Source organism: Microcoleus sp. T3_D1 (genome assembly GCF_036700405.1).
Taxonomy (GTDB): domain Bacteria; phylum Cyanobacteriota; class Cyanobacteriia; order Cyanobacteriales; family Microcoleaceae; genus Microcoleus.
The window spans coordinates 21,034-78,704 of record NZ_JAUBOV010000024.1 but is presented as its reverse complement, the minus strand read 5'-3'; the positions used below and the strand labels follow the sequence as shown (position 1 = coordinate 78,704).

At 46.9% G+C, this 57,671-nt stretch carries 43 protein-coding genes (1 of these 43 running past the window's edge); 21 read left to right on the top strand and 22 right to left on the bottom strand.

The window, feature by feature from the left end; translation table 11 throughout:
- From ccsB to tilS, 3 genes are all read left to right on the top strand, one after another.
- Positions 1-176 carry the 3' portion of a c-type cytochrome biogenesis protein CcsB gene (ccsB, locus tag QT992_RS13460; protein WP_333103140.1) on the top strand. It extends 895 nt beyond the left edge of the window, so only the last 176 of its 1,071 coding nucleotides appear in the window; the start codon falls outside the window, past its left edge; its stop codon occupies positions 174-176.
- A 230-nt stretch (positions 177-406) separates the two neighbouring features.
- Positions 407-832: a KGK domain-containing protein gene (locus QT992_RS13455; protein ID WP_333288385.1), complete on the top strand. Its 426-nt coding sequence runs from the start codon at positions 407-409 to the stop codon at positions 830-832.
- 255 nt (positions 833-1,087) lie between these two features.
- A complete protein-coding gene (gene tilS, locus QT992_RS13450; RefSeq protein ID WP_333317632.1) occupies positions 1,088-2,233 on the top strand; it encodes a tRNA lysidine(34) synthetase TilS in 1,146 nt (381 codons plus the stop codon).
- On the opposite strand, the gene hmpF is transcribed toward tilS, so the two are convergent.
- Entirely contained in the window at positions 2,230-3,975 is a 1,746-nt protein-coding gene (gene hmpF, locus QT992_RS13445) for a pilus motility taxis protein HmpF (RefSeq protein ID WP_333341347.1), read from the bottom strand. The two genes, tilS and hmpF, sit on opposite strands and share 4 nt — an antisense overlap.
- Before the next feature lie 1,099 nt (positions 3,976-5,074).
- Here hmpF and QT992_RS13440 point away from each other — a divergent pair.
- From QT992_RS13440 to QT992_RS13410, 7 genes are all read left to right on the top strand, one after another.
- Entirely contained in the window at positions 5,075-5,368 is a 294-nt protein-coding gene (locus tag QT992_RS13440) for a hypothetical protein (RefSeq protein ID WP_333317636.1), read from the top strand.
- Between the two features lie 243 nt (positions 5,369-5,611).
- Entirely contained in the window at positions 5,612-6,850 is a 1,239-nt protein-coding gene (locus tag QT992_RS13435) for a response regulator (RefSeq protein WP_333163926.1), read from the top strand.
- Between the two features lie 703 nt (positions 6,851-7,553).
- Complete coding sequence (locus QT992_RS13430) at positions 7,554-8,087, top strand: chemotaxis protein CheW (protein ID WP_039887356.1); 534 nt, start codon at positions 7,554-7,556, stop codon at positions 8,085-8,087.
- A gap of 147 nt (positions 8,088-8,234) precedes the next feature.
- The gene (locus QT992_RS13425) at positions 8,235-11,327 is read left to right on the top strand and encodes a methyl-accepting chemotaxis protein (protein ID WP_333317638.1); all 3,093 of its coding nucleotides are present in this window, start codon (positions 8,235-8,237) and stop codon (positions 11,325-11,327) included.
- Positions 11,328-11,384: 57 nt separating this feature from the next.
- Positions 11,385-12,287 (top strand): HNH endonuclease, encoded by a 903-nt coding sequence (locus tag QT992_RS13420; protein ID WP_333317640.1) that lies wholly within the window; start codon positions 11,385-11,387, stop codon positions 12,285-12,287.
- Positions 12,288-12,338: 51 nt separating this feature from the next.
- Positions 12,339-17,663 (top strand): response regulator, encoded by a 5,325-nt coding sequence (locus tag QT992_RS13415; protein ID WP_333341352.1) that lies wholly within the window; start codon positions 12,339-12,341, stop codon positions 17,661-17,663.
- 300 nt (positions 17,664-17,963) lie between these two features.
- Positions 17,964-19,226, top strand: a complete 1,263-nt coding sequence (locus tag QT992_RS13410; RefSeq protein WP_333341353.1) for a Rid family detoxifying hydrolase — start codon at positions 17,964-17,966, stop codon at positions 19,224-19,226.
- A 62-nt stretch (positions 19,227-19,288) separates the two neighbouring features.
- Here the strand turns inward: QT992_RS13410 and QT992_RS13405 are convergent, their stop codons facing one another.
- Both QT992_RS13405 and QT992_RS13400 read right to left on the bottom strand, forming a co-directional pair.
- Positions 19,289-19,666, bottom strand: a complete 378-nt coding sequence (locus QT992_RS13405; RefSeq protein ID WP_333317648.1) for a hypothetical protein — start codon at positions 19,664-19,666, stop codon at positions 19,289-19,291.
- Between the two features lie 368 nt (positions 19,667-20,034).
- Positions 20,035-22,188 carry a polyribonucleotide nucleotidyltransferase gene (locus QT992_RS13400; protein WP_333317650.1) on the bottom strand — a complete coding sequence of 718 codons (2,154 nt, stop codon included), beginning with the start codon at positions 22,186-22,188 and terminating at the stop codon, positions 20,035-20,037.
- A gap of 711 nt (positions 22,189-22,899) precedes the next feature.
- Here QT992_RS13400 and QT992_RS13395 point away from each other — a divergent pair.
- Positions 22,900-26,241, top strand: a complete 3,342-nt coding sequence (locus tag QT992_RS13395; protein WP_333377094.1) for a DEAD/DEAH box helicase — start codon at positions 22,900-22,902, stop codon at positions 26,239-26,241.
- A gap of 447 nt (positions 26,242-26,688) precedes the next feature.
- Positions 26,689-27,516, top strand: a complete 828-nt coding sequence (locus QT992_RS13390; RefSeq protein WP_333317654.1) for an SWIM zinc finger family protein — start codon at positions 26,689-26,691, stop codon at positions 27,514-27,516.
- A gap of 282 nt (positions 27,517-27,798) precedes the next feature.
- On the opposite strand, the gene QT992_RS13385 is transcribed toward QT992_RS13390, so the two are convergent.
- A complete protein-coding gene (locus QT992_RS13385) occupies positions 27,799-28,437 on the bottom strand; it encodes an HAD-IA family hydrolase (RefSeq protein ID WP_333317656.1) in 639 nt (212 codons plus the stop codon).
- Positions 28,438-28,614: 177 nt separating this feature from the next.
- Positions 28,615-29,580 carry a tRNA epoxyqueuosine(34) reductase QueG gene (gene queG, locus QT992_RS13380; RefSeq protein WP_333377092.1) on the bottom strand — a complete coding sequence of 322 codons (966 nt, stop codon included), beginning with the start codon at positions 29,578-29,580 and terminating at the stop codon, positions 28,615-28,617.
- Between the two features lie 209 nt (positions 29,581-29,789).
- Between queG and QT992_RS13375 the strand changes: the two genes are divergently transcribed.
- The 3 genes from QT992_RS13375 (at position 29,790) to QT992_RS13365 (ending at position 31,857) form a co-directional block, all read left to right on the top strand.
- Positions 29,790-30,752 carry an orange carotenoid protein N-terminal domain-containing protein gene (locus QT992_RS13375; RefSeq protein WP_333317659.1) on the top strand — a complete coding sequence of 321 codons (963 nt, stop codon included), beginning with the start codon at positions 29,790-29,792 and terminating at the stop codon, positions 30,750-30,752.
- Between the two features lie 336 nt (positions 30,753-31,088).
- Complete coding sequence (locus QT992_RS13370; RefSeq protein ID WP_333317661.1) at positions 31,089-31,514, top strand: nuclear transport factor 2 family protein; 426 nt, start codon at positions 31,089-31,091, stop codon at positions 31,512-31,514.
- Positions 31,515-31,557: 43 nt separating this feature from the next.
- Entirely contained in the window at positions 31,558-31,857 is a 300-nt protein-coding gene (locus QT992_RS13365; RefSeq protein ID WP_333317663.1) for a hypothetical protein, read from the top strand.
- Positions 31,858-31,878: 21 nt separating this feature from the next.
- Here QT992_RS13365 and QT992_RS13360 read toward each other — a convergent pair whose 3' ends face one another.
- From QT992_RS13360 to rsmH, 3 genes are all read right to left on the bottom strand, one after another.
- On the bottom strand, positions 31,879-32,301 hold the full coding sequence (locus tag QT992_RS13360; RefSeq protein ID WP_006633914.1) for an ATP-binding protein: 423 nt from the start codon (positions 32,299-32,301) through the stop codon (positions 31,879-31,881).
- Positions 32,302-32,793: 492 nt separating this feature from the next.
- Positions 32,794-34,467, bottom strand: a complete 1,674-nt coding sequence (locus QT992_RS13355; protein WP_333317666.1) for a SpoIIE family protein phosphatase — start codon at positions 34,465-34,467, stop codon at positions 32,794-32,796.
- Positions 34,468-35,032: 565 nt separating this feature from the next.
- Positions 35,033-35,935, bottom strand: coding sequence for a 16S rRNA (cytosine(1402)-N(4))-methyltransferase RsmH (gene rsmH, locus QT992_RS13350; protein ID WP_333317668.1), 903 nt, complete (start codon positions 35,933-35,935; stop codon positions 35,033-35,035).
- Positions 35,936-35,992: 57 nt separating this feature from the next.
- On the opposite strand from rsmH, the gene QT992_RS13345 reads away from it, so the two are divergent.
- Positions 35,993-37,177: an NAD(P)H-quinone oxidoreductase subunit H gene (locus QT992_RS13345; RefSeq protein WP_333145322.1), complete on the top strand. Its 1,185-nt coding sequence runs from the start codon at positions 35,993-35,995 to the stop codon at positions 37,175-37,177.
- Positions 37,178-37,419: 242 nt separating this feature from the next.
- Positions 37,420-38,634: a class I SAM-dependent methyltransferase gene (locus QT992_RS13340; RefSeq protein ID WP_333317670.1), complete on the top strand. Its 1,215-nt coding sequence runs from the start codon at positions 37,420-37,422 to the stop codon at positions 38,632-38,634.
- 113 nt (positions 38,635-38,747) lie between these two features.
- On the opposite strand, the gene QT992_RS13335 is transcribed toward QT992_RS13340, so the two are convergent.
- The 8 genes from QT992_RS13335 to QT992_RS13300 all read right to left on the bottom strand — a co-directional run bounded on the left by QT992_RS13335 (position 38,748) and on the right by QT992_RS13300 (position 43,946).
- On the bottom strand, positions 38,748-38,972 hold the full coding sequence (locus QT992_RS13335; protein WP_333377090.1) for a DUF433 domain-containing protein: 225 nt from the start codon (positions 38,970-38,972) through the stop codon (positions 38,748-38,750).
- A 117-nt stretch (positions 38,973-39,089) separates the two neighbouring features.
- Complete coding sequence (locus QT992_RS13330) at positions 39,090-39,737, bottom strand: hypothetical protein (protein WP_333317672.1); 648 nt, start codon at positions 39,735-39,737, stop codon at positions 39,090-39,092.
- 140 nt (positions 39,738-39,877) lie between these two features.
- Positions 39,878-40,393, bottom strand: coding sequence for a deaminase domain-containing protein (locus QT992_RS13325; RefSeq protein ID WP_333317673.1), 516 nt, complete (start codon positions 40,391-40,393; stop codon positions 39,878-39,880).
- 113 nt (positions 40,394-40,506) lie between these two features.
- On the bottom strand, positions 40,507-41,640 hold the full coding sequence (locus tag QT992_RS13320) for a DNA cytosine methyltransferase (RefSeq protein ID WP_333317674.1): 1,134 nt from the start codon (positions 41,638-41,640) through the stop codon (positions 40,507-40,509).
- Positions 41,641-41,736: 96 nt separating this feature from the next.
- Positions 41,737-41,898: a hypothetical protein gene (locus QT992_RS13315; RefSeq protein ID WP_333317676.1), complete on the bottom strand. Its 162-nt coding sequence runs from the start codon at positions 41,896-41,898 to the stop codon at positions 41,737-41,739.
- Between the two features lie 56 nt (positions 41,899-41,954).
- Positions 41,955-43,232 (bottom strand): histidine--tRNA ligase, encoded by a 1,278-nt coding sequence (gene hisS / locus QT992_RS13310; RefSeq protein WP_333317679.1) that lies wholly within the window; start codon positions 43,230-43,232, stop codon positions 41,955-41,957.
- 123 nt (positions 43,233-43,355) lie between these two features.
- Entirely contained in the window at positions 43,356-43,637 is a 282-nt protein-coding gene (locus tag QT992_RS13305; RefSeq protein ID WP_333317696.1) for a hypothetical protein, read from the bottom strand.
- Positions 43,638-43,670: 33 nt separating this feature from the next.
- Positions 43,671-43,946: a photosynthetic electron transport-dependent transcriptional regulator PedR gene (locus tag QT992_RS13300; protein WP_006633901.1), complete on the bottom strand. Its 276-nt coding sequence runs from the start codon at positions 43,944-43,946 to the stop codon at positions 43,671-43,673.
- A gap of 446 nt (positions 43,947-44,392) precedes the next feature.
- On the opposite strand from QT992_RS13300, the gene QT992_RS13295 reads away from it, so the two are divergent.
- Positions 44,393-45,370: a carbohydrate kinase gene (locus tag QT992_RS13295; RefSeq protein WP_333317681.1), complete on the top strand. Its 978-nt coding sequence runs from the start codon at positions 44,393-44,395 to the stop codon at positions 45,368-45,370.
- Between the two features lie 463 nt (positions 45,371-45,833).
- On the opposite strand, the gene QT992_RS13290 is transcribed toward QT992_RS13295, so the two are convergent.
- The 6 genes from QT992_RS13290 to QT992_RS13265 form a co-directional block, all read right to left on the bottom strand.
- Positions 45,834-46,325, bottom strand: coding sequence for a gluconokinase (locus tag QT992_RS13290; RefSeq protein WP_333317698.1), 492 nt, complete (start codon positions 46,323-46,325; stop codon positions 45,834-45,836).
- Between the two features lie 222 nt (positions 46,326-46,547).
- Positions 46,548-47,309 (bottom strand): DNA-binding protein, encoded by a 762-nt coding sequence (locus QT992_RS13285; protein ID WP_333317683.1) that lies wholly within the window; start codon positions 47,307-47,309, stop codon positions 46,548-46,550.
- Positions 47,310-47,351: 42 nt separating this feature from the next.
- Complete coding sequence (locus QT992_RS13280; protein WP_333317685.1) at positions 47,352-48,149, bottom strand: hypothetical protein; 798 nt, start codon at positions 48,147-48,149, stop codon at positions 47,352-47,354.
- A gap of 163 nt (positions 48,150-48,312) precedes the next feature.
- Entirely contained in the window at positions 48,313-49,635 is a 1,323-nt protein-coding gene (locus QT992_RS13275; protein ID WP_333339460.1) for a 3-isopropylmalate dehydratase large subunit, read from the bottom strand.
- Positions 49,636-49,886: 251 nt separating this feature from the next.
- Positions 49,887-50,618, bottom strand: coding sequence for a DNA/RNA nuclease SfsA (gene sfsA, locus QT992_RS13270; protein WP_333377087.1), 732 nt, complete (start codon positions 50,616-50,618; stop codon positions 49,887-49,889).
- Between the two features lie 74 nt (positions 50,619-50,692).
- Complete coding sequence (locus tag QT992_RS13265) at positions 50,693-51,862, bottom strand: DUF3095 domain-containing protein (protein WP_333377085.1); 1,170 nt, start codon at positions 51,860-51,862, stop codon at positions 50,693-50,695.
- A 67-nt stretch (positions 51,863-51,929) separates the two neighbouring features.
- On the opposite strand from QT992_RS13265, the gene murJ reads away from it, so the two are divergent.
- From murJ to QT992_RS13250, 3 genes are all read left to right on the top strand, one after another.
- Entirely contained in the window at positions 51,930-53,543 is a 1,614-nt protein-coding gene (murJ, locus tag QT992_RS13260; protein ID WP_333339452.1) for a murein biosynthesis integral membrane protein MurJ, read from the top strand.
- A 664-nt stretch (positions 53,544-54,207) separates the two neighbouring features.
- Positions 54,208-54,351, top strand: a complete 144-nt coding sequence (locus tag QT992_RS13255) for a hypothetical protein (protein WP_333317692.1) — start codon at positions 54,208-54,210, stop codon at positions 54,349-54,351.
- A 303-nt stretch (positions 54,352-54,654) separates the two neighbouring features.
- Positions 54,655-57,671 (top strand): Ig-like domain-containing protein (locus QT992_RS13250; RefSeq protein WP_333377082.1); only part of this gene is annotated, 3,017 nt, incomplete at its 3' end.

The following is a 57,671-nucleotide window of genomic DNA, read 5'->3' as shown; positions in this document are numbered from 1 at the left end:
GGGCGCTGATTACTTGGTTGGTATTTGCTGCCTACCTGCACGCCCGCATTACTCGTGGCTGGCAAGGAAGACGCCCAGCAATTTTAGCCGCCACAGGTTTTGTGGTAGTTTGGATTTGCTATCTAGGCGTTAATCTGTTAGGCAAAGGTTTACATTCCTACGGTTGGTTTTTCTAATTCCTGATCCACCAATGGGCCAAAGAAGAACAGGATAAGTCAAAGAATCGGGATTAATATCATCTCCGGTTGTAGGGTGGGCAATTCCCACCTTACTCAACCAGCGAGATTCTAATAATTAACTCCCTCTTCCTTCTTATAACTTCGGTCTTCCTCACATCCGTTACATCCGTTACATCCGTTACATAATCCGTTGCCGAACTTCATTCATTAAAATAACGACAATTAATATGGACGAATCCCCAATATTTCCCCAAGAAGATGATGTTGTGTCTGCCCCTACCAGCGCTTTGATGTATCAATGTACATTCAAAGTCAGCGAATTTATGGCCATTATGCAGGCGAAATTGGTAGACGAAAAATTATTCTCAGACGGCCTGGATTGCGAGCTATTAAGTGCTGGCAAAGACTGGACTAAAGGAAAACTTAGAATGCGTCTGGAGTTCATTCCGCTTGAACCTGAAATCAAAGAACAAAAAGCCCTTCCTGCCGCTGCCGAAAGATCGGACACCGTGCAAAACTACGCCGTAGCTAGCTCAACTCAAACCGATATAGATGAGCCATTAAATCAATGTGACTCAACAGAAATAAATAATCATTTTCCTATTTCTAGGTATCCAGACCGCGACCCCCAAAGTATAGGAATGTGGAGCTAGGAAGGCAAAGACTGAGAGATTGAGAGAGGGGGATGCTTCCCATTCTTTGCTCAAAATCAATCGGTTAAATCCCGAACGCTGCTCGTTTTCTAAGGAATGAGAATTAAATAACTTCCACTCTTGAAAGTGGGATGGGCGTCCCGCCCGTCCAAAAAGGACGGGCGGGACGCCCATCCCACAATAACAATTAAAATTGTAAGTTATTTAATTCGCGATCCTAACTTCCTGATTTTTGCTTAACCAAAAACTGCTCTCATGGCTGAATCTTCCAATTGGACGCACCTGCACGCTCAAGTTCACAGGACGCTGCTGTACCGACAAATATTGCCATCAAATCAGCGATTGCTAGTAGCAGTATCCGGCGGACAAGATTCTCTGTGTTTAATTAAATTACTGCTAGATTTGCAGCCAAAATGGGGGTGGAACCTAGCCATTGTTCACTGCGATCACCGTTGGCGTTCTGACTCGGAAGCCTCGGCGAATCATGTAGAACAATTAGCTAAAAACTGGGGAATATCCTACTATTTGGAAACAGCCTCGGACATCCCCAAAACAGAAGCCGCGGCCAGACAGTGGCGATATCAAGCTTTAACCGAAATTGCGATCGCCCACAACTACCCCTACATTGTTACAGGCCACACAGCCAGCGATCGCGCCGAAACACTCCTCTACAACCTGATTCGCGGCAGTGGCGCCGATGGACTTTCTGCCCTCACCTGGACGCGACCCCTGCTCGATTTTCGATTGCCGATTTTAGATTTTCGAGTGGGGAATTCCGGCGAAAATCCCAACTCGCAAATATCTGCCGATTTTAGATTGGAAAATCAGGATGAAAATTCCCAATCGAAAATCCAAAATCTCAAATCTAAAATCTATTTAGTTCGTCCCTTGCTCGAAATAACTCGATCGCAAACAGGTCAATTTTGTCAAGAGCAAAAACTACCCATTTGGGAAGATTCCACAAATCAAGACTTGCAATATACTCGCAATCGCATTCGATCGGAATTATTGCCTTATTTGGAAACTCATTTCAACCCAAAAGCCCAACAAGCCCTAGCTCAAACAGCCGAACTCCTCCGCGCCGACGTAGAATATCTCGAACTTGCAGCCAGCGACTTGCTAGAGCGAGCAATGTCTCCAATTGCAGACAGCCCGCAGGTGAATTTTCAACTTCCCGTCAAGTTAAATCGCCCGATTTTGCGGGAAGCACCCCTGGCCTTGCAGCGACGGGCAATGCGGCAACTACTGCAACAAATATTGCCATCGGCGCCCAGTTTTGAAAGCGTAGAAAAACTAACCAGCTTAATCGTAGCGCCCAACCGATCGCAAACCGATCCATTTCCTGGAGGAGCGATCGGTCGAGTCGAACACGCTTCGATAATTTTATATCTTAAATTTTAACCTGTTATCAAACCCGAAAGGACTTGCCGCAACTCGGAAACTACCCGATTTTGCTCGTCTCCCGTCTCCTGCACCCGATCGAGTTCCCCCGCCACCGCTTCGAGCTTTTGGCGTAGCGCAGTCAAATTGTCCTGCACCGGCTGCAACATTTCTTGATAAACATTCACCCTGCCCCAGAGTTGCGCCACTGCACCTTTCTGGTTGAACAAATTCTGCTCTAACTGCTTGAGTTCGTAGCGTTTCGCTTCACTTTCCCCATTTTGGCGGTTGACATTTGCCTCAATTTGGGATACTGCTTCCCGCACCTGCTGAATTTCGTTTTCCAGTCTTTGCAATTCTTGGCTTTGCTGCTGCCGCTGAGTATTGAGCTGTGCGACAATCGGCCCCAAATCAATATTTCCTCGCTCTTGTTTTGGAGCATTAGCAGTACCCAGCCGCCGCCACAGCACCGCCTGATGCTGCTTTAAAATATCTTCCCGTTCCTGCAACCGGAGGCGCTGTCCCACCAGAGTTTCGTTTAACATCTGATAACTTTCGAGTTCATCTGCCATTTCATTTTCCAAAGCCATGCGATCGTACTCGGAAGCCGCTTGAATTTTCCCTTGCAACTCCTCGATTGTCTCCCGCTGCAGAGTCAACTCCTCCTCTTGATCGTTAACAAACCGGAACACCTTTTCCAAATCCTGTTGCAGGTGTTGCACCAGCCCCTGTAACTCATCAACAGGCATCTTCTCCAAAGCTGACACATCTACTTTCTGCTCCGTACCCGCAGTACCCGAAGCAGATGCCAGCCTGGAAACTTGCTGGTAAAGATCCTCAACAGCCCGCACCTGCAAAGACACGGACTGAGCCTGATCCTGCTTAGCGCTGAGGGTACTTTGCTGCCCTTTAAGCTCCGCCCGAGCCCCGGCCAAAGCATCTTGAGATTGGTACCACTCTTGCCAGCGGTTTTGGAGGCTCTGATTTTGTCGATCGACCTCTTCTTGTTGCTGTTGAGCTATGCTCTGTTTTTGCTCCAACTGCTGCCAGTGCTGATCCAGAATTGCCTGCTGAGCGCCCACCGCACCAAAAGACTGATTCAGTTGTTCCCGCACCCCTTGAGCCGAAGCAATTGCCCCTCCCAACTTCTGCATCAACTCCTGAATCCTCTGCGTCTGCTGCTCATCAATTACTGCCCCCTGGGGAACCTCAGACTGCTGTTGAGCCACCCGTTGCTGCTCGCCCCGCAACTGTTCCCAAGCCGTCTCTATTTCCACGCGACTGCGATCTACTTCTTCTCGCAGTCGGTTAGCTTCATCTCTAGTATTTTCAATTTCCGAGCGCTGAGCCTCCAGTCGCTCCAACTCCTCTTCCATTTGAGCCAACTGCTCTTCGCGGGCTTGCATTTCCATTTCCCGGCGATTGAGTTCCTGACTCGAGAACGTCAGAGAAGCCTTCCACTGTTCAATTTCCTCTTCCTTATCCTTAAACTTGTCCTGCAATCGCGAGAAATTTTGCAGAATGCTCACCAACTGGCGGGCCGCCTCCTGAATCCGCTGCACTTGCTTGCTAGCGCTCAACTCAACCAGCACCAGCGTGCCGTCGTTAAACTTATTAGCTTCCTCAACTGGTATCCCGTCATCGCCTGGTACGGCGCTCCAGTTATGTTCGCCCCGCTGACAAGCTAGCAGTTTCAGTTCAGCCTTACCGCCACCGAGACCAAAGCCGCTTTTCTGTTTTTGTACTTCCGCTAGATACAGCACACTAATAGTCCTCTGCTTCGTAAAACCTATCCCAACTTACTTTAAGTTACTTAAAGGCCTAAAAGATAAGTGGTGTTTACTTCCTACGCTGTTGGGTAGACGGCTAATCCCAACATAAGTAGGCTATCCCCCTTAAGCCAAAGGTTCTTTACTAAAGATAACATTGTGTGCGATCTTTAGTCAACTTACCTAAAGTAAATAAGTATACGCAAGTAAGGATAACTTTTTGCCACTTAGGTCTTACTTTTTGGTGTCGTTTGCCCAATCGGGGGATAGCATTTTTTCCTAACTATAGCAGCACTAACGCATAGCACTGCCTCACGGGAGAACTTCCAGAAAGTACGGCCGCCGCCAGTTGTCTGGAGGAATGAGAGAGCAGTACCAATGCTGCTTGATTAAAGACTACCTGTCACTGCGGAGACTGCCATAGCCCAAACCTGAAAAAGGTCAGTCCTTGAACATCCCCACGTCTAAAGCCGGGTGATTCTTGCCCACCTTCAAGACGACAACGGGACCTTCAAATATCCCTCTACTCACTCAAAGAACTTTACTTCTCCCGGAGCGCAGACTTGCTGAGTTCTTCATATTTTTAAGGTTGAACGTGACCTCTGCTGCAATTATTTGCCCTTTAACTATTCCGAATTAATCGGATTAGTGCGTTGCCGGGGTTGCTCGCCCTCTAGGATATTTCAATGGGTTGAAAGTTATTCTTACTCTGGCGAATGGCTCTGTGCCAATTATACCACTCTGGTTTTAGGAACACAATCGTTTCACGAGACTTCAAAGTCCCTACCGACTGATCCCCAAATCTAAATCCCCATGTCGTTAGCCAAGGGCTTGCCTCTGGCGTTTCGATCCAAAAGTTTGTATTGATTTTACAACGCTTTAGTTATGGGTCGATCGTCAGAAAAGCCATCGCTGCCCCCAAGCCGGCGCCGGGGTTCGGCGGACTAGGGATTTGAACCGCGCTGCCTTAGAATAGGGTAATGACGCGAGCCTATGACGGAGCCGCGGGCGAGCAAAAAGGTCGATCGGCACTGAGGGTTTTCCTGACAACTGCCAACCAAGGTTCATTTTGACTGCACCTGATTTTAGGGCTGTGGCAAACCCAAAAAAAACCTCGATCGCAACTCATCCAACCCAACAGACTAGCCTCAAGTTCCCATCGGGGATCGATCGGCACTTGCTGCTGGTAGCAGCGGTAAAACCAGAGAATCCTCGGTATTTTGAAGTTGACCTACGCCAAGATGTGTTGGATAAACTGACGTACATACTCAGCCAAAAACTTCAAAACTTTGGCATCGAAGGCTTGAATCCGTCGGGAATGCCAGCGTTGCACACTCGAAGAACCCGTGCAAGCGTGCGATGTGGATTCTACGAGTTTAGGCAATAGGCAACAGTGGGAATAGAAGGTGAAACTCTACACTTAGAGAATGCCGCGAGTTTCGCGGTTTCAGCTTGTGGACTGGTAGCGCGGCCGAGACCCGGCAGCAAGTATCGCCCTTTCGTCAATTCCCAATTGTCAGATCAGCATCAGCGCGTAAATTATTGACGGAAACTAAAGTCAATCTTTTCGCCCGCACACAGTCTTTCCGAGCTCAGACGCCAACGGTTTTAAGGAGGATACTTTAGCTGCATGCAGGGAAATTTGAGTGAAATAGACATCCGCAGCATCCTGCAATTGATTGAGTTAGGTCAGCGAACCGGAGAACTGTTCGTAGAGGCCTACACCTCCACCGGCAGCAGCACGGGTACTCAACCTACCCCGCGCTCCCTTGCAGGACAATCCTGGTATGTCTTCTGCTTCAACGGTCAGATTATTTACGCTACCCAGAGTGCGGGCAGTTTGTTTCGCTTGCGCGACTACCTGCGCCGCTACAAAGCAGATACCGCCCTCGACAAAATCCAAGTTCCCTATATGGCATCTACCAATGCCCCAGAATACGGCTACCTATGGGCCCTGCTAGAAAACCACATCCTCACCCCAGCTCAAGGGCGCAACATCATCCAGAGCATGATCCACGAAACCCTATTTGACTTGCTCAGTCTCCACCAGGGTTCCTTCACTTTTGAAATGGGCCCAGCTTTGGCTCCTCAACTGACCAGCTTAGAAATTAGCTCGCTGCTGGCCAAGATTGTCAAACAGGTGCAGCAGTGGAAGCAGTTTCACCCTCACATTCAGTCGCCCAACCAATGCCCGGTGATTTCAGACCCCTCCGAACTGCGAGTCGCGCTGCCTGTCAATACCTTTAATACTCTCAGACGCTGGGCAGACGGGCACACTTCGATCCGCCAAATGGCGCGCTACCTCAACCGAGACGTGCTCACTGTCGCTAAGGCGATTTACCCATTTGTGCAGCAGGGATTGGTGCAAGTATTTTACGAACCTTCTGTTGCCCCCACCAACAACAAAAAAGAATGGTCGTCCCCAGAAACCAAGGTTCCCAGAGTTGTCTGTATTGACGACGACAATACTATTCGCAAAACAGTCGAGTCAATTTTAAATGAACACGGTTACGAAGCTACTACGATCGGCAATCCCCTCCAAGCATTGAGTTTGGTGTTTCCACTCAAACCCGATTTAATTCTGTGTGACATCGCCATGCCGGAACTCGACGGCTACGAAATTTGCGCTATGCTGCGTAGTTCTAGCGCTTTCCGGCAGACCCCGATCGTGATGTTGACCGGCATCGACGGATTTATCGACCGCGTTAAAGCCCGCATGGCCGGAGCTACAGACTTTTACACGAAACCTTTTGGTGAAAGCGAGTTATTGATGCTGGTAGAAAAATATGTGGGTCCGGGCTACCCTCGGCTCAATCTCTCGGAAAGATTATTAGACCGATCGCTAGAAGACCAATTAGAAGAAAAATAAATTTCGCACCGATGCCATGATGGGAGCTTTTTTGTTGTACCTGCGGTTAGATCGAGTCTCGGCCGCCCCAAACAGAAAGCTGGGGGCACTATTGGCGAGCGCCCCATAAACTAGAATGTATAAATCCGCGCGCTGGCATAAGCGCGTCGGTAAAACTCTGTTCAATTTCTAGACCCAAGTGGGTCTAACACGCTCAAAGTGCAAATATAATATACTTGTTCTCCACTTGCAGCCGCTCCGAAAAACTGATGTACAGAGCTACTTATGGCTAGGTATTTCTGTACAAAGTCAGAGATTCCAATTCTCAGTCTTAAGTGACTCCGTTCATGATTGTCGCGACACCAGCCATGTCAACAACTCCTCGCTAATCCGAGTATCGGTTTAGCATTCATCGCAGAAATTACCCAGAGTTTTACCAATTGAGACGGCGGTGGGAATACAAAGTGAAGCTTTAGGGGTTTCTAATTAATTGTTCGTAGTCGATTTGAGCTAACTTGCCCGCAAAGGTCGCACGAATTTATTGATGGCAGTCAATTATTGACGGAGAAAATTTATTGCCAAGGGCATCCGGCAGTCGCGCCATTCACCCCTTGGCTGTGTCAAGCTTGGCTGTGTCAAGTTTCGACCATCGAAGTTTCGATCGGGTTATTCTTGGCGGGAAACCTCAACAATTTTTGCTAGAAATGCAGGTGTCAGAATTATGATTAGCGGTAGCCCAGACTTTATATTACCAGGACTAGGCGTAGATCCGGCTCCGGAATTCCAAGAACTAGAAACTCCCGAAGGCGAGCTGCACCTGCGGTTCTACGTTCCTTCGGGGAACGAGTTCGCACTGCCGGCGACAGGGATTAGAGAGGTACTATCCCCGTCCCCAGACCGCATGACACCGATCCCCAACGTTTCCTCTTTGCTTTTAGGTACGCTAAATATGAGAGGACGAGTGATTTGGGTGGCAGACCTCGGCCAATTTCTGGGAGACCAAACACCTCTGAACACAGATAGACCCGAAATCCCGATCGTGGCTGTGGAAGACCAAGACACGATTTTGGGGCTGGCAGTCGATCGAATTGTGGGGATGGACTGGCTCGACGTAGAGCAACTGCACTCTCAGAACAATGCACCAGACGGCATGATTCCATTTCTGAGGGGAGAATGGATGTTAGGTGCACCAGCTCAGAAAGTGCTCCGACTGCTAGATCAAGTGAAAATTCTGCGCTCGGCGCGGTGGGCAGCGTGAAATCGATTTTAGATTTGCGATTTGCGATTTTCGATTGGGGTCTAACCATCAACAGTCACACGACTTGAGGCGCGCATCTAAACATTCAATTCAACATAAAAATCAAAAATCTCAAATCTAAAATCTAAAATCCAAAGAGGGCGGCAAATGGCAACAAGTACCAACTTTCAGCAGGACTACCAACGGGCAGAAGCGGCCTACATGGAGGGCAATTATTCAGAAGCCGCAGCCCTAGTTTATCAATTAGTAGAAGATTTTCCCGAAGACCCCAGCGCTCGCCTGCTGTGCGGACACATTTACTGCTACGGACTGCAACAGTATGAGGTGGCGCGGGAACAGTACACGGTTGTGCTAGGCCTGAGTGACGACCCGAGTTTGGTGGAACACGCTCACAACGGAATTACCTACACAGACCAATTTTTATCGGGAGAACTGCAAACGGAAAATTTCGAGGCTTTGTCTGCTGAAACGGAATTAGAATTCTACCCAGACTTATCTCTCGATGAAGGGTTAGAAGACCCGGATTTGGGACTTTTCCAAGGAAATTCACCATCCCTTTCCTATAGAAGTCAATCCCCAGACGACATGGAAAACGAGGACTTGGCCGACTTGGGGATGAGTGGCTTGGGGTGGGAACCAGAAGACGACGGTGGCGCAGGCTCAGTCCCAGATTTAGCCTCACATTCTAACCCGTTTGGTGGCGACAGCGGCGGAATGGCAGCTTATGCTGAGAACTCCGACTCGCTAGACATAGACGAGTTTGCCGACTCGGACTTTGGAGACCCCTTTGCCTTAGATGATGGAGGGTTTGATGCTGCTGACGTGTCTAGCAGCAAACTGTCTGGTTCAAGCGCACCTTACTCAGGAGATTCGTTTTCAGAAGCTCCGACTCAGATGCTCAACGGTCAAAGTTTTGCCCCTTCAGAAGTCGGGAATTCCTTCGACTCGAACCAACTAGACTCCCCCATCGGGCCCTCGGACAATTTTGGCGAACCTTTTGCTGCGCTCGATTTGCCAGACGAATTCGACGATAACTCCGACTACGACTACCAATCCCCGCCCCAGAGCGGGCAAAATTACGGTCATAACGCACCCTATGCCGAAGAGGAAGACCCCTTTGCCGAGGCGATGCCCTCATCGGGTTTCGGGTCTTCTCGACCTCAAAACAAACAGCCTAATAACGGATCGGACTACTCGTCAAACTATTCGCTGGCGGAAGACGAAACGCTGTTGATGGGAGGTGCTGTCCCCAACTCTCAAAGTCAAAGGTCGAGCCGGGGACAATTTAATTCAGTCGATCCCGCCTCGGCCAACAGCAACGGTTACAGGGACTCGGAACCCCCGGCATTTGGCTCTAGAGACAACTTCGAGTTAGATGCTTTTGAAGACGACGCTTTTAGCGATTCTTTCTCTTTCGAGGAAAACGAACAAGCGACAGCTTTCGGGGCCTCCGACAAGAACCACAGCGCCTGGTCGTCAAAAGCTGGGAACGCTCAAGAACACAGCGACTTTTTAGACGAATTTGACGAGTTTGACGATTTAGGCAATTTGCCGGACTTTGATATCTCAGAAGATGCCACCAGTTCGATGTTGACTAGAGGTAGCACCAATTTCGGCAACTCCACCAGCGGCATGATGGGAACGACCGGCAGCAGCCTGGACTTTGACAACAGCGATGGCTCAGCAATTCGGGATGACGAAATATTTAGCATAAGCGGCCCGGCTGATGCGTCTGTATCGACTTTTTCTCCCACAGAAACAGAAGCGGTTGATACTTCGGTAACAGTAGAACAGGGGGGACTGGCTTTCTTGGAAAATGCCCCTTTGTTTACAAAACAGTTGTACACGGCAATCGGGGCCGGACTGGTTTCTCTGGTAGCTGTGGCTTTCGTCACCAACATTGCCTCCTATCAAGCTCTGCGGCAAGACAAACCGGAGGCGATCGTTTACCTGCGCCAAACAGGCTGGGTAATGACCGCAGCCGCAGGCTTTACGAGCTTTTTAACTTCTTGGGGCATCGGCCAGTTGATCGCCAAGCAGGTACGCAAGTCGTCGGATAATTTGCAAGCTCAGTTCGATGCCGTATCTCAAGGAACTTTGGATGCTCGAGCTACGGTTTACTCGGAAGATGAATTTGGCAAAATGGCTGCTAAATTCAACCACATGGCGAAGGTCATCCAAACCACGATTAGCGATACCAGGCGCAAGTCTGACGAGCAGGAACAGGCAAAAGAAGACTTGCAGCGCCAAGTGATTCGCTTGCTAGATGACGTGGAAGGAGCGGCTCGGGGTGACTTGACGGTGACTGCAGAAGTGACCGCAGACGTTTTGGGTGCTGTTGCTGACTCGTTTAACTTGACAATTCAAAATCTGCGCGAAATCGTCCATCAGGTGAAGCAGGCGGCTCGGGAGGTCAGCAAAGGCGCTACGGATAGTGCTAAGTTTGCGGGCGATTTGTCTTCCGACGCGCTGCGGCAAGCTGAGGAACTGGCGGCAACGCTGAATTCCGTGCAAGTCCTCACCGACGCGATTCAGCGGGTCGCAGAGAGCGCTAGAGAGGCCGAAGAAGTGGCCCGGGGCGCGGCGGCAACGGCTCTGAAAGGGGGCGAGGCTGTGGAGCGGACGGTGGCCGGGATTTTGGAAATTCGAGAAACGGTAGCAGAAACCACGAGAAAAGTCAAGAGGTTGGCGGAAGCTTCTCAAGAAATTTCTAAGATTGTGGCTTTAATTGCGACGATCGCCTCCCGGACGAATTTGTTGGCCCTCAACGCCAGTATTGAGGCGGCGAGAGCTGGGGAAGCGGGCAGGGGTTTTGCGATCGTGGCAGACGAGGTGCGACAATTGGCAGACCGATCGGCGAAGTCTTTGAAAGAAATCGAACAGATCGTGATGCAAATTCAAAGCGAAACCGGCGCGGTAATGACGGCGATGGAAGAAGGGACGCAGCAGGTTATTGAGGGGACAAAATTGGCAGAACAGGCGAAGCGATCGCTTGAAGATATCATTCAAGTTACTAATCGAATTGACGTGCTAGTGCGATCGATTACTGCCGACACTGTAGAGCAAAACGAAACAGCTCGCGCGGTCGCCAGTGTGATGCAGGCCGTGGAGCTGACCGCTCAGGAAACATCCCAAGAAGCGCAGCGAGTTTCGGGTGCTTTGCAAAACTTGGTGGGCGTTGCTCGCGACCTTTTGACATCGGTGGAAAGATTCCGAGTAGAAACAGCAGAAAGACAATAATCAATTGTCTAATGCTTTTTTTGCGGGCTGATTTACAAGCACGTTAGTGTGGCACTAATGGCATACAAAAAGCAACCTCGCAGTCTTGAAACCCCTGCGGGGCTGCCAATTCAACACCTAAAGGAAGTAGGAGTTGCACAAATGGACGACAACATAGTAGAGGTTATTCCTGGCATTTTTGGTGAAATTCAGTCGGCGGGCTGTATTATCTCTACTCTCGCTAAATCTAGTAGTGGCTATGCAAACAAGAGACTTCGCATTAACGGTGAATGGAAAACTTTTAATGTCCACCGTTTAGTATTAGAAAATATCTTAGGTCGTCCGATTAGACCGGAATACTTTGCTTGCCATACTTGCGATGTCCGCAACTGCATTAATCCTAACCATTTGTGGGAAGGTTCTCGGCTGGAAAATTCTCAAGATAGGTTTAAAAAAGGACGTATTAAAGATGTCGGAAGTACATCGGCGCCGAAACCTCAAAAACAACTGCGAGGCCAAGAAATAATTCCCGGTATTCGGGCCCAAATACAGCCGAACGGCTGCATGATTTGTACGTTGGCTAAAAGAAGTGATGGTTACTCGGTGAAAACTATCAAGATTAACGGGAAAAATCAAAGTTTCTATCCCCACAGACTTGTACTGGAACACAAACTGGGAAGGCCTGTTAAACCCGGTTATTTTGCGTGTCACAGTTGCGACGATCGCGGTTGTGTCAATCCAGACCATTTGTGGGAAGGAACCCCCGCCGATAACTCCCGCGATGCTATAGAAAAAAACCGCTTTCCTTTCGTTCCCGGCAAGATATGTCCTAACCGCAAACTCAAACCCGAACAGGTGCGCGAGATTCGCTATCTTTTAAGTGAGGGGAGGTCGAAAGCAGAAATAGCCAGGACATTTGCAATATCTCGCAGTCAGATTATTCTCTTGTCAAGGGGCGAGATATACAGAGAGCTTCTCTAGAACTACTAACATAGACCCAATACAATAACGCTTAAAATCAGGAATAAAACTATGCTACCGGAGCAACAACAGAGGATAATGGGCTACTTTATTGAGGAGGCCAAAGACCACCTCAATACGATCGAACAAGGCTTGCTGAATCTGCAAACCACGATCGAAGACCCAGAACTGGTCAACGAAGTATTTAGGGCCGCTCACTCTGTCAAAGGAGGAGCAGCAATGCTGGGGCTGACGAGCATTCAGCAAACAGCTCACCGACTAGAAGATAGTTTTAAAGTTTTAAAAGAGTGCAGCGTTAAAGTAGACCAACAGCTAGAGTCCCTTTTTCTGCGAATTTTTGACACATTGCAAGGGCTGTTAGAGCAACTGTCGGGGCCTTTTGGGCTGACAGAAGAATTGGGAGAACAGATGGTTCGAGAATTAGAACCAGTATTTGAAGAGCTCAACGGGCATTTGGGGGGACTCGTTGGACACGGAGAATACCATGCAGACGAGAGCAGCGTTCTGGCCGTACCCGAACCAGTTATGGCGGGGGTGGGAGTCGGGGCGTTTGCCTCATCAAGGAGTTTTCCAGATTCGCGGTCAGTTTACGCACCTGATGCCAGAGCAACAGAAGACAGCGCGCTGCTGCTAGTATTTGAGTCGGACGTGCCGGCGAGGATGCGGGAACTCCTGCAAGAGTTCAAACAGCCCGAAGGGCCAGAAAGCAGGCGGCAACTCAAGAACATTTGTCGGAACTTGCTCCGGGCTGGGGAAGAATTTGAACTGCCCTGCTGGATAGCATTGATCCAAGCTGTATCCAAGGCGATCGCCAACCCAGAAAATACCTACCGCACCTTAGCCGCAATAATCATAAGAGACATCAAACAAGCGCAAGAACTGGTAATTTCTGGTCTAGAATCGTCGATCGTACCAAGCGAAAAACTTCTGTCGCTGCAGCCGGCTGTTCTGGTTCCAGAAACGGATTTTGAAGATTTGCTGGCCTTTGCTCAACCGAGTAAATCCGGGAAAAATGTGGTTTCTGTTGAGGATGAGGCCTGGGATCTGGTGGGTTCGGGCGATGCCCAGGATGGATTGAACAAGTTGCTGCCGACTATTTCTGGGCTGAGTATAGACGAGCTGTTCGACCAACTCGACAGCGGCGACAGCAACGAGGACAGTGGCATTCGATCGGCCCACTTCGACGATGCCGCCTTCGCAGAATCGGATATAGAGACGGGTACTTTTAGAGGCTCGACCCGCACCGGCCCGGAAGTGGGCGCGGCAGAACTCAACACTTTAGCGGACTTGTTTGACGGCGAGTCCCCGGATCTCGACGGCGCTTGGGAAGAAGAAGAAGACCTCGACTATGCACAGTCTTCTGGGATATCGGCGGCCCGAATGCTGGGGTTAGACGAGGACAATTCCGGCGATTTTACTGATTTGTTGTTTGACGAATACGATGCGGAAAGTTCCGAAACGAACACGAAGCCTCCGATTGACGACCTGACGAGTTTGTTTGGGGAGGATTTGCTGTTTGGAGAGGAAGCACAGGACTCGGCAGTAGCAGCAGGTCCGAAAAATGGGGGTTCGAGCCAGCGGTTAACTCGCAAACACCTTAAAACGGGTAACGGTAGGGGCGGTTTGGAGCGGCGAGACGACAAGGTGGCGCCAGCGAGGGGACAAGCAGACGAAGATGCTCTCGGTACGCTTTTGGACGAAGTGGCTGCCCAAACTTCTGCTGGTGGTACGGAGGACAATGCTGATTTCGAGAACTTGTTCAGCGATTTAGGCTTATCTGAGACAACAGGTGGGCCGGCAGTCTCTTCGGAGTATTCCCTGAAGTCTGAGGCTTTAGACGGAGCATCCAAGGAGTCGGCAACAGGGGGGGGCAATAATCATTCAACGGATGCCAAAGCGCTTGCTCGGCCTGAAATAGATGATTTCGAGTTGCTCTCTGAGCTTGACGAGGATTCGGATTTGAGCGAGCTGTTGGGGATTACTTCTAATTTCCTTTCTTCAGAAGACGAAGCTGGGGAGAACGGGGGCGATCGAGATCGAGCTGCTGGCACCGCACAACATGAGGAAATGGGCAACGTTCTTAACATGACATCAAATTCTGATTTAGATATCTCTGCAGATGAAAACTGGCTAGAAGATGCTTTCGGCCTAGAAGACGAGTCTGTGCAATCGCTCAACCTGGATCTGGACGATACGGATTTGGATGCGCTGTTTGGGGATATGACCTCGGGTGCGATTTCTGAGGATGAACAGACTGTGCGCGATGGGCAAGGAATGGCTACTTCCCGAGAAGCGGCAGATTTGGCTGAGCTTTTCGGTTCTGTACCTACGGGTACTGAGTATGACGGAGAAGCTTCGGGCCAAGCCCGTGGGGGTTGGCTCAAGGATGGGAATCCAGAATTGCTGAGTGCGGGTGTGGGAGTTGATGAGGGCGACTTGGGGAGTTTGTTCGAGAACAATAACAATGGTGCGGCTGTTTCCGACCAAGGCTTGGCAAATTCGGCAGAGGTTGAACTTGGGGCTTTGTCCGACGATCGTCCTGAGTCGGAAATTTCCAATGTCGAATCTGATGAGGCCGCAGCTTTCGATTTCTTGGAGGATATGTTTGGCGAAGGCATGGTGCACCCAGGCGATGCTGGATCGGCGCCAGATGACGGCGCGGCTGTGGATGTGAAGGAGTTGTCTGCCCAACCTGCCGATGGTTTGTTCGACGAGGAGGGTGCGGAACTTGCTGCTCTCTCTGCCGAAATAGATGCCGCCGGGGAGTCTGAGGGGGAAGATGATTTGTTTGATGCCCTGGAAACGGATTTTTCGAGTGCGGATTTAGAGCCACTGCCTGCAGAATCTCTCGATGGTATGTTTGAGGGCGATGCTGACTTGCTCTCGGCGATGGAAACCGGCGCTACTCTCAACAACGCAGAGTTGGAGGGTTTTGAGGATTTGTTGGATTCGATCGATGCTGAGGTTCTGGTGACTTCGGAACTGACGACGGGCTTTTGGGACGCTGAGGACGAGTCGGCCCAGGCCGATTCCTCGGAGTTGGAAGAGGGGTCGCTGGCAGACTTTTTTGCCGATGGGGAATCAGGCGATGAGGGTAATGCCGAAGGCAATTTTGACGATTTAGAAGCACTGTTAATTGCAGGGGGTGCTGGGGCTGTCATAGCAGCTTCTGGAAGCACAAATCAGAGTCCGGTAAATACAGAAGTTTTCTCGGATCTCGAAGAACTCCTCAGCGAGAGCGCAACTATGCCGGAAATTCACGGGCTACCGACAACTGCTAGTAAAGCTTCGCGCGCGCAGGCCGATGAGAGCGACGACGAATTTGGCGATTTGGAAAAACTGCTGGAAGATCCCAAGGACAGCGGCCGCCAAGGGGAAGGCAATATGGGGCCGTCGGCGATCAACAGACCCAGGCGGAATCCCCGCGCGGGCGGGTTCGGCGACCAGACGATGCGGGTGCCGGTCAAACAACTAGACAACCTCAGCAATTTGATGGGGGAACTGGTTGTAAACCGCAACAGTTTGGAGCAAGACCAAGAACGGATGCGGCAGTTTTTGGACAATTTGCTGCACCAGGTGGCGCTGCTGAGCGATGTGAGCCAGCGGACTCAGGATTTCTACGAGCGGAGTCTTTTGGAGATTGCTTTGCTGGCAAACCGCCAGGGACACCGATCGGCCTGGCGCTCTGAGGATTCGGCCCACACCAGGGAAAGTGCCTGGAGACCAGAGGAAATGGACAGGTTTACTCCTTTCCACAGTTTGGCTCAGGAGATTATTGAGCTGATCGTGCGGGTGCGGGAGTCGGCCGCGGACATTGAGTTTTTGGTGGATGAGGCGGATCAGGTGACTCGCCAACTGCGACAAGTTACGACTCAACTGCAAGAAGGTTTGACTCGCGCCCGGATGAAGCCGTTTGCGGAGACGACGGACAGGCTGTTCCGGGCGGTGCGGGAAATCGCGATTAAGTGCGGGAAGCAGGCTCAGTTGCAGGTTGAGGGTAAGGAAATTTTGATCGACAAGATGATTGTGGATCAGCTATATGACCCGATGACTCATTTGGTGAACAATGCGATTACTCACGGGATCGAAGCGCCGGAGGTGCGTCTGGCGGCTGGGAAGCCTGCAGTCGGCAGGATTACGATTCGGGCTTTCCACCAAGGGAACCAAACCGTGGTTTCCGTTTCTGATGACGGGGCCGGAATTGACCCGCAAAAGGTGAAGGCGAAGGCGATTAAGCAGGGTATGCTGACGGCGGCTCAGGCTCAGAGGATGTCTCGCTCGGAAGTTTACGATTTGCTGTTTATGCCCGGTTTCAGCACTCAGGAACAGGCGACGGAGTACGCCGGCCGGGGGGTCGGTATGAATGTGGTGCAGACTTCCTTGCAGGAAATTCGGGGCACTGTGTCGATCGATTCAACGATCGGCAAAGGGACTGTGTTTACGATCCGTTTACCTCTGGTGTTGAGTATTTCTAAGGCTCTGACTTGCATTAGCGATCGCGCTCGCATTGCTTTCCCGATGGATGGGGTGGAGGATATGATCGATGTGCCTCGCGATCAGGTGACGACGGGGGCGGATGGTTTGCCTTGCATTGAGTGGCGGGGTCAAAGCTTGCCGTTCCGGCCGCTGCGGGAGCTGCTGGCTTACAGTCGCCATTTGGGTCGGGGCAGTGTTTACGGGTTCAATACTGACGATGACATGATTTCGGTGATCGTGCTGCGCTCTGCTGGCAATTTCTTGGCGGTGCAGGTGGATCAGGTTTCGACGGAACAGGAAATTGTGATCAAGCCGTTGGAAGGGCCGGTGCCGAAGCCGATCGGGATTGCTGGGGCCACGGTGCTCGGTGACGGTCGGATCGTGGCGATTGCGGACGTTCTGGAGCTGATCGATTTGGCTACGGGAAGGCTGCGGAAGGATACTGGCGGTACGCTTTGGGATGAGGGCGATCGGGCTGCTGCGGAGGCGGAAATCGAGAAGACTGAGCCGACTGTGCTGATTGTGGATGACTCGATTACGGTGCGATCGCTGTTGTCGATTACTTTCGAGAAGTCGGGCTATCGTGTGGAAGAAGCTCGCGACGGTAAGGAAGCTTGGGAAAAGATGAAATCTGGTCTGCCTTGCGATATCGTTTTCTGCGATATTGAAATGCCGAGAATGGATGGTTTGGAACTACTTTCTCGGATGCAGAAGGATGCGGTTTTGTGTGAATTGCCGATCGCGATGCTAACTTCTCGCGGTGCTGACAGACACCGCCAAATGGCTTACAGTTTGGGCGCGAAGGGCTATTTCACTAAGCCTTATTTGGAGGAGCAATTGCTTGATGCTGCTTCTCGGATGTTGAAAGGTGAGGTGGTTGGTGCTCCGGTTGGTGTGTAATGTGTAAATCTGCTTTTATCTGCGGTTGAAAAATGGGAATTTGTTAACCGCAGATGAAATTGGATTGATTAAACCGCAGAGGACACAGAGAACGCAGAGAAAGAGAACAGAGAGAGGGATGATTCCGAGGAAGGACGAATTTGATATAATTTATCTGCGTTTATCTGTGTTTATCTGCGGTTCAAAAAGGGAGTTGATTGACCGCAGATGAAAATGGATTGACGCGGATTTAGATCGCGCTTTCGGTTTTGGTGGTAGGCTGGGAATGTGGGGTGTAGCGGAGGGCGATCGAGGTTATGAATGAACGCTGAAGAACTTTTAGAAAAATACGCAGCAGGACAACGCCAGTTTTGGCTAGCAGAGTTAAGTGGGATAGACCTCAAAGGTGCAAATCTGAGTGGAATAGACCTAAAGAATGCAAATCTGTCGGGAGCTGATTTGAATGAGGCAAATTTGAACAATGCAAACATCGAAGGAGCAAACTTCAGTAGAGCATCTCTGCTAAAAACAAACTTAGTCGGGGTGAAAGGTAATGCCAACTTCAGTTTAGCAGACCTCAGCGGTGCTGACTTGAGTAGGGCAAATTTGTATGGTGCTAACTTAACTAATACGAAGTTAAACAATGCCAACTTGAGTGATGCGGAATTATTCGGCGCAGACTTAACTAAAACCTCATTGAAGGAAGCAAACTTAAGTAGAGCCAATCTGACAAGCTCAAAATTAACTGGAGCAAACTTGACAGGGGCAGAATTGAGTCAAGTGAACTTAAAGAGTGTTACTCTCCAAGATGTTAATTTTCAGAGAGCCAAGCTCCGAGGTGTCAATCTGTCTGGATTTAACTTATCAGGAATGAATCTGACTGAGGCGGATCTTAGTGCAGCAGACCTCACAGGGACTAATTTGAAAAAAGCCTCTATGAAAAGGACAAATCTAAAAAAAGCTAGCCTTAAACAAGCAAGTATAATGCTAGCAAATTTGGAGGAAGCCAACTTTCAGGAAGCAGACTTAACTGATGCTAAGACTTATGGTTGGAATATTAAAAATGCAGACTTCACTGGTGCTATAATGCCCGATGGAGAAACCTACGAGCCTGACACTTCCGAACCAGAAACCTCCGATCAAGAAATCTCCAGCCCAGAAACCTTTCAACAAGAATCCCCAAAAGTGACATCTATGACGCGCAAAATTATTCGTACTGACAAAGCACCGGCACCCGTGGGCCCTTACAATCAAGCGATCGCCGCTACGGGCACTATGCTGTTTGTAGCTGGCCAAATTGCGATCGATATTAGACTAAACGATATTGTCTACACCGACGATGTGGCAAAACAAACCGAACAAGTTATGGCAAATCTCGAAGCGATTCTCACAGAAGCCGGCGCTACTTGGTTGGATGTCGTAAAAACTACGGTTTTCCTCAAAGATATGAATGATTTTGCCGCTGTGAATGCGGTTTATGCGAAATATTTTGATGCGGAAACTGCACCGGCGCGGGCTTGTGTAGAGGTTTCGCGTTTGCCGAAAGATGTGTTAGTTGAAATTGACTGTATTGCTGTGATTTGATTTCATCTTCTTTTAGATGCCAGACTTTTTCAAGAAGTCGGGCATCTGGATATTATGTTTTTTTAATGTTTTTGCAGTTGGGAAACTTGAATCTTCGGCAATTCTTTCCATTCGGGATCAATAGGTGAGTAGCAACAGTAGCACACCGCTAAACAGTCATATTCAGCATTCGGAATTTCAGGCCTGTACTCCTCTACGCGCGAAACCTCCCAATCTCCCCAGCGAACGTGAGTGCTCGCAGCAGGAGATTTAGGATCTGCACTCTCTTTAAATTGGCCAAAGTTTCGCAGGCGATCGCCCGTTTTAGGCAGAGGTTTGTTTGAGTAGTCGTAGTGTTCCGCTAGGATACTCGTGAGAGCACCTGTATGGGAAAGCGATCTATCCTCCCATCCAAGGGAAGAAAGCGATTCTGTTTTGAAAATGATCAACCGTTTTGGCATTAATTTATGCCTCCCTCTAACATACTTTATATTTTATTCAGTCCGCGTAGGCGGACTTCGTTTCTGTAGTTGCGGTTTCAACCGCCGAATGATAAAAGAGATAACTTTATATTTTTTTGAGTCCCCTCTCTGCTGAGACTTCATTTATGTAGTAGCGGTTTCAACCGCAGAGGGTAAAGTGCGCGACTGTATTAACTTCTACAGCCGATCGCACTTTTGTCGATCTGTCGCTGTCGCGCACCCTACTCCTAAATCAATCTGAAACAATCAGATTTAATCTCAATTAGCAATTAGCAATTACTAATCACCAGTTACTAATTAGCAATTAGCAATTACTCTACAAGTAATTACCAATTACCAACCGTAAACTATTTATTCAACGCTTCGCGGGCGGCTACCGCTTCGTCGGGATGAATATTCAAGCGGGTCAAATTAATTCGACCTTTATTGTCAATTTCTCGCACTTTGACAATCACTTCATCGTTCACAGCTAACTCGTCTTCCACTTTGCCAACGCGGTAGTCGGCTAACTGGGAAATGTGAATCATTCCTTCTTTTCCGGGCAAAATTTCGACAAAAGCGCCGATCGGAATAATTCGAGTTACGCGGCCGACATACACATCTCCTGCATTTAACTTGCGCGTCATGCCTTGGACAATGTTGTAAGCCCGCTGAGCTTTTTCGCTGTCGTTACCGGCAATTGTCACGGTTCCGTCGTCTTCGATGTCTATTTTGACACCGGTTTCTTCGGTGATGGCTTTGATCGTTTTGCCACCTGGTCCAATTACCAAACCGATAAATTCTGGATCGATTTTCAGGGTTAGCAAACGCGGTGCAAACGGCGACATTTCCTTGCGGGGAGTGTCGATGGTTGACAGCATTCTTTCTAAAATGTGCAGTCTGGCCGGTTTGGCTTGGCGGATGGCGGTGGCAATCACATCTAGGGGTAAACCTTTGATTTTCATGTCCATCTGCAAAGCAGTAATCCCGGTGTCGGTACCGGCTACTTTGAAGTCCATGTCGCCTAAAAAGTCTTCAATTGCCTGAATGTCAGTCAAAATTCGGACTTCATCGCCTTCTTTAATTAAGCCCATTGCCGCGCCGCTGACGGGTTGGGATAGGGGAACGCCTGCATCCATTAAGGCTAGCGTTGAGGCGCAAACTGAACCCATTGAGGTGGAACCGTCGGAAGAAAGGATTTCTGAAACTACGCGAATCACGTAGGGGAAATCTTCTTTGGATGGCAAAACGGGCAGTAAAGCGCGTTCTGCGAGGGCTCCGTGACCGATTTCTCGCCTTCCGGGCGATCGCATCGGCTTGGTTTCTCCTACCGAAAACGGCGGGAAATTGTAGTGGTGGAGGTAGCGTTTGTCTTGCTGCGGGTGCAAGTCGTCTCCTAAGTCTTGGGCGTCGCCTGGGGTTCCCAGGGTAGCTGCAGACAAGACTTGGGTTAACCCCCGATTAAACAACGCACAGCCGTGTACTCGCGACGGCAGCACGCCTACGCGACAAGAAACGGGTCGCACCTCGTCTAGCTTGCGGCCGTCTACGCGGACGCCATCTTCGAGGATTTGCTTCCGCATCATTTTTTTGGTAACGTCTTTGAAAACGTTGCCGATCGCCTTGGTGTTGGCGGTGGCGGCTAGTTTTACCGGATCGTCTTCGGCAAGTTCGGCGATCGCAGCTTCGACTTCATTTGCCTTAACTTCGTCCAATGCTGCATTCCGTATTGTTTTGTCTTTTTCAAATCTTGACAAAATGATGCGGATGGGTTCTTGGGCGCGATCGCGAATAAAGTTTTCCAGGGCGGAATCTTGCGAGGGCCGTTCCTCTACCACCAAATCGATGCCCAATTCGGCCATAATTTCGCGCTGGGCTTGAATCAAGTCACAGGCTGCTTCATAGCCGAAGTCGATCGCCTCGATGATATCCTGTTCCGGCAATTGGTTAGCGCCGGCTTCTACCATGATTACTCCGTCAGGAGAACCGGCTACCACGAGATCCAACTCGCCTTCTTTGATTTCGCTGTAGGTGGGGTTGATGATGAAATCGTCTCCTACCAAACCGACTCGTACTGCCGCCATCGGCCCGTAAAACGGCATTTTCGCCAGCAGTATCGCCACCGAAGCCCCCGTCACCGCCAAAACGTCCGGTGGTACTTGTTCGTCCATCGAAACCGTTGTGGCTACAACTTGGATGTCATCTCGCAGCCAGCTTGGAAATAGCGGACGCAGCGGTCGATCGATCAAACGGCCAGTCAAAGTCACTTTTTCTGGGGGACGCCCTTCCCTGCGTAAAAACCCACCGGGAATTTTACCGCCAGCGTAGAGTCTCTCTTCGTAATCCACCAACAGGGGCAGGAAATCAATTCCTTCTCTCCCCTGCGATCGAGTCGCTGTCACTAAAACCGCCGTGTCACCCGACTGAATCAAAACTGCACCGCCTGCTTGAGGCGCTAGTAAACCAATCTTCAGTCTAATATCCCGTCCATCGAAGGATATTGACTTGTCTATCTCTACCATGTAGCACTGCTTCCTTATCTACCACATTCTTTCTCTGTCGGGATCGTAACATTACCACAGGATGTTTGAGAGTCCGACGCCAAAAGACTGGGATAATCGCCTCGCGATCTACTGTCTGCGTCTGGCTTATAAGCATTTATACTCTCGAATTATTTTTTGCACTCAGGGGTCGATTCTCCGGTCGATCGTCCGCTAAACGCCTTCCATAGATGGTAGGATGAATTTTCGTTTGGGAATTGGGACGTTGAAGGCAGAAGGAACAGGGATTTAGTTATCTAGGCCAGGGAATAAGCCGTAAGGTGCTTAGGTTGCACCCTACATACATCTTGCACCATTCTCAAGAACGGGCTCTCCGGCCCGTTCCACATAAAGATAAATTTTCTTGTGGAACAGGCATCTTGCCTGTTCATAAAAGCCTAATTGAGAATGGTGCAATATCTAAGGGATGAGAATTAAATAAAATCCACTTTTCCTGACTGTTGTGGGATGGGCGTCCCGCCCGTCCTTTCTGGGCGGGCGGGACGCCCATCCCACAAGAAAAAAGGGAAATTATTTAATTGACGATCCTAAGTTGCACCCTACATATACAGGTTCTACCTAAGTCCTGTCTGGCTCAAAATATCCTTTGTTAGTTTAAAATTTTATTCATAAATTCCATATAAATGCTGTAGTCAACCTCGCACTTAAATAAAAATATCAGGGGAAAAAACGATGGCAATTTTACACGGCAGTTGGCTACTAGAAAATGAAAAAGATTGCTTATTTATTTGGGGAGAAACTTGGCGAAAAATTGGTGCAATTGAAACCAGGGAATCGGGGATCAATTTACCGCATCCCTTAGCAATGACCGAATCGGAATTTAAGACTTTCCTAAATTCCTTGCAGCAGTCGGGAAAACTGGATTGGCAATTACCGGAAACCGCAGAAACTCCCCCGGAAAAAAGCAAAAAAACTAGGCGATCGCCCAAAAGCCCAAACGCAGAAATTCCCACCCAAGACTCCTCAATTCAAAAGGAAATTCGGGCGATCGCACTTCCCACCCAAATCTCAGAATCGAACGCAAATCTGATGCCGCAGCACTCAGCAGCAGCACTTGAGGAACCTGCCCAAACCGAGGAAATTTACCTTTATCCCTGGCAAGTCGAGGGTTTTTGTCTCAACCCTCAAGCAGCTTTTGTTTTCTTGCAATCACTACCGCTTAACAGCACGGAACCAGACTCTTTTGTCGGCTCAGATTTGCGTTTTTGGTCTCATATAGCTAGGTGGAGTTTGGATTTGTTGGCAAGATGCAAATTTTTGCCGGGATTGGAGAAACAGTCCGACGGTTCTGCTATTGCCAAATGGCAACCGCTGTTAGATAGTTCTACAGATACACTCCGCCTCGCCACTTTTGTCAAGCAAATGCCGACGGCTTGCAGAACATATCAATCGAAGGAAGAAGGCACGACACGGATTTTGACACGGATACACGGATTAAGGATCGATGAGCGTGACTCAGATGTTGAAGTCAGAGGGAAGAAGGCAGAAGAAGGGAGTCAATTGCCTTTAGCGGTGGATTTGCCGATGGGGGCGGAGGAATTGGTGTTAGGGTTTTTGAGCAGTATTGTAGATAGTCAAGTGCGATCTGCTGGTAGCTCTACTTTAGACATCAAAGCAGTTTCTCCTGTGCGCGACTGGCTGCAAGCTTTGCAGCAGGAATCTGGGAGAGTTCAAGTAGAAACAGCAGCATTGGAAAACTTGGCAACCAAGCTGAGTGCTTGGACTGCACCGCTGCAAAATCAATTATCTCAACAAAGTCAATTTCGCACTTGCTTTCAACTCATACCGCCGTCTCCTGGTAAAGCCAACTGGAATTTAAATTATTGCTTGCAAGCAGCAGATGAAAACGAATTTTTGGTAGACGCGACAACTGTTTGGAACAACTCTGTCGAGCGTTTGGCTTATGCGGGGCGGACAATAGAATTGCCTCAAGAAACTTTGCTTAGCGGCTTGGGTTTAGCCTCGAAACTTTATCCGTTAATTGAACCGAGTTTGCAAGCACAGCGGCCTCAATCTTGCCAATTAAATCCGCTGCAAGCATACGAGTTTATTAAGTCTGTAGCTTGGCGGTTTGCTGATAGCGGGTTGGGCGTAGTTTTGCCGCCGAGTTTGACAAAGACAGATGGTTGGGCGAGTCGTTTGGGTTTGAGCATTCAAGCGGAAACTCCGAAAGTGACTCCGGGCAAGGGGGGGTTGGGATTGCAAAGTCTGCTAAATTTTAAGTGGGAATTGACGATCGGCGGACAGCGCCTTTCTAAGGCAGAATTTGACAGATTGATTGCGTTGAATTCGCCTTTGGTGGAAATTAACGGCGAGTGGGTGGAGTTGCGCGCGCCGGATGTGAGGGCTGCTCAAACTTTTTTTGCCAGCCGCAAAGAGCAAATGACTCTTTCTTTGGAGGATGCTTTGCGTTTGGCGTCGGGCGATTCTCAGACGATCGAGAAATTGCCTGTGGTGAATTTTGAGGCGACGGGTCAACTTCAGGAATTGTTGAATACTTTGAGCGATAATCAAGCGGTAAGTGCGATCGCAACTCCGGCTAATTTCCGAGGACAATTGCGGCCTTATCAAGCGCTAGGAGCAGGCTGGTTAGCATTCTTAGAACGCTGGGGTTTGGGTGCTTGTCTCGCGGACGATATGGGTTTGGGCAAGACCATCGAGCTAATTGCTTTCCTCGTGCACTTACAAGAACAAAATTCTCTAGAAGCGCCAACATTACTGGTTTGTCCGACATCGGTATTGGGCAATTGGGAGCGGGAAGTCAAGAAATTTGGCCCGACGCTGAAAGTGTTAGTTCACCACGGAGACAAACGCGCTAAAGGCAAAGCATTTGCGACGGCAATTAAGGGAAAGGATTTAATCATTACCAGTTACGCCTTGGTGTTTCGCGATGCGAAAGAATTTCAAGGCATTAAGTGGCAAGGATTGGTTTTAGATGAAGCGCAAAATATTAAAAATTCCGAGGCGAAGCAGTCGCAAGCGGTGCGACAAATAGAGGCATCTTTTAGAATTGCGCTGACGGGAACTCCGGTGGAAAATAGACTGCAAGAATTGTGGTCTATTTTGGAGTTTCTCAATCCTGGCTATTTGGGGCCGCGCAATTTCTTTCAGCGCCGATTTGCAATTCCGATCGAGAAATACGGCGATCGAGAATCATTGCAGACTTTGCGATCGCTCGTTCGGCCTTTCATTCTCCGCCGCCTGAAAACAGACAAAGAAATCATCCAAGATTTGCCCGAAAAACAGGAGATGACTGTATTTTGTGGGCTGGCAAATCAACAGGCGATATTATATCAGAAAATAGTCGAAGAGTCAATAGCTGAATTAGAGTCAGCCGAAGGCATTCAGCGCCGGGGAATGATTCTGGCTTTGCTGGTAAAACTCAAGCAACTTTGCAACCATCCGGCTCTTGTGAAAGCAGAAGCTAAGCCGAAAGAATTGGAGATTAAGAGTCAGGAATCGGGGAAATTGCAGCGGTTGGTGGAAATGTTAGAAGAGGTGCTCGCTGAGGGCGATCGGGCTTTAATTTTTACTCAATTTGCTGAATGGGGAAAACTCCTGAAACCGCATCTAGAACAGCATTTAGGGCGGGAAGTTTTGTTTTTGTACGGAGGAATTCGGCAACAGCAGCGGGAAGAAATGATCGATCGCTTCCAGCACGATCCCCAAGGCCCACCGATTATGATTTTATCTTTAAAAGCAGGCGGCACAGGTTTGAACTTAACCAGAGCAACCCACGTTTTTCACTATGATAGATGGTGGAATCCCGCCGTTGAAAATCAGGCAACTGACCGCGTATTTCGCATCGGTCAAACTCGCAATGTACAAGTGCATAAATTTGTGTGCACTGGTACGTTAGAGGAGAAAATACACGATATGATCGAAAGTAAGAAAGCTCTAGCCGAACAAGTAGTCAGCGCCGGCGAAAACTGGCTCACCGAGCTAGATACAGACCAACTTCGCAATTTACTAATTCTCGATCGCAATGCTATCATAGAAACCGAAGAAGAATAATATGATTAATTAGCAATTCCCAACAGCACGACACGGATGTCACGGATACACGGATAGCTGTTTTTTCCTTTGTGACCGAAAGCATCCAGGATACCCGCCACGTGATTCATCCGTCCAGAAATAAAAAACCTGTATCCGATAAAGGAGCCCCGAATTTATCTCGCGCAAGTCAATGCTTCAATTCTAAAATCTAAAATCTAAAATCTAAAATCGATTGACTCCAGTATCCCAATTACCTGTTTGGCCAATGCCCGATGCCCAATTCCCAATTCCCGATTGAAGCCAGAAGGAAGAAGGAAGAGGGGAAGAGAAGGAGATAGGGAAAATTCCCTGTTTGGCCAATGCCCGGTTCCCAATTCCCAATTCCCTGTTTGGCCGATTCCCGATTCCCAATTCCCAATTCCCGATTCCCAAATCTAAAATCTAAAATCTAAAATCTAAAATCGAATGATTGACAGAGAATGGTGGACACAACAGTGGTTAGATTTAATCAATACCTACCGCTTCAAAAAGCGGTTAGAACGTGGCTGGCAATATGCGCGTGAAGGTAAAGTTCTCAGCATTAAATTTCCCAATCAAGAAGTAATTGCCATAGTTCAAGGAACTGATCCAAAACCATATCAAGTTTCTTTAGGTCTCGACACCTTAAGCGATGAAGATTGGGATTATGTGATTGAAAATATGTCGCAAAGAGCAGTTTTTTCAGCTAAATTACTAGCAGGAGAAATGCCGCACAATATTGAAGATGTATTTGCGGCCGCCGGCAAAACGCTATTTCCGTTAAGTTTATCTGATATTCGATCGCGCTGTAGCTGTCCTGACCCGAAAAACCCTTGCAAACACATCAGTGCAGTATACTACTTATTGGGCGATCGCTTCGGCGAAGACCCTTTCGTACTGTTTCAACTGCGCGGAAGAACTAAAGAGCAAATATTGACCGCACTCCGCCAAAGACGGGGTAAGGAAGGAGAGGAAAATACCCAGCTAAACAAGGGTGAAAATTCCCCTACTGCGAATTCTAAATTGCCGAAGGTCGATCGCTTTTGGGAATACAACCAGCAGCTAGAATCATCTTTAGTAGTCATTGTACCGCCGCCCAGCAGCGAAACAGTATTAGATATCTTAGGCCCAATCCCCCTCGCCACCGACGGAAAAGGAACCGCTAGCAAATCCTCGCCCGCATCAGACGCCCTGAAGCAGCATTTTAGCAAAATCTACCAAGCAGTTAGCCAGCAAGCAGTTTTAGCAGCACTGAAACGGGGCGAAGGAGATTAACCTAATTTACTCACACAGATGATAATAGGGAATATGGCTGATAACAAATCAGGCTTTAATACCCATTTTATTCTTTAGTTTCTCTCTGCTGGAACGATAGTTTTTGTAGGATTGGTTTCAACTCACATCTTGCATCATTCTCAAGAACAGGCTTTTCGGCCTGTTCCACAAAAGATAAATTTTCTTGTGGAACAGGCCGGAAAGCCTGTTCATAAAAAGCTGATTGATAATGGTGCAATATCTCAGTTTCAAGCGACGAGTCTTACTTTTTGCAGTTTCAGTTTACACTTCCCGCAAATTACTCATAATCTCTATCAATTCCTGGGGGCGTTTAATAAAAAAATCGGGATTGTGTGCCACCAAAGCCTCCTGAGAATTAAAACCCCAACCTACAGCAATTACCTTAATTCCGGTTTTTCGAGCAGCTTCTATATCTCTAATCTCATCTCCCACGTAAACGACTTGTTTAGGATTTATATGTTCTCTTTTTAGCCAGCTATTAATAACTTTATGTTTGCCAAAAGTTGAACCAGAGTAAATAAATGTAAAAGTGTCTGGCAAACCATTTTTTTCCAGCGATGCCAAGACGTTTTCTCGGGAATTAGATGTGATTATTCCCAGTTGAAATCCCTGTTTTTTTAAATCTAGTAAAACTTCTTTAATTCCCGGAAATAACTGAATATTGGGAATTTCGCTGCGTAACTCTGCTTTCAACATTCTAATCAACAGCGGGAATTTGAAGATAGAAATGCCAGAATACTGAAGGAGTTGCCAAGAAGTTAAATTGCTCAGTTGAGCGATTTGGTCTTTGGTGGCCGACTTAAAGCCTAATTCTACTGACAAACGGTTGGTGATGCTCAGAAGAATATCGATTGTATCTGCTAAAGTACCGTCAAAATCAAAAATAATTACTTGGGTCATTGGACAATAGCAAATAAGGAACGGAGGCTCATACAATTTTAGATTTTAGATTTTAGATTTTAGATTTTAGATGGGGAATGACTTACGGCAGAATGTATTGTCTCTTGGCGAGCCGTAAACACCCTAGGGTTATTATGTATAGGGTAAAGTGCCTCCTAAGCACGAAATTCTCAACTTTTAAGGGTTAATTTGATTTGCTCTTGCATTTCGCCGCAGCATTTCGGGTTTAATGCGCCGCAGCGCCGAAGCTGTAAATCTGCGGTTCCATTCCTCGTCGGAAATGTCGGCTAATTCTGCAAGTGTCGGCGCTATATTTTCAGGATAAGGCTCAAAGTCTGCCACATCAGTTGGTTTAGCAAATCGCTGATTCCAAGGACAAACATCCTGACAAATATCGCAACCTGCTACCCAGCCTTGTAAATTAGATGCAATTTCGTCGGGCAATTTTTCGGCTCGATTCTCGATCGTGTGATAAGCTATACATCGATCGGCATTAACCACAAAAGGCTCAGTAATCGCCCCCGTCGGACACGCCTCAATGCAGCGAGTACAAGTACCGCAATGTTCCGTATGGGACTCATCGGGCGCTAACTCCAAATTAGTCAAGATTTCGCCTAAAAACACCCAAGAACCGTATTCGCGCGAAATTACATTACCATTTTTGGCAATCCAGCCAATCCCGGCACGCTGCGCCCACATTTTATCCTGAATCGGCCCGGTATCAGCATAATACCGCGCTTCAATTCCCTCGCCTTGCGATCGCACCCAATTTGCCAAAACCTTCAGTTTTTTGTGCAAAATTCTATGGTAATCCCGCCCCCAACCGTAGCGAGAGATTTTAGCATATTCGACCGCTGCATCGTCCCCCTCCTCCCACAGGGGATTTTGGGGGCGTTGGTGAGCCGTGTAGTAGTTTATGGCGACACATATTAAGGACTGCACCTCTGGCATTATGAATCGAATATCCTGCCGCTTTGGGTTTGCCATCCATGCCATATCCGCCTGATAACCCTTGTCCAGCCAAGCTTGCAATCTTTGTTTTTCTAGATCTAAATCCGTGTCTGTTGAGGCTATCCCGACTTTGTGAAATCCCAACTCAAGGGCTTTTTGCTTAATGCGATCGCTATTAATTGATTTTTTCATCGGGTAAGGAACAATAGCACAAATTGCGCTATAAGTCTAGTAATTTTCAGATTAATTTGGGGACATAATTGATAATACTTCCACAATCTTTATATTTATAAATTTGAACTCTCAAATGTCAAAACTGTCACATAATTTAATTAAGGGAGAATTCGATTCGCAAATTCAAGTACGCAAGTAAAACCGACAGCGAATCCCACAGCATACATATGGCAGTTAGTATCCAATCAGCTCAATCTATCTTCTCGAACACCGAGATTGCGAGCGTTGTTCCGGCTACCACCGAAGCATTTTACAAACTCAGCGTTGAAGACCAACTAGCCTTGCTCTGGTATGCCTACACCGAAATGGGCGTTTCCATCACCGCAGCCGCTCCCGGAGTAGCCAGCATGGCGCTTGTTGAAGGCATCCTGAGCGAAATCAAGCAAATGTCGCCGGCTGCTCAAAGCAAAACCATGTTTGACCTAGCCAGCAACGCCGACACAACAATTGGCCGGATTTACACTTCTTTGCGCGTCAACACCAAACTCGGTTTCTGGTACGAGTTGGGACAGTTGATGAAACAGGGCGTTGTGGCTCCGATCCCCGCTGGCTATCAAATGTCTCCCGAAGCCACCACAGTTCTCGAAACCATCAAGAAACTAGATCCCGGCCAGCAAATTACCGTACTTCGCAACACCGTAGTTCACATGGGCTACGACCCCGATTTCAGCCAAGAGTACGGCAAACGCTCAGCCCCCCGCAGCACTCCCACCGCTCCAGAAGAGCGGGTGAAAACCCAAATTGAGGGTATCAGCGAGCAGACTGTCCTCAGCTACATCGACTACATGAACGCCTTCGACTTCACCCCAGCCGTCGGTTTATTTGCTGAAGAAGGTGCCCTGCAACCACCTTTCCAAAAGCCGATCGTCGGTCGCGACGCTATCCTCAACTATATGCGGGAAGAGTGCATCGGACTGAAAATGATGCCCCAGCAAGGCGTATCGGAACCCGCAGAAGATGGCTACCGCCAAGTGAAAGTCACTGGCAAAGTCGAAACTCCCTGGTTCGGCGCGAATGTGGGAATGAACATTGCGTGGCGGTTTATGCTCGATCCCCAAGGTCAAATTTTCTTTGTGGCGATCGACTTGTTGGCATCTCCTAAAGAATTGCTCAATTTGATGCGTAAATAGAATATTCGGGTTCGGTCTGTCAAACAGACTTGGCCAGAAACCCAGATGCCGTCAGGTGTCTGGGTTTCTATGATTTTATATATATAATTTGAAATTTTAGATTCAAGAATTGAAGGATGGGAAATGACTTATGGTATTAGGGTTTGCAGCTTGGCTACACTTGCATTTTTTGAAAGTAGTATTGATTTTGGTGGCTCCCAAAGCTGCGATCGACGCTCTCCGGTTCCTCCTTTTTTCGGAGAATTATTTTCCTAGCCCTACTTATATCTTTTGAGGGATTTGCTGCGACAAAGAGAATGATTACAGTATACTCATTCATCTAAAATCACTTGTTTTATGACCGCAACAACTCGACCTATTTTAACTACCTCTATAAAGATTGCAGGCATCACAAACCCAACGGTACAGCGATATTTTGAAACTTTAAACGCGGGCGATTTTGACGCGACGGCTAATTTATTTGCCCATGATGGGGTTCTGCACGCGCCGTTTGAAGATCCAATTATCGGCAGCATCTCGATCGCCACTTATCTCAAAAAAGAAGCGCGAGGAATGCAGCTAGAACCCCAGAAAGGTGTCAGCCAAATTTTAGAAGATGGCCAAGTAGAAGTTCAGGTCAGCGGCCGGGTGCAAACTTCCGCATTTGGTGTTAATGTCGGATGGCTGTTCTTGCTCAATTCTGACAAAAAAATCCTTTCAGTCACGGTCAAACTGTTAGCTTCTCCCCAAGAGTTGCTAAATCTGCGGTCACAAAAGAAATGAGATGTTTGATAAGGTGTTTAACATTTAAATTGTCTATTTTGGTTTGACCTGTCGATCGCAAGTAATAGCTAAAATCGTGCGATCGACAGGTAAATCGGCTATTTATCGCCAGCATGAGGCAGAAACCGGGTTTTTTACCCAAATCTCTGGTGAAGCGTCGCTAACTGTTCAAAAACCCGGTTTCTTGGGTCTTTGTGCGATCGGGACTTTACCCCTAAAATCTTACAGTCTCAAGCGAGAGGGACGATACTGCACGAAAAATTGGCTGTCACCGCAGCGCGTGCGACAGACAGCCAAAGCGAGTCTAAAAGTGCATTGTCAATCACTAATCACTCAGGACTAATGACTAATGACTAACGACTAATTAAGATTTTTCCGGCAAACTCGCTTCCAACTTGAGACAGTTGCGACCGTCTATTTGCAAAGTGTAGTCCACCCGATCCATAAGTCTGCTCATAATCAGCCAGCCGTAGCCGCTTTCCTGTTTAGCTTCCGGCCTCGGGGGATTGTAAGTATCCATTTCGTAACCTTTACCGTAATCCCAAATTTCTAAACCAATATCCCTATTTTTTAAATTCAAGCGAATTAACACGGGCAAATTGGGTTGATCTTTGTGAGCATGGCGGATCACGTTAGAATAGGCTTCTGCTAACACCAAGCGCAAACGATTCGACTGACGCGGCCAATCGACGTGCTCTCCTAGCTCTACTTCTAAACTGCTCAGCAACCAATTTTCAACAATTGTTAAAAACCGCAAGTCGCTTGGCACATGAAGCTCAGTATTCATAAAAAAATCCCGTAAGTTTGAAAACCCTGTGTCTTCCAGGTATGAAATACGACGCGCCGAATGGATTCGGCCTCAATACTTGTCGCTAATCGGGGGATAGGAGCCTTTTCTGTTTAAAAATCAGGCATTCGTCATTCGGTAGAAGGCAGAAGTTAAGAGTATAGTTGAAAACTTTTGTTATGGGCCTAAAGCCCCTTAACAATTGATAATTATACCGAGACTGCAAGCAGCGAGGTATAAAAAATCTGTGTTTCAATCCTTAGCTTTTAAGCGTTGGTTTTTTCTGACGAATGCCTTCTACCTTAACCCTTTACAGGTATTTAATCCCCCAGGAAAGCGATTCAGGAAACTAGCTGCGCCATCGCCGGCTAGGTTTTTTACTGTTGACGATAACGCCGTCCTTTGCAGGACTACTCTATGGGCCGTCAACAAGCAGGGCTTAAGTTTTTTCGGCTTTCACCCCCGACTATGCGTCGGGAGTCGCTGACAGATTCAAAGAACCTCCAGAGAGAGTATGGTTTGGTCGTCTTCCTGAACGGGATTGTCGGCTCGGATGTGAGCCAACAAATTATCCAAGTTGAAAGAACCAGGTTCCTGAATCAAGAGTTGCCAAAGCCCTTCTTGTTGTAGCATAGAACGGGTTGGTACACCCCCTGCGACCGCTTGACTTGTCACGCTAGCTTCAGTAATCCCGTCACTCGTCAGCAGAAATACATCTCCTGACTTTAATTCGATCGTACCTGCTTTGCCTCTCCAAACTGGTAGTATCCCCAAGGGAATGCCACGAGCTTTCAGGAAATTCGGCTCGGCTGGCGTTTTACCGCTAGCGGCTTGAGCTTTCACCTCCGAGTGAGACCAAACAATCGGGTAAATGTGACCGGCATTAGCAAAGGCGAGGTGTCCCGTTGACGGAGTGTAACGAGCTACAACCATTGTAATAAAATGGTTGTTGCCGATCAGGTCGTCAGACATACTGCTATTCATGTTCTGCATAACTCGATCGGGCTCTGGAGAAACTTCTTGGGAAAGTTCCCGCCGCATCACCGAAATCGCGCTAGCCATAAATAGAGCAGCCGGAACTCCCTTACCCGAAACATCTCCCACCGCTATCCAAATATCCCCTTGGGAGTGGACGTAGACTTCAAAAAAGTCCCCACCAACTTCCCGCGCGGGATAACAGCAAGCTTGCACCCTGACAGTTTCAAAATCCGGCCAACTTTGGCGCAACAAGTTTGTTTGGATTTGGCGAGCCACTTCCAACTCGTTTTGCATCTGCTTGGCTAAATCCAGAGTGCGCTGGTATAGCTTAGCTTGAGACAGTGCCAGAGCAGCTTGAGCTGCTACACCTTCTATTAACTCTATCTCTTCTGCCGACCAAGGGTTAGTGCCACCAATCTGGGACAAAGCCAGTACCGCCAGCAATTCTTGCTGGTAAGTCAGGGGCACGGCAATCTCAACCGAGTTACCATTCCCCCCACTGTTGGAGTTCACTTGAGTTTGGCGGGTGGCTACAGCTTGAACCAGCAAATTTTCATCAAAAGAAAAGCTACTGACTTCAGAGGTTTGGGCTTGGTAGGGGAAGGTACTGGGCAATAGTCGATCGGCTTCTACCGGCCGCAGCATACAATAGTTGGCTTCAAAAGTTTGACCTACGGTTTGAACAATAGTTTGTACCATACTAGAGTAATCTAGCGACCCGCGAATCACGCTCATTACCTCATTGAACAGAGATTCCTTGCGTAAAGCGCGGCGCAATGCAACGCTGCGCTGCTTGTAGTATTTGTAAGTATCTGAGGCTTGATTGATCACCAATTTGAGTTCTTCTGGATTCCACGGTTTGGTGATGTATTTGAAAACTTGACCTGAGTTGATGGCCTCAACCAAATCTTCAACATCGGTGTATCCCGTTAGCAGAATCCGAATCGTATCGGGAAATCGCTCGACTGTTTTCCCCAAAAACTCGGTGCCATTCATTTCTGGCATCCGCTGGTCAGATATAATCACCGCCATCTCGCCCTGTTCGTCTAGAACTTCCAGGGCGCTGAGGGCGCTATCTGCTTTGTAAACCTGAAAGTCGCGTCGAAACGTCCGGTACAATAAATCCAAGTTGTCGGGTTCGTCATCGACTACCATCAGTTTCAGCTTGCTTCCATCTCCCCGACTCATCTTTCTTCCCCCTTGAAAACCCCCACCATAGCTGTAATCAGCAAGGTGGCGGGAGGAAAAGGGGGGCTGGATATATGCAACATATCAGTTACGTCAAGTTGAGTTAAAGAAACCCGTTTTACCTCAAGGTGAGCATTCCTTTCGCACCATCTGTTCGCACAGATGAGAGGCTTTCGATACTGTAACCCGCCTCGGTAGGCCGCTTCAATAGGGAAAATTCCCGAGTCAGCTTTCACGCTGTGATACGAGCAATGACCTTGTTAGCAGTCGGTACTTTTCTAAACACACCAGCATTCAAAACGGCTAATTAATGCTCTGATTGCAGAGTTCTTAACTAGCTGGGCACTGTCCTCGGTGTGAATTTTAACACTTACTACTAACGCAGGTATTGCTACCTAAGTCTGGTCAACACCGGCTGTATTTCAAGCCCCACTGTACCCGGAGGGTTAGTGGTGGGTTGTTGGCGCTATTCCCTACATCTTTGCCGAATCGCACTTGATTGCTGCATTCAAGTCCCCCTAATCTCTGAACTTTTTGCAGCAAGCATATTACTACGACTGCCGAATCAAGTTAATCTTTCTGCCAGTCTGAGCTTAGCAGAACGAGAGCGGGGATTTCTAGCGACTTCTTCGGATTGCGGCACGATCGGCTTTTTTGTCAGTACCTGCAAATTGGGTGTTCCTCTGAGTTGGTGCTTGACTGGTCGGTCTTCGAGACTGTGAAATGTAATGATTCCGATTCTCCCACCGGGTTTTAACCACCGTGGGGCAAGGTTTAGGAAAGTTTCTAAAGACGCTAGTTCGGAGTTGACGGCTATCCTTAAAGCTTGGAAAGTACGGGTGGCCGGATGGATTCTGCCGTTGCGCTGCTTGGGGGGGAAGCTGGAGGCGATCGCCCCTGCAAGTTCTGTTGTAGTTTGAAAAGGACGGCTTTGCACAATCCGCCTCGCGATGCGCCGCGACAGTCGCTCCTCGCCGTACTTGTAAATAATATCTGCTAGTTTAACTTCTTCCCAGTGGTTGATAATCTCTTCTGCCGTCAAAGATTGCTGCTGGTTCATACGCATATCTAGTTGAGCTGGGTGGCGAAAACTAAATCCCCGTTCCGGTGTATCGAACTGAGCAGAGCTGACGCCCAAGTCTGCTATGATACCATCAAATTCGGCCTCTGGGGACTGATATTCAGCAAAGTTGCCGTGCCAAAACTCAACAGGCGAGTTGGCAAATCGGGCTTGGCAAAAACGGATGGCTTGTTCGTCGCGGTCGATCGCCACCACTGTAACATCTGGCGCCGCCGCTAAAATCAAACTCGTGTGTCCGCCGCCCCCAAGCGTCGCGTCCAAATAGCGGCCGCCGGGACGCACAGCCAAACCCGCAATTAACTCGCTTCCCAAAACTGGAACGTGATAGGTGTCAATACTGACATCCGATCCAAGGGTCTCCTTCTCAGAGAGCTCGATATCCTTCATAATCATAAAAGCCAAACAAAAATCAACAATAGCTAGTAATCATTAATTCATTTAATTATGTCAAGAATTGAGACTAGAACCGAACCGATGGTGCTCAACATGGGGCCGCACCACCCATCCATGCACGGGGTACTCCGGCTAATCGTCACCCTAGACGGGGAAGATGTGGTGGACTGCGAGCCTGTTTTGGGCTATCTGCACCGGGGGATGGAAAAAATCGCCGAAAACCGCACCAACGTGATGTACGTGCCCTACGTGAGCCGCTGGGACTACGCTGCGGGGATGTTTAACGAAGCGGTGACAGTGAATGCACCGGAAAAGTTGGCAAATATTGCTGTCCCCAAACGGGCTAGTTATATTCGGGTAATCATGCTGGAGTTGAACCGGATTGCTAACCACTTGATGTGGGTAGGGCCGTTTTTGGCCGACGTGGGCGCGCAAACTCCTTTTTTCTATACTATGCGCGATCGCGAACCAATTCTCGACTTGTGGGAAGCAGCGACCGGTTATCGCATGGTTAATAATAACTATTTCCGCATTGGCGGAGTAGCCGCCGATTTGCCCTACGGTTGGGTAGATAAGTGCCAAGATTTCTGCGATTATTTCGTTCCCAAAATTGACGAGTACGAACGTTTAATTACCAACAATCCAATCTTCCGCCGCCGGATTGAAGGGCTGGGTACTATTTCTCGCAACGAAGCGATTAACTGGGGACTTTCCGGCCCCATGTTGCGCGGTTCCGGCGTAAATTGGGATTTGCGGAAAGTTGACCATTACGAATGTTATGACGACTTCGACTGGGAAGTTTGTACCGAAGCTGCTGGCGATTGTTTAGCCCGGTATTTAGTACGGATTCGGGAGATGCGCGAGTCGGTTAAGATTATCAATCAAGCCTTGAAAGGACTCCCCGGCGGCCCTTACGAGAATTTAGAAGCGAAGCGCTTAGAAAGCGGGCCAAAATCTGAATGGAATGGTTTTGACTATCAGTTTATTGGCAAAAAAGTGGCGCCGACTTTTAAGATTCCCAAGGGCGAACATTATGTCCGCGTTGAAAGCGGCAAGGGTGAGCTGGGGATTTATATTATCGGGGATGATACTGTGTTTCCTTGGCGCTGGAAGATTCGGGCTGCGGATTTTAATAATTTGCAGATTTTGCCTCACATTGTGCGCGGCGTGAAGATTGCCGATTTGGTGGCAATTTTGGGGAGTATCGACATTATTATGGGCTCGGTTGATAGGTAGGTTTTGTCGGTTTTTATCTAAGAAATTAACCCGGTTTTTTTAGGGAACCGGGTTGATTTTTTTGAACCGCAGATAAACGCGGATAAACGCCGATCGATCTCGATTAATATTGCTCTTAACGTCGCTAAAATGTACCTTATTTCTCTCTTCTCTCTTCCTCTGTGCCCTCTGCGCCCTCTGCGGTTAATAAAAAAAATCTCTCCTTCACAAATGAAATAACATCAACTTTAATTCGATAAATTATGAAAGTTCAGCAATCAGATATCAATGACAGCAACCCGGAACTCTGCGCTTTAATCTGCGAAAGAATTGCCGCCAGTCCCCAGCAGCGTATTACTTTTGCTGAATATATGGATTTGGCATTATATCATCCGCAGCACGGTTATTACAATAGCGATCGCCCGTCGATCGGCAAACAAGGCGATTTTATCACTTCGTCTCATTGGGGTGCTGATTTTGCGGAGGTTTTGGCGGATCAGTTTGTGGAAATGTGGGAAATTCTCGCCAAACCTCAAAACTTCGCGATCGTAGAAATGGGCGCTGGGCGGGGAAATTTTGCCGAAAATGTGCTGCAATATCTGCAACGGCAACATCCCGATTTCTTTCATATTTTAGAATACATTATTATTGAACTTTCCCCTGGGCTCCAAGCGGAACAGCGGCAAACTTTAGCCGATATTAAGTGTGTTAAGTGGTGTAAGTGGGATGAGATAGTTAATAATTCAATTGTCGGTTGTTTCTTTTCTAACGAGTTAGTGGATGCTTTGCCAGTGCATCAATTTATTCTGGAAGAAGGGCAAGTTAGGGAGATTTATGTTGCCGCAGAAACCCCAAAAAATGAACAAGAAGAGATAAATTTTGTTGAAGTAATTGGCGAAGTTTCCACCCCTAAAATTGCCGAATATTTGGATTTGGTAAGCATCGATTTGTCGGCGAGTGCTTATGGGGATGGTTATCGCAGTGAAGTAAATTTGGCGGCTTTGGACTGGATGAGTACAGTTGCTCAAAAGTTGCAGCGGGGATATTTGTTAACTATTGATTACGGCCATCCGGCGCACCGCTATTACAATCCGAGGCGCAGGGAGGGGACGCTACAGTGTTATTATCGCCACCGATATCACAATAATCCTTATATTAATGTGGGGCGGCAGGATTTAACGGCTCATGTTAATTTTACGGCGTTGGAAAGGCAGGGTGAATTGTGCGGTTTGGATGTGGTAGGGTTTACTCAGCAGGCTTTGTTTTTGATGGCGTTGGGTTTGGGCGATCGTATTGCTTCTCTATCAACAAATGATGCGGAAGTATTGGATGTGGCAACGTTTTTGCGGCGACGGGAGGCTTTGCATCAGTTAATCGATCCGATGGGTTTGGGGGGTTTTGGGGTTTTGGTGCAGTGTAAAGGGTTGAGGGAGGAGGAGAAGGGGAGAATTTTGAAGGGTTTGATGGTGCCTGATTGATTATTCCAAATTGATTATTAACTAATTTAATAGTTGAGATTTTTGGAACCGCAGATGAACGCTGATTAACGCTGATGTAATTTTGATTGATTCTGTATCCACCCAAATTATTGTCATGCAACCAATACCGGATGATTGAGTTTGCGCGAAGCATACAAAAGAGATGCTCTCAGATCGTCTGCTTCAAGATCGGGCATTTCTTCTAGTATTTGTTCCGCACTCAAACCAGCCACAAATAAGTCCAGTACGTCTGATACCCGAATTCTCATGCCGCGAATGCAAGGGCGACCGCCACACTGTCTAGGATTAACCGTGATTCTGGCGAATAGATATGACATTAAAGTTAGCTCCTACAACGCTTAGTTATAGTATGAATGAGTGCGCTCGTAATTGTCAATAACTGGATTCCCATGATTATTAACTAATTAAGCTGTACCAATTACTTTGGTCATCACTTAAGCGCACTGACTCAACGGCGGAAAATCCCATTTCCCTGAATATAAAGTAGATGGTAGCTTTAAACAATAGGCAGCAGGAACCACCTCGATCAACCACCAATTAAACATATCTCGTTGAGCCGCAGCAAAACCAGAAATAGCATCTCCGGTAATGGCATCATACAAAATATCCAAGATGGCATTATAAGCTGTTTTCGTGTTGAGTGTTTGCAGCAACCCATAGAAAATATTATAAGCTTCGTCAGTAGCTTGATATTTTCCAATTTTGTCGATATGAGGAAACAATGTGTCAGCCCAAGTTTCGGGAATTTCACCGCCATCTTTTAGCCAACAAGATATAATTCCTTCAACGATATCAGCCTTGTGTTCTTCAGGAAAGTAATGTTTAATGGTCGGTTTAGCTGCTAATGCTATTCCATAAGCCATATAGACGTATCGCTGATGAGATATTGCATCATTAGGCATTCCAAAGGCCGTCATTACTTGTACAAAAGCTTCTTCTACATCGCTGTTTCCGCCTCTTTCGTATAAATCGTCATATTTTCTATCCCAAACCGTGCGAAGTGTTTGCTGTAATTGCTCAGGAATATCTGAGTTGCTGGGCAATTTAAAATCGGTGTAGTGACCTAGAGCAAACTTTATCATTGACTTTCCCTCCTTATGTATTTTCCTTGATCGTCAACTAATATCAAGCTAGTTTTAAGATTAATATCACTTCCATTCTACCTTACCCAGAGAAGCCAGTAAAGCCTTCCTTGGCTCTACTGGCTTTTGATCCTATATTTCTACGGATATGGCTCCTCGTAGAAGATAATCACTTCAATGTTGGGGAACCACCTAGCAAAGTCTTCATTGCAGGTAGTGTAGCAGCCAGAACACATATTCCGGCGCGTGTAAAGGTAAAGCCTTCCTGTCGCCTCCGAAGGTACACTATCTCGTTCCAACTCTGCTGCAAGTGCATTGAAGAGCTTGTACTCAGCGTGTTTTTCGTTATAATTATTATTGAATGATGCTCTGTCAATCCTTGGTTCAAACAGCAACTTTGGCCCATTGTTTTCACCTGGAATATTCAGAGGCTTTTTCTTGCTAGTAGCTTCTTCTCTATAAACTCTACCGGTTGGGAGTTCTAGTTTGGCAACAGCAACATTACCAGAGTCGTTTTTAATATAAGTCGATCGAACTTCTTGAGCCTTAGTTCGCAGTTCCTCTACGATATCCGCATGGCACTCAGGGATGCCTTCGGGATACTTGTAAGGAGGTGTCTTTCTAGAGGGGTTTCCTGTAGTTAAGTTTTTGTTCACGGGAGAAATAAGTAATTTTACTGGAGGCATCGATAAATAAAAATATATATAACCTGACTTAGACATAAGATTTAAGCTTCATCTGACTCAGGTATTTTGATTATACCACACTTTCAAATCAACTGCCAACTCTGCTCTGACACCTCTAATTCAGCCCATTTCAATCGCTCTTGAATTGACATTTCCTGCAACTTTTTACTCATTTCATATAAATCAACTTGCGGATAATCCCCCTTAAATAGCGGAATTAAAGACTGCACAACAGCAGCGATTCCCTGCGGCGGCACTGCATTGCCAATCTGCCGCCGTACTTCAGTCGTAGAACCTTCAAAAACAAAATCATCGGGAAAGGTTTGCAATCTTGCCCTTTCACGATTGGTCAAAGAACGCGGTTCTAAATAATGATAACCCCAAGTCCCGCCACCTCCACCAGCAATAATTGTCGATGATGGTTTATCTGGATGAATTCGCCGATAAACGTGACTGATCATGCCTTTGACATAGTATGGACTATCCTTGGGAATATCAGAAAAATTGCCTCCCGGTTTAATTCGATTTAAAATTTCAACGGTGCGGGCTTGAATTTTATGATGTTGGTTATTGTCCAGAACTGCTTCCACATTTTTGAGTGCTTCGCCCGCTGTTCGATATGGATTTTTGCGATTTTGACCGTATTCTGGCTGAGGATGCACAAAGTTAAATCCTGTATCCATCCGAAGGCCAACTAATAACACTCTTTGCCGAAATTGCGGAACTCCGTAATCCGCAAAGTTGTAGAGTTTAGGTTTAACTAAGTAGCCGGGAGCGATACTTTCAAAATCAGAAATTATTTGTTTTATTGCTTGATAATTATTTGCACTTAATAAGCCTTTGACATTTTCTGCTACAAAAGCTTTGGGCTTTTTTTTATTGACAAAATCGAGAAAGTATGTATATAAATTGCCTCTGGTTCCTTCCAGTCCGGGGCGTTTCCAAATTAGGGAGAAATCTTGACAGGGGAACCCTCCTATACATATTTCCGCTTCGGGAACTTGTGCAATGTCTATATTTTCTATGCTGTCGTTGATGATGACATCAGCAATGTTTCTGCTGAATGTTTTGCAGGCGTATTTATTGGAGTCGATCGCCCAAACTACCTCAAATCCGGCTTGATGGAATGGCAAATCCATGCCGCCGCAACCAGAAAATAAGGATATGAGTCGCGGTTTTTTTGTCCAGGCGATCGGCTGGAGACGTTCGATTAACATAGGAGTGTAAAGTTAGCCAAGGGCGGGCTGGATGCCCGCACCATAAGAGTGTCATCATACCAAAACACGATCGAACTCGACTCATCAATTGATATTTCACTCTTCATCATCTAACTCGATCCCCGCTTGACGCAGTTTTTCGGCCAATTTTTCAGCGCGGAGTCTTTCGCGATCTGCTCGTTGACGTTCTTGTTCTGTTCGCTTGGCTAATAACTGAAGTCCGCTAAAGAGGACTGAGAAGAAGGCTTTTAAACTCATTAGTCCTCATAGCGAGGACTTTAGCTTTGAGGCAGGGAATTCATTCCCTGCCGGACTTAATATGCAGCTATGATCTTCTGCTGTAGCTCGTTTTTCATTGCTAGTAGTTCCGATTGGGCGATCGCACTTTGTTCACCGCTCGCCAACCACTTCAATTGTACCGTCTCGTTTTCAGCTTCGGCATCTCCCAAAACTAAACACGCAACTGCACCGCTTCTGTCGGCTCTTTTAAACTGTTTCTTGAAAGGACTAGCACTCAAATCTATTTCTACGCTAAACCCGGCACTTCGCAATTTTTGAGCTAACAATACCGATTGCTGTTCTGCTTTTTCGCCCCTGGATACCAAATAAAAATCTAACTTCGGCGCGGGCAAAGGTTGCAACTTTTGCAGCAGGATAATCAACCTTTCGATACCCATTGCCCAACCGACTGCCGCCGTATCTGGGCCGCCCAATTCCTTTACTAAACCGTCGTAGCGGCCGCCTCCGCAAACTGTTGCTTGCGCTCCCAAATCGTCGGAGATAATTTCAAATGCGGTGTAGGTATAGTAATCTAAACCGCGCACTAATCTGGGATTTAACTGATAGCTAATTCCTAAATTTTTGAGCATAAGCTGCACTTGCTCGAAGTGATCTCGCGATTCCTCTCCCAAATAGTCCAAAATACTCGGCGCACCAGCTACAATTTCTTGAGTGCGCGGATTTTTGCTGTCCAATATCCGCAGCGGATTGCGAGTCAAGCGATCTTGAGAATCCGCGTCTAATTTGTCTTTGTACGGTGTAAAATAATCGATCAAAGCTTGTCGGTAATTTTGTCTGTCTTGCTTATTTCCGACAGAATTAATATCGAGGCGCAAATTTTTTAAACCGAGGGTTTGCAGGATGTCGCAGGCGATCGCAATTACTTCGACATCCGCACGAGGATTCGCACTCCCCAACACTTCCACGCCAATTTGATTGAACTGCCGCTGTCTTCCTTCTTGCGTGTGTTCGTAGCGAAACATCGGTCCCGCATACCACAGACGCTGCACGTCTCCCGCCGCGTACAAACTGTTTTGAATAAAAGCTCGGACTACTCCGGCGGTGCCTTCTGGACGCAAAGTTGTCGCTCGATCGCCCTTATCCTTAAAAGTGTACATTTCTTTGCCCACGACATCGGTAGCTTCTCCGATGCCGCGTTCAAATAAAGATGTCTGTTCAAAAATTGGCGTCCGAATTTCTCGATAAGCCGCTTTTTTCAAAATTGTTCTAGCGACTTCTTCTATATTTTGCCAATATTGAATTTCAGCGGGCAAAATATCCCGCGTTCCCGGTAAAGTTTTAATTGCACTCATTTTGTTAGTCAGTAGTCAGTAGTTAGTAGTCATTAATCATTAGTTATTAATCATTAGTTATTAGTTAACCGTCAACAGTCAACAGTTAACAGTCAACAGTCAACAGCTAACAATTCCCAATAACTAATGACTTAATAATTCCCACGCTCCGTAACGATCGCCATAATAAGCCAAAATGCGATCGACCCGCTCGCGACCTGCCAAATCGAACCCTTCAGGATACTGTATCCACAAACCCCCAATTTGGCTGTCCCTGTAATCAAACCGCTGCGACTGCTGCGGGATTAAACCGGTTTGCACCCCTTCAACTTGACGCAAATGGACCGCCACTTCGCGATACACCGCCAGCGGCAATCCAGGGGATTGAATGTGATAGCGGAGTTGTTTTTCTTGTGCCGTTTGCATCATTTCTTTGCCTGTCCCAACCAAAATCCCTACTTAAGATACTTCTTTATCGATCGGCCGCGGTAGAGGACAGCAGTTAATATTGTCCAAACATACCTTTCCCCACTGCAACGCCCAGCGTACAAGGGTAACTCGATTGTCAGCGCGCGTCTTGTTCAAGATATTGCTAATGTGGTTGTCAACTGTACGCTTGCTAATCTCTAACTTTTCGGCGATTTTCTCATTAGTCAATCCCGCCGCTACTAACTCTACCACTTGCAATTCTCTGTCCGACAGGGTGACAGGGGTTCCAGAGACAATCCCACTCATAAATTTTTCCTATGTCTGCATATTTACCTATCTACAATTCTAGAGGATGAGGGATGAAGTATGAAGAGCAAATTAAATTTGCTGTGCTACTCTTTCGGGTCCGAAGCACCAACTCGCTTGTAGAATCGCAAAAAGTGCAAACTCAGCGCTGACACAGCATGACGCACAGCCACTTGCACTGGTTGTGCGTCGGGTGGCGGATGCTGCCTTTACCTACGCCTATCTGACATCCGGGCCCAACCTGCAGATGTTTGCGCGTAAAACAACTAACTTATAAGCCCGCACTATATTTCAGCCGTTAGGGAGTAACTGCCAATATCAGTACGTCTGATATTATAGGATCAGCCATAAAAAAATAGCTGGCAATTTTTCTGGGATGGGTTAAAAATCATTATTGACCTGTCTACTGCTGGTCTAAAATCTCAAATCTCAAATCTCAAATTTCTATGACTTATCCTCGCGTTCTGTGTCTGGGTGAAGTTTTATTTGATTGTTTAGCAGACAAACCAGGAGTATCTCTCGAAGAGGTAGAATCTTGGACGGCATATCCCGGCGGTGCTCCTGCTAATGTTGCCTGTGCTTTGGCTAAATTGGGGACGGCGGCGGGCTTTATCGGTGCTGTAGGTGGGGATGAATTGGGGAATTCCCTAGTGCAGGTATTGCAAGAAGTAGGGGTTGATATTGCTGGAGTGCAGCGACATCCAAGTGCGCCGACGCGGCAAGTTTATGTCTTGCGGAATGAAGCGGGCGATCGATCTTTTGCCGGTTTTGGCGACTTTGATACTGCGGATTTTGCCGACACCCGCCTCCTTGCTGCACAACTACCCGAAGTGCTGTTTGAAAATGCCGAATATTTAGTGCTAGGCACTTTAGAATTAGCTTATCCTGAAAGTCGAGACGCGATCGTCCGAGCGATCGAACTAGCAGAACAGTACGACGTTAAAATTATACTTGACATCAATTGGCGTCCCGTATTTTGGCCAAATCCAGACGAAGCAAAAGCGCCCATTAGAAAAATATTAAAAAAAGTTGATTTTGTCAAGCTATCCGAGGAAGAAGCCGAATGGTTGTTTGACACTACCGACGCTGGAGCTATTACCTACCGCCTCGATTCCGTAGAAGGCGTTTTGGTGACTGCAGGCGAGAAAGGTTGCGCCTATTGTATCTCGGAAAATGAAGGAAAAATCCCCGCCTTTACAGTAGATGTTGAGGATACAACAGGTGCCGGCGACGGTTTTATGGCTGGTTTTGTCAGCCAATTGTGCAAGGTGGGAATTAAGAGTTTAGCCACTCCAGAAATAACCAAAAAAGTTGTAACTTATGCGAATGCGGTAGGTTCGATGACAGCGATGAAACCCGGTGCAATTGCGGCTCAACCAACCGCCGCTGAAGTAGAAGCTTTCTTGTATTTGTACAAAAATTAGCAGGCAAAACCTCTCCCCCCAAAACGGGGAGGGGGCTAAATTTGGTTCAGAAACCCGATTGCTAGGAAAAAAATAACTGTTATAGAAATTCGCGTTAAAAACCCTCTATAGCAATCCTGGCATCATTTGCATAATTATTGTAGGGGCAATCCCACGCCCGGTTGCCCGATAGATAGGGGGTCAGCACTCTTGGCACTACCCCTACAAATTTATCTGAATCATTTAGGATTGCTATATAAGACTTGGCGATTAAACTCGCTACTATACAAACTCTCGCCCTAGTTAAGAGGGAGTAAGAAATAAACTGGTATTTAAGCCCGATTTAGTATTATAGGTTTTATTGTGGGCAATTAACCGCACATCATATCATGTCCGGTCGATTACCCTGATTCCTGTAGGGGCGGGTTCACCAATAATATTTGCCAAAAACAGACAATCTCAAAAACCCGCCCCGGCAATTGTATTAGGGGCGATCGAGCGGACATGATATAATTTGGCGCACGATTAACTCTAGTGGCTGCGAAGCATCTATGATAATTGCATCTTGTGGTTCTTCGAGAGTATCTAACTGACTTAACAGCAAGTCTGCTTTCATGTAGTGATTTTCGCGACTTTTTAACCTTGTGGCTAATAGCTGAAAAGAACATTTTAGATAAACTATCTTCATGCGCTTTTGGTCTCGGTAGAGCATTTCGCGGTAAGATGTTTTTAAAGCAGAACAAGCCAAAACCACATTTTTATTTTCTAACAGCCACCTGTCTATTGCAGCTTGCAATTGTAATAGCCAAGGAAGGCGATCCGCATCTTCTAAAGGAATGCCCCGACTCATTTTATCGATATTAGCTGATGGGTGAAAATCGTCGGCATCGCTGAAATCCCAATTGAGAGATTGGGCCAGCAACTTGCCAACAGTAGTTTTGCCTGAACCGGAGACTCCCATCACGATTGTAATCATCACGTTTATTTACCGAATACTTGCAATTTTATCGAGTTGTGCGATCGACAAACCGGGTTTCTTAAATTGCCCCATGAATCATACAATTATCAACAATTCAACAAACCCAGTCTATTTCTAATTGTAGAGCAATTTTATTCCTGAGTTTGTCTAATGAATTCACAATAATTAACTTGGGTTCTTCCCTAACTTTGTGATGATAATTTTACTTATTGTTGCTGATTATCCGATCGCACTTGCAGCTAAAACATCACTGCTAACCGGCTGGTACATCGGGCCTTGGAAGGGGCGAAAGCCTTGCGGGCAATCGGCAGTCATCTTGCACAGCAAGCGGAACTGTAGCGGCGTTGGGGGTTGATTGAGACGATCGACTTCTACGCGAACCAATTCTGGATGCTGCGAAATAATTTCAAAAATATCATCCACAAGATAGCGCTGACAATAGCCGACAATCCAGTGATCTTTAGTACACAGAAGCAGACGGGAAGCGCGCGGATTTTGAAATTCGTGGGCTAAATACAAAAGTTCGCCCACTTGAAGCCGATGAATCCGTTCAATTGCCGACTTTGAAAGGTATCGCAGTCCATCTGCAAAAAAATGGATACAGTAACGTCCATTTTCATCTGGTTCGGGACAAGGGAACACCTCAAATTTATCAGTTGGCCGTTTACCTCCGCTGCGCGCCAATAAAGCAATTGGGTCATGTTCGTGTTCAGGGATATTCAACCACTGCACAAATTCAGGGTATTCAGGGCGCGATCGCGCCATCACTCGATTAGAAAACAACGCAAACAGTTTCTGTGAAGTGTAAACATTATTGAAATCCGGGAAAGATGGCAAAGGTTGAAACCCGCACTTAAGTTTAGCTTCTAGAACACCATTTGTATAATTGAACTGGTATTCTTTACCGTTAAATGTCAATCGACCAATCGGAAACCAAGAACCGCTGTCCGGGCTTTGCCAAGCTAAAAATAGTGTTTTCAAAGCAAATCTCCTGTCAATTCAAGTAGGGTGTTCACCTTATGTTTACTTTGAATTAAGAATATTTTTTTGCAATTCTTGCCGCGTTTTACCGTCGATTATCTCTTTGCCAACCTTGGGCTGGCTGGCATTAACTCGGACAAAATCGATATCATCTTTTTCGGTAAATTTGCGATCGCCATCGGAGTCTTTTCTAATTGTAACAAAAATCCCGTCGCTCTTTTTATCAAATACCCAACTCATTAACTGGGTATCGGGCGGAGTGATTGCCTGAAGCGATTTGCCTGCCAAGTTAGATAAATATCCAACGATCGCGTCTGCATCGTCAAGTTTGCCATCAGTATTTGTGTCGCTATCTATGATATGAAACAACAGCAATTGATTCTGAGGCTTGCTGGATACTTTTTTTGATGGATTTTGCTTCAGTTGATTTGTTTGTTCATTTTGATTGCTGGGATTTTCTGGATCTTTTTTAGGTAGCAAATATTCAAATTTTGATATTAACGCTTTTCTGTTTAATAAAATATTAGATTGTCCGCTACTTTTGTTATAAAAAATCATATTATAACCAATCATACCGCTGCCCCTTGAATCTCCATATAAACTTAATTTTGATGATATAGGATCGCGTCCCGATTCTTTTTCATCGCTAGATAAGATAACTGGAATCATAATATATTCTGATTCAGAGTCAACGATTAAATCGCCATAAGCAATCTGTGGCTGTGGCTTTTCTGCTTTCTTTTGTGCCCGAGTTACTGTCTTCGTTGCACTGCATGATAGGGTAATAGCAATTAGGGCAAATGTGGTAGCCACTTTACGGAAAATATTATGATCGATCATGACTTTTTAGATTTGACATCGATATTTATTTTCATTTTATTCTAACTAGCCGAGCGCTGTCACGTTCAGCGATCGGTAAATCCATCTAAAAAAACAGAATACCCAGATCCTCGACTTCTTTAAGAAGTGGAGGATCTAAGATTCTAAACATCGCTAACAACTTCTAACACAGGAATTCGCGCGGATCGGTGACATACCCAGTCAGCGCAGAAGCCGCCGCCGTGTAAGGCGAAGCTAGATAAACTTGCGCTTCTTTATTCCCCATGCGGCCGGGGAAATTCCGGTTAGTTGTAGATACACAAATTTCTGGTTCGTTCATCCGCCCAAAAGTATCTTTCGGGCCGCCCAAACAAGCGGCGCAAGAAGGCGCTGCGGGTTCGATGCAGCCAGCAGCTAAGAAGATTTCCGAAAGCGTTTGACCATCGTATTTTGTGACAAACAAATCTTCGTAAACTTTCTGAGTTGCTGGTACTAAATAAGTCGGAACTTTGACTTGATTTCCTTTCAGAATGCGGGCGGCATTCAGAAAGTCGGAGGTTTTGCCGCCGGTGCAGGAACCGATGTAAACTCGATCGATCTTGACATCGCGGCAGTTGCGCGCTAAGTCGCGGTTGTCGGGAGAGTGCGGTTTGGCGACGACTGGTTCTAATTGGGTGACATCGTAGGTGCGATCGCTATAAAATTTAGCATCCCCATCGCTGTAAAATGAATCGAAGGCTTTATCAGTCCGCGAAGTAACGTAATCAAACGTAGTTTTGTCCGGCGCAACCGTGCCGTTTTTACCGCCAGCTTCAATCACCATATTGCACAGCGTCATCCGTTCTTCCATCGTCAAACGCTCAACGGTATCGCCAGCAAATTCCATCGCCCGATAGTTAGCACCGGCAACACCAATATCACCAATAATTTGCAAAATCAGGTCTTTTGCTAGCAAATAATCTGGTAATTCACCGTTGAATATAAACCGCATGGTGGCCGGAACTTTGATTAACAGTTTACCGGTTCCCATGATAAAAGCCGCGTCTGTATTGCCGATACCGGTGGCGAATTGTCCGAAAGCGCCGGCATTGCAGGTGTGCGAATCTGTGCCGAACAGCACTTCCCCTGGTCTGGTGTGGCCTTCTTGTGCTAGGGCGATGTGGCAAACTCCTTTGTAGTCGGGATTTGCTTTGAAGTCCGATCGATCCGTGATGTCGTAAAAGTATTTTATCCCCTGTTCGGCGGCAAAATCGCGGAGAATATCGACGTTGCGGTTAGCGCGTTCGTCGTTGGTGAAAATGTAGTGGTCGGGAATGAGGACGATTTTGTCAGGGTTCCAGACTTTTGCATTCTCACCGAATTCGCGTTTGAAAACGCCGATGGTGCCGGGCCCGCAGACATCGTGGGTCATCAACACGTCTGTTTCTACCCAAATATTTTCTCCGGGCTCGACTTTAGTGCGGCCTGATGCTTTGGCTAATATTTTTTCGGTCAGAGTCATTCCCATAGTGCGATCGCTCTTTTTTATTAGATGCTACATAGTGTATTGTACGAAATATCGCCTGATGTTGAGAGGAAATTTATTATGAATATGAGCGTCTTCTCCTCAAAGTGGGAGTACGCCTGATTGTGAAGTTATTGTTCATCCGCAAAAAACTTATTTAGTCAAGCGCGATCGAACTATTAGTTTGAATGAAAGGTCAAGGAAAGTTTATTGCAGTATTAGTAGACTTATAAAATCCCACTTTTTCACTAGGATTAAAGGCTATAAAGATTTAGCTTCGCCAATCCCAAATACCGAACACCTTCCGGCGTCACGTCAAACCGACAAGGCAAAACCTCTACACCTTCACTTATAGCCTGTCTGAACAATTCTCCGTAAAGGCGATCGGCACTATCCCCCGGAGCAAAATCCGTACAATCTCCGCGATTAATAAAATACAGCATTACAGCCCTCGAACCCTGCCGCACCACTTCTATCAATTCTCTCAAATGTTTCTGTCCCCTCTCCGTCACTGTATCGGGAAATAAAGCCAACTCCTCTTTTACCCAAGTTGTATTTTTCACTTCCAGAAAAATCGGTTTTTCCTCACCTGTTAGCCAAAAATCCACTCTACTTTTTTTATCAGTGCCGTAAACAACCTCCGGTTGAATTAAACTGTAATTGCCCAACTGGGGAAACAATTTCAATTCCAAAGCCAATTTAACTACTCGATTTGGCAGCCCAGTATTAACTCCCACCCAAGTTGGCACAGTGTCGCAAACTTTAATTAATTCCCAAGTATAAGCTAACTTGCGTTTAGGATTGTCGCTGGGAGATACTAGCACTGGATTGCCCGGAATGTAAACACCTGTCATCGGGCCCGTATTCGGACAGTGCGCGGTAATGATTTCTCCCGAATCTAGTTCAATTTCGGCAAAAAATCGCTTGTACCGCTTGATGAGAATTCCGGGTAAAAGAGGGGGATATTTGTAAATTAAGTCAGTCATTCGATTTTAGGTTTTAGATTGTAGAGTGAGGCATCATAGCATGAAACGACGGTTTGTAGTTTAGCTAGGCTTACTTATTCATTCATTCTTTGTTTCATATCCTTCGCCGCTAAAGCATAACCTCCATCAGCACCGTCTATAAAATGCACTTGCTGGCCGTTGCGTTCAAACACCAGACAAGTCATCAACGCTCTGTCAGAAACGTGCAAACCGTAAACCAGCTTGCCTTCTCGGTAATTCCTTTCCAAGTACCCCGTCAATTTTTTTCGCCGCCACTCATTGCCAGAAATTACCATCCTCAACATATCATCAAATTTGCGGTAATCCGTAGCTGCGATCGCAATATCTTTATAAACTCCCCAATCTAACTCTTCTGTCTTAACCTTCAAATTCATTAGCAGCGAACCAAGCGCCGTCTCTAACTGGATTTTTGATAAATACATCTGGCGGTCTAACCAACTAGCATTGCTCGCCCTAACTAGAGTTTCTTTAATCAGCTTTGCGCTATTAAGTGTCAATTTAAGGTTTTTAGTGTCGATAGGATTTAAACTATTTTCCTTGCCGTAAATGTAGTTAATTTTTTTGATAATTTTTCTATATAATTGATGACTTTGCTGACCCAAATCTTCTCGCACCATTACCAGCAGCGTTACTATTTCCCCATACTTGCTGGGAATATCCTGCCACCGGCACTCCAATCCCGAAAAATCGGCTGTTGCAGAAATGCCATTATTTTTAATACTGTAAATATTACCAGGCGCTGGATCTTTAATAAGTTCAGTAGCACGAGTTAAGCCGCCGCCACTAAAAACAGCTTGGCTGTAATTTTCTGAAACTTTAAACTTAGCTATTTTAACCGGATAATTAGCTGCCACAACTTGAACCGGGACGGCCCCAACTCGCAAATCCATGTCAAATTGAGTCTTAGCCATTTGTTGAGTGGCCAGCAAAGCAATCTTAGCAGCGGGTAAAAGCGATGGCCCCATTAAAAGAGAAGCGCCGTCGCCACCAAACACAAACGGAATCTCAGTTTTGCCGGCGATATTCAAAACAGCAACGATTGAACAAGCCCCCAATAAGTTAACTTCTTTGTATTTTCCAGCTTCAATCGCTTTTGTAGAACCGCGAATATCTGTGACAACAATGTACCAATCATCAGGTACGTCAACAAAATTACCCAGATCGGTAATCTTGATAAAATTGTCCAGTAAAGGTAATTGGGAATAGAAGTTTTCGGAATTCATGTTATCATTCTCCCGATTCGCGATTAAAATAAGTGAATCCTTTTAGCATTAGCGTTTGTAACCATTTGTGTCCCAATTACAGAAGCCCTCTCGTTCCCTCGCAGGGATTGCCGGCATTGTCGCACTCGCCACTCTAATTAGCAAAGTCTTTGGATTGGTGCGCCAAATTGCGATCGCCGCAGCCTTTGGAGTCGGTGTCGCCGTCGATGCCTACAACTACGCCTACGTCATCCCTGGTTTCTTATTTATTTTGCTGGGAGGGATTAACGGGCCATTTCACAGCGCCATAGTCAGTGTTTTAGCCCGCCGGGATAAAAAAGAAGCAGCACCCTTAGTCGAGACTATCACCACCTTAGTCGGCGGCTTGTTGCTGTTGGTGACGATCGCTTTAATTATTTTTGCCGATCCGCTGATAGATTTGGTGGCACCGGGATTAAATAGAACAGCAGAAGGTTTACAAATCAAAGCAATTGCCGTCCAGCAATTTCGGATTATGGCGCCGATGGCATTACTTTCAGGCTTAATCGGCATTGGTTTCGGCACTCTCAATGCCGCCGATATGTACTGGCTTCCTTCCATCAGCCCTTTATTTTCTAGCGTTGCACTTGTCGGCGGTTTGCTTTTCTTAGCCATGCAACTCGGAGACAAAATTATTCAGCCAGAATTCGCACTAATGGGCGGCTTAGTGTTAGCTTGGGGAACTTTAGTGGGCGCAGTTTTGCAGTGGTTGGTGCAACTGGTGGCGCAGTGGCGCGCCGGCTTGGGAACATTGCGTTTGCGGTTTAATTTTAAACGGCCGGGAGTGCAAGAAGTAATTAAGGTGATGGTTCCTGCGACCTTATCATCAGGAATGCTGCAAATTAATGTTTATACTGACCTATTTTTCGCATCCTACATCCCTCAAGCTGCCTCTGCGATGGGTTACAGCGGCTTGTTAGTTATGACGCCTTTAGGCATTATTTCTAATGTAATTTTAGTGCCATTTTTGCCGATATTTTCTCGCCTCACCGATCCGAGAGATTGGCCGGAATTAAAAGCTCGAATTCGTCAATCTTTAATTTTGACGGCCCTTACGATGCTGCCGCTGAGCGCTTTAATGGTAACGCTGGCTGGGCCGATCGTCCGCGTGGTTTACGAACGCTATGCTTTCGATCGAGAGGCCTCGCTGTTTGTCACGCCGATATTGATGGCTTACAGTATTGGAATGTTTGTGTATTTGGGACGCGACGTTTTGGTACGGGTATTTTACGCTTTGGGAGACGGAGAAACCCCTTTTCGCATCAGTATTATCAATATCTTTTTAAACGGTATTTTGGATTATTTGTTAGTAGGAGCCTTTGGCGCGCCCGGATTAGTTTTGGCGACGGTGGGAGTGAATCTTATTTCGATGATTATGCTTTTGTACTGTTTAAATAAAAAGCTGGGTGGCCTGCCTTGGGGGGAGTGGAGTTTGCCTTTTCTGGGGTTAACTTCTGGCAGTTGTCTAACTGCTTTCGTTACCTTGGCTACTCTGCAAGCGTGTCAAAGAGTTTTGGGTACTGAAGGTTTGGTAGTTCAATTAGTGCAGTTGAGTGTGGCAAGTTTTGTAGGGTTAGGGGTTTTTGCCCTGTTTGTCAGTCAGATGAAATTGCCGGAAGTTGATATGTTTGTCGATCGCATTCGGGGCCGTTTTCGCAAATAAATCTCCGAAATTGGCGACAGATTCAAGGAATCAACAAAAGTGCGAGATCCCTTAAGTACACAAAATACCAAAAAGGAATCTCGTCCTTAAATCCAAATCAACACTCCGAAGCGTCCATCCGCGTATATCCGCCACCATCTGCGGTCAAAAATTCCAGAGTAATTAACAAGGGCGATGTCTAGATTCTCAAGATATCGTCAAACTTAATGCTGTCTGGCAAAATAGCCAATAAAATTCCGCTAAAACAAATAAACCCTCATACCCACAGCCTCTGAGGGAGGTCTAAATTATGTCCACATGGAAAAGATCCGACTTTTCCGACTTTAAGATCCGACTTTTCCGACTTTACAGAGGCAGGGGATCGAAGCAATGATAGAGATAGGGGAAAGCCAACCCACGATGTCTAAATTGTAAAGATATCGTAAACCTGGATGTTGTGTTGCGAAAGGTTAAATAAAAATATCTTATAAAAAATATGTCTTTAGTATGATATATTAAATTTGCATCTATGTTAAACACATTCATTCCCACGCGAAGCCAGTGAGATCCCACTTCATATCAGGACTAGCCCGATCGGACTCTACTTTACTGGCTGCACTACTACGACAAAATCCCCGGTTTCACAGCGCTATGACTTCCCCTGTTGGGGGCGCAAGTAGATCGAATGCTGTCAGCCGTGACCCAAAACAATCAGTGTTCCGTGTTTATTTCCCCTGAACTAAAACCGACGCTGATTATGAGTATCTTTTCGGCTGACTACCAGCCACAAGCTGAAAAAGAAGTGATGGGGGACACCAATCGCCTGTGATGCAGCAAACTGTCATTAATCCTGGCACTATTTGCCGAAGCCAAAGTGATGTTCTGTATCAGAAACATCCCTTGAATTATGGACAGCATCGAGTTACTAATTCGCGGTAACGCCTTTGATGTTTCCAGGTTATTTAATCCTCCAGCGGAACGGGCTAACAATTTTACCGCCCGATTTATTTAAGCAAGAGAACTAATAAATTATTCAGTCCTCATAGCGAGCACTTAAGATTTGAGGCGGGGGTTTCAACCCCGCCCAGACTTGGATGTAAACAATATATAGATATTAAGGATGTCAGGAATTATGAACCTACCAATCGCGAACAAGCAAATTATTTTCATTGACTCCTCTGTACAAGATTATCAAAGCCTGATCCAAGGCGCAGATGCTAACGCCAAAATAGTCATTTTAGATGACAAGCGTAGTGGCATTGAACAAATTACCCACGCACTGGCGGGGGAAAGTGATATTGCGGCAGTTCACGTAGTTTCTCACGGTAGTTCCGGCACGCTAAATCTGGGTACAGATATCTTTAATAAAGAGCTGTTAGAAAAAAAACTCGAACACTTGCAACAGTGGGGAAAGGCTCTCTCTTCAAACGCCGATTTCCTTTTATATGGTTGCAATGTTGCAGCAGGCGCGATCGGACTTGCTTTCATTCATCGCATTGCCGAAATCACCCGCGCCAATGTCGCAGCTTCTAGCACAAAAATAGGGAACATCAGACTAGGAGGAAACTGGAACTTAGACGTACAAATCGGCAAAATTGCTGCTTGGCTACCATTCCAACCCGCCACATTGTCAGCTTACAGTGGCGTGTTAGCTACCTATACTGTTCTGCCAGGAGATGTCTCGAATACCGGTTCCGGTTTGAATGGAGGATTACTTTGGGCAATTAACCAAGCTAATAGCACAGCAGCAGATGATATTATTAACCTAGCTTCCGGCAGTACCTACACCCTAACAGCTCTGAACAATACAACCGGAGGCAATAATGGTTTACCAGTAATTTTAGCGACCACTAGCAGTGGCACATTAACCATTACTGGCAATGGAGCCACAATTACACGCAGCGGAGCAGCACCCAGTTTCCGCATCTTCAATGTTAACTCCAGCGGTAACTTAACCCTAGATAATCTTACTGTTAGTAATGGTCTAACTTCAGCAGGCGGTTCTGCCGGGGGACTATATCTTAATAGCGGTGCTATAGCAACAATAAATAATAGCACGTTTAGCAACAATCAAGGTTTATCTGATGGAGGTGCCATTTTTAATGGCAGTGGTCAATTAACTATTAATAATAGCACTTTTACAGCTAATTCAGCGCAAGCAAGCGGCGCAGCTATTACTATGAGTGGTGGCACCGCAAACATCAGCAATTCAACATTTTCTGCTAATACCGCCAAAAATGATGGGGGAGCTATCATCACCTATAGCGGAGGCAATACCACGATTGTCAACTCAACAATTACTAATAATACGGCTGATAGTGATGCCAACAACACAGGGAACGGTGGTGGAGTTCTTAATGTAGGTGGGAGTACAACGACAGTCAGAAATACCATTATTGCTGGAAATACTGATAGTTCTCCTACTATTAAAAACCCTGATGTAGCTGGTACATTCAGTGACGGGGGGGGGAATTTAATTGGTAATAATACAGGGAGCACCAGCTTTACAACGAGTACCAAAGTAGGCACAAGTGGAAGTCCCCTCAATGCTCTCTTAAATGCCCTAGCTAACAATGGTGGCCCTACTGCAACCCATTCTTTGCAAGCCGGTAGCCCCGCCCTGGATTCTGGTATTAATGCTAACGCCAGTAGTTTAACCTTAGATCAGCGCGGGACAGGTTACAGCCGAATCGTGAATAGTACAGTTGATATCGGTGCCTATGAAGATCAAACACCTGACACCACAGCGCCGACAGTCGCCAGTTTCACCCCCGCAGACAACGCCACCAGTGTTGCAGTTGCTGCTAATTTAGTTGTCACCTTGAGTGAAGCCGTACAAAAAGGCATCGGCAATATTGTCATCAAGAAAGTCTCCGACAACTCAGTTGTTGAAACTATCAACGTTACCTCCACCAATGTCACAGTTACTGGCAGTAGCGTCACCATTAATCCCACTATTGACTTAGTTAACGGTACTGGTTACTACGTTGAAATTGCCGCCGGTGCAATTAAAGACTTAGCAGGTAACAATTATGCCGGTACGACAGGTGCAGCTACTTGGAATTTCACCACCGTCGCTGACACCACAGCGCCGACAGCCGCCAGTTTCACCCCCGCAGACAACGCCACCAGTGTTGCAGTTGCTGCTAATTTAGTTGTCACCTTGAGTGAAGCCGTACAAAAAGGCATCGGCAATATTGTCATCAAGAAAGTCTCCGACAACTCAGTTGTTGAAACCATTGATGTCACCTCAGCCAATGTCACGGTTAGTGGCAGTACCGTCACCATTAATCCCACAGCAAATTTAGTTGAGGGTACAGATTACTACGTTGAAATTGCCGCTGGTGCAATTAAAGACTTAGCAGGTAACAATTATGCCGGCACTACAGGTGCAACTGCTTGGAATTTCAGCACCGTAGCTGACACCACACCACCGACAGCCGCCAGTTTCACCCCCGCAGACAACGCCACCAGTGTGGCTGTGGGTGCGAATTTAGTTGTCACCTTGAGTGAAGCCGTACAGAAAGGCACTGGCAATTTGGTTATCAAGAAAGCCTCGGATAACTCAATTGTTGAAACCATTGATGTCACCTCAGCCAATATCACAGTTACTGGCAGTAGCGTCACAGTTAATCCCACAGCAGATTTAGCGCCTGGTACTGATTATTACGTTGAAATTGCTGCCGGTGCAATTCAAGACTTAGCTGGCAACAATTATGCTGGAATTACAGGTGCAACTGCTTGGAATTTCACTACTGTTGACACCATCCCCCCTACCGCCACCACTTTGGTCCCCGCAGACAATGCCACCGCTGTTGCAGTTGCTGCGAATTTAGTCGTCACCTTGAGTGAATCTGTACAAAAAGGCACTGGCAACATTGTTATCAAGAAAGTCTCTGATAATTCAGTGGTGGAAACCATTGATGTTACCTCTGCCAATGTCACCGTTAGCGGCTCTACTGTTACTATTAATCCGACGGCAGATTTAGCGCCCGGTACTGATTACTATGTCGAAATCGCTGCCGGTGCAATTAAAGACTTAGCTGGTAATAATTATGCTGGCACTACAGGTGCAACTGCTTGGAATTTCACCACGGCTGCCGCACCAGATACTATCGCCCCTACCGCCACCACTTTGGTCCCGGCAGA

Bases quoted from the DNA above. Each gene is read 5' to 3' on its own strand.
- QT992_RS13455 (WP_333288385.1), top strand. From the start codon at position 407: ATGGACGAATCCCCAATATTTCCCCAAGAAGATGATGTTGTGTCTGCC.
- tilS (WP_333317632.1), top strand. From the start codon at position 1,088: ATGGCTGAATCTTCCAATTGGACGCACCTGCACGCTCAAGTTCACAGG.
- QT992_RS13435 (WP_333163926.1), top strand. From the start codon at position 5,612: ATGCAGGGAAATTTGAGTGAAATAGACATCCGCAGCATCCTGCAATTG.
- QT992_RS13425 (WP_333317638.1), top strand. From the start codon at position 8,235: ATGGCAACAAGTACCAACTTTCAGCAGGACTACCAACGGGCAGAAGCG.
- QT992_RS13420 (WP_333317640.1), top strand. From the start codon at position 11,385: ATGGCATACAAAAAGCAACCTCGCAGTCTTGAAACCCCTGCGGGGCTG.
- QT992_RS13415 (WP_333341352.1), top strand. From the start codon at position 12,339: ATGCTACCGGAGCAACAACAGAGGATAATGGGCTACTTTATTGAGGAG.
- QT992_RS13410 (WP_333341353.1), top strand. From the start codon at position 17,964: ATGAACGCTGAAGAACTTTTAGAAAAATACGCAGCAGGACAACGCCAG.
- QT992_RS13405 (WP_333317648.1), bottom strand. From the start codon at position 19,666: ATGCCAAAACGGTTGATCATTTTCAAAACAGAATCGCTTTCTTCCCTT.
- QT992_RS13400 (WP_333317650.1), bottom strand. From the start codon at position 22,188: ATGGTAGAGATAGACAAGTCAATATCCTTCGATGGACGGGATATTAGA.
- QT992_RS13395 (WP_333377094.1), top strand. From the start codon at position 22,900: ATGGCAATTTTACACGGCAGTTGGCTACTAGAAAATGAAAAAGATTGC.
- QT992_RS13390 (WP_333317654.1), top strand. From the start codon at position 26,689: ATGATTGACAGAGAATGGTGGACACAACAGTGGTTAGATTTAATCAAT.
- QT992_RS13385 (WP_333317656.1), bottom strand. From the start codon at position 28,437: ATGACCCAAGTAATTATTTTTGATTTTGACGGTACTTTAGCAGATACA.
- queG (WP_333377092.1), bottom strand. From the start codon at position 29,580: ATGAAAAAATCAATTAATAGCGATCGCATTAAGCAAAAAGCCCTTGAG.
- QT992_RS13375 (WP_333317659.1), top strand. From the start codon at position 29,790: ATGGCAGTTAGTATCCAATCAGCTCAATCTATCTTCTCGAACACCGAG.
- QT992_RS13370 (WP_333317661.1), top strand. From the start codon at position 31,089: ATGACCGCAACAACTCGACCTATTTTAACTACCTCTATAAAGATTGCA.
- QT992_RS13360 (WP_006633914.1), bottom strand. From the start codon at position 32,301: ATGAATACTGAGCTTCATGTGCCAAGCGACTTGCGGTTTTTAACAATT.
- QT992_RS13355 (WP_333317666.1), bottom strand. From the start codon at position 34,467: ATGAGTCGGGGAGATGGAAGCAAGCTGAAACTGATGGTAGTCGATGAC.
- rsmH (WP_333317668.1), bottom strand. From the start codon at position 35,935: ATGAAGGATATCGAGCTCTCTGAGAAGGAGACCCTTGGATCGGATGTC.
- QT992_RS13345 (WP_333145322.1), top strand. From the start codon at position 35,993: ATGTCAAGAATTGAGACTAGAACCGAACCGATGGTGCTCAACATGGGG.
- QT992_RS13340 (WP_333317670.1), top strand. From the start codon at position 37,420: ATGAAAGTTCAGCAATCAGATATCAATGACAGCAACCCGGAACTCTGC.
- QT992_RS13335 (WP_333377090.1), bottom strand. From the start codon at position 38,972: ATGTCATATCTATTCGCCAGAATCACGGTTAATCCTAGACAGTGTGGC.
- QT992_RS13330 (WP_333317672.1), bottom strand. From the start codon at position 39,737: ATGATAAAGTTTGCTCTAGGTCACTACACCGATTTTAAATTGCCCAGC.
- QT992_RS13320 (WP_333317674.1), bottom strand. From the start codon at position 41,640: ATGTTAATCGAACGTCTCCAGCCGATCGCCTGGACAAAAAAACCGCGA.
- QT992_RS13315 (WP_333317676.1), bottom strand. From the start codon at position 41,898: ATGAGTTTAAAAGCCTTCTTCTCAGTCCTCTTTAGCGGACTTCAGTTA.
- hisS (WP_333317679.1), bottom strand. From the start codon at position 43,232: ATGAGTGCAATTAAAACTTTACCGGGAACGCGGGATATTTTGCCCGCT.
- QT992_RS13305 (WP_333317696.1), bottom strand. From the start codon at position 43,637: ATGCAAACGGCACAAGAAAAACAACTCCGCTATCACATTCAATCCCCT.
- QT992_RS13300 (WP_006633901.1), bottom strand. From the start codon at position 43,946: ATGAGTGGGATTGTCTCTGGAACCCCTGTCACCCTGTCGGACAGAGAA.
- QT992_RS13295 (WP_333317681.1), top strand. From the start codon at position 44,393: ATGACTTATCCTCGCGTTCTGTGTCTGGGTGAAGTTTTATTTGATTGT.
- QT992_RS13290 (WP_333317698.1), bottom strand. From the start codon at position 46,325: ATGATTACAATCGTGATGGGAGTCTCCGGTTCAGGCAAAACTACTGTT.
- QT992_RS13280 (WP_333317685.1), bottom strand. From the start codon at position 48,149: ATGATCGATCATAATATTTTCCGTAAAGTGGCTACCACATTTGCCCTA.
- QT992_RS13275 (WP_333339460.1), bottom strand. From the start codon at position 49,635: ATGGGAATGACTCTGACCGAAAAAATATTAGCCAAAGCATCAGGCCGC.
- sfsA (WP_333377087.1), bottom strand. From the start codon at position 50,618: ATGACTGACTTAATTTACAAATATCCCCCTCTTTTACCCGGAATTCTC.
- QT992_RS13265 (WP_333377085.1), bottom strand. From the start codon at position 51,862: ATGAATTCCGAAAACTTCTATTCCCAATTACCTTTACTGGACAATTTT.
- QT992_RS13255 (WP_333317692.1), top strand. From the start codon at position 54,208: ATGCTGTCAGCCGTGACCCAAAACAATCAGTGTTCCGTGTTTATTTCC.